The 51001-nt window shown below is 33.1% G+C and carries 43 protein-coding genes (1 of these 43 running past the window's edge); 25 read left to right on the forward strand and 18 right to left on the reverse strand.

Going from position 1 to position 51001, the window contains the following annotated elements; all coding sequences use genetic code 11:
* The 5 genes from AC4FQX_RS08930 to AC4FQX_RS08950 form a co-directional block, all read right to left on the reverse strand.
* Positions 1 to 1735 carry the 5' portion of a putative porin gene (locus AC4FQX_RS08930; protein WP_491167383.1) on the reverse strand. Its footprint begins 206 nt before the window's first position, so only the first 1735 of its 1941 coding nucleotides appear in the window; the start codon lies at positions 1733 to 1735; its stop codon lies beyond the left edge, outside the window.
* Positions 1736 to 1894: 159 nt separating this feature from the next.
* Positions 1895 to 3301 (reverse strand): RagB/SusD family nutrient uptake outer membrane protein, encoded by a 1407-nt coding sequence (locus tag AC4FQX_RS08935; protein WP_491167338.1) that lies wholly within the window; start codon positions 3299 to 3301, stop codon positions 1895 to 1897.
* A gap of 11 nt (positions 3302 to 3312) precedes the next feature.
* Positions 3313 to 6273, reverse strand: coding sequence for a SusC/RagA family TonB-linked outer membrane protein (locus tag AC4FQX_RS08940; RefSeq protein WP_491167339.1), 2961 nt, complete (start codon positions 6271 to 6273; stop codon positions 3313 to 3315).
* A gap of 539 nt (positions 6274 to 6812) precedes the next feature.
* Complete coding sequence (locus tag AC4FQX_RS08945; protein ID WP_491167340.1) at positions 6813 to 8207, reverse strand: RagB/SusD family nutrient uptake outer membrane protein; 1395 nt, start codon at positions 8205 to 8207, stop codon at positions 6813 to 6815.
* Between the two features lie 5 nt (positions 8208 to 8212).
* Positions 8213 to 11275 (reverse strand): SusC/RagA family TonB-linked outer membrane protein, encoded by a 3063-nt coding sequence (locus AC4FQX_RS08950; RefSeq protein ID WP_491167341.1) that lies wholly within the window; start codon positions 11273 to 11275, stop codon positions 8213 to 8215.
* 433 nt (positions 11276 to 11708) lie between these two features.
* On the opposite strand from AC4FQX_RS08950, the gene rnhB reads away from it, so the two are divergent.
* Positions 11709 to 12311: a ribonuclease HII gene (gene rnhB / locus AC4FQX_RS08955; RefSeq protein WP_491167342.1), complete on the forward strand. Its 603-nt coding sequence runs from the start codon at positions 11709 to 11711 to the stop codon at positions 12309 to 12311.
* A gap of 159 nt (positions 12312 to 12470) precedes the next feature.
* Here rnhB and lipB read toward each other — a convergent pair whose 3' ends face one another.
* Together lipB and AC4FQX_RS08965 are read right to left on the reverse strand one after the other, a co-directional pair.
* The gene (gene lipB / locus AC4FQX_RS08960; protein WP_491167343.1) at positions 12471 to 13175 is read right to left on the reverse strand and encodes a lipoyl(octanoyl) transferase LipB; all 705 of its coding nucleotides are present in this window, start codon (positions 13173 to 13175) and stop codon (positions 12471 to 12473) included.
* Positions 13176 to 13300: 125 nt separating this feature from the next.
* On the reverse strand, positions 13301 to 13462 hold the full coding sequence (locus AC4FQX_RS08965) for a YqaE/Pmp3 family membrane protein (RefSeq protein WP_491167344.1): 162 nt from the start codon (positions 13460 to 13462) through the stop codon (positions 13301 to 13303).
* Between the two features lie 171 nt (positions 13463 to 13633).
* Here AC4FQX_RS08965 and lysS point away from each other — a divergent pair, with 171 nt between their 5' ends.
* The 3 genes from lysS to AC4FQX_RS08980 all read left to right on the forward strand — a co-directional run bounded on the left by lysS (position 13634) and on the right by AC4FQX_RS08980 (position 17308).
* On the forward strand, positions 13634 to 15337 hold the full coding sequence (gene lysS / locus AC4FQX_RS08970; RefSeq protein ID WP_491167345.1) for a lysine--tRNA ligase: 1704 nt from the start codon (positions 13634 to 13636) through the stop codon (positions 15335 to 15337).
* A 130-nt stretch (positions 15338 to 15467) separates the two neighbouring features.
* Entirely contained in the window at positions 15468 to 16805 is a 1338-nt protein-coding gene (locus tag AC4FQX_RS08975; RefSeq protein WP_491167346.1) for an AAA family ATPase, read from the forward strand.
* A complete protein-coding gene (locus AC4FQX_RS08980) occupies positions 16802 to 17308 on the forward strand; it encodes a hypothetical protein (RefSeq protein WP_491167347.1) in 507 nt (168 codons plus the stop codon). The genes AC4FQX_RS08975 and AC4FQX_RS08980 overlap by 4 nt, the downstream gene beginning before the upstream one ends.
* Before the next feature lie 71 nt (positions 17309 to 17379).
* Here the strand turns inward: AC4FQX_RS08980 and AC4FQX_RS08985 are convergent, their stop codons facing one another.
* Positions 17380 to 18894: a S8 family peptidase gene (locus AC4FQX_RS08985; protein WP_491167348.1), complete on the reverse strand. Its 1515-nt coding sequence runs from the start codon at positions 18892 to 18894 to the stop codon at positions 17380 to 17382.
* Positions 18895 to 19218: 324 nt separating this feature from the next.
* Here AC4FQX_RS08985 and AC4FQX_RS08990 point away from each other — a divergent pair, with 324 nt between their 5' ends.
* On the forward strand, positions 19219 to 19671 hold the full coding sequence (locus tag AC4FQX_RS08990; RefSeq protein WP_491167349.1) for a DUF4890 domain-containing protein: 453 nt from the start codon (positions 19219 to 19221) through the stop codon (positions 19669 to 19671).
* A gap of 57 nt (positions 19672 to 19728) precedes the next feature.
* On the opposite strand, the gene hemL is transcribed toward AC4FQX_RS08990, so the two are convergent.
* Genes hemL through AC4FQX_RS09010 form a run of 4 tightly spaced genes read right to left on the reverse strand, consistent with a single transcriptional unit; the run spans position 19729 to position 23183 of the window.
* Positions 19729 to 21015: a glutamate-1-semialdehyde 2,1-aminomutase gene (hemL, locus tag AC4FQX_RS08995; RefSeq protein ID WP_491167350.1), complete on the reverse strand. Its 1287-nt coding sequence runs from the start codon at positions 21013 to 21015 to the stop codon at positions 19729 to 19731.
* A gap of 12 nt (positions 21016 to 21027) precedes the next feature.
* Entirely contained in the window at positions 21028 to 21939 is a 912-nt protein-coding gene (locus AC4FQX_RS09000) for a glucosaminidase domain-containing protein (protein ID WP_491167351.1), read from the reverse strand.
* On the reverse strand, positions 21932 to 22840 hold the full coding sequence (locus AC4FQX_RS09005; protein ID WP_491167352.1) for a 1-aminocyclopropane-1-carboxylate deaminase/D-cysteine desulfhydrase: 909 nt from the start codon (positions 22838 to 22840) through the stop codon (positions 21932 to 21934). Before AC4FQX_RS09005 ends, AC4FQX_RS09000 begins: the two co-directional genes overlap by 8 nt.
* 16 nt (positions 22841 to 22856) lie before the next feature.
* Positions 22857 to 23183 carry a hypothetical protein gene (locus AC4FQX_RS09010; protein ID WP_491167353.1) on the reverse strand — a complete coding sequence of 109 codons (327 nt, stop codon included), beginning with the start codon at positions 23181 to 23183 and terminating at the stop codon, positions 22857 to 22859.
* Between the two features lie 20 nt (positions 23184 to 23203).
* Here AC4FQX_RS09010 and AC4FQX_RS09015 point away from each other — a divergent pair, with 20 nt between their 5' ends.
* From AC4FQX_RS09015 to AC4FQX_RS09025, 3 genes are all read left to right on the forward strand, one after another.
* Entirely contained in the window at positions 23204 to 23392 is a 189-nt protein-coding gene (locus AC4FQX_RS09015) for a C1orf53 family protein (protein WP_491167354.1), read from the forward strand.
* 117 nt (positions 23393 to 23509) lie between these two features.
* Positions 23510 to 25528, forward strand: a complete 2019-nt coding sequence (gene hutU, locus AC4FQX_RS09020; RefSeq protein WP_491167355.1) for a urocanate hydratase — start codon at positions 23510 to 23512, stop codon at positions 25526 to 25528.
* A gap of 26 nt (positions 25529 to 25554) precedes the next feature.
* Positions 25555 to 26097, forward strand: coding sequence for a DUF4136 domain-containing protein (locus AC4FQX_RS09025; RefSeq protein WP_491167356.1), 543 nt, complete (start codon positions 25555 to 25557; stop codon positions 26095 to 26097).
* A 220-nt stretch (positions 26098 to 26317) separates the two neighbouring features.
* On the opposite strand, the gene AC4FQX_RS09030 is transcribed toward AC4FQX_RS09025, so the two are convergent.
* The gene (locus AC4FQX_RS09030) at positions 26318 to 26680 is read right to left on the reverse strand and encodes a DUF1801 domain-containing protein (protein WP_491167357.1); all 363 of its coding nucleotides are present in this window, start codon (positions 26678 to 26680) and stop codon (positions 26318 to 26320) included.
* Between the two features lie 300 nt (positions 26681 to 26980).
* Between AC4FQX_RS09030 and AC4FQX_RS09035 the strand changes: the two genes are divergently transcribed.
* The 6 genes from AC4FQX_RS09035 to AC4FQX_RS09060 all read left to right on the forward strand — a co-directional run bounded on the left by AC4FQX_RS09035 (position 26981) and on the right by AC4FQX_RS09060 (position 36099).
* Positions 26981 to 27439, forward strand: coding sequence for an OsmC family protein (locus AC4FQX_RS09035; protein WP_491167358.1), 459 nt, complete (start codon positions 26981 to 26983; stop codon positions 27437 to 27439).
* A 12-nt stretch (positions 27440 to 27451) separates the two neighbouring features.
* Complete coding sequence (locus tag AC4FQX_RS09040) at positions 27452 to 27841, forward strand: ACT domain-containing protein (protein WP_491167359.1); 390 nt, start codon at positions 27452 to 27454, stop codon at positions 27839 to 27841.
* 12 nt (positions 27842 to 27853) lie between these two features.
* Entirely contained in the window at positions 27854 to 28540 is a 687-nt protein-coding gene (locus AC4FQX_RS09045) for an ArsR/SmtB family transcription factor (protein WP_491167360.1), read from the forward strand.
* 423 nt (positions 28541 to 28963) lie between these two features.
* Positions 28964 to 32368 carry a type VI-B CRISPR-associated RNA-guided ribonuclease Cas13b gene (gene cas13b, locus AC4FQX_RS09050; protein ID WP_491167361.1) on the forward strand — a complete coding sequence of 1135 codons (3405 nt, stop codon included), beginning with the start codon at positions 28964 to 28966 and terminating at the stop codon, positions 32366 to 32368.
* A 1083-nt stretch (positions 32369 to 33451) separates the two neighbouring features.
* Complete coding sequence (locus tag AC4FQX_RS09055; RefSeq protein WP_491167362.1) at positions 33452 to 35209, forward strand: aromatic amino acid hydroxylase; 1758 nt, start codon at positions 33452 to 33454, stop codon at positions 35207 to 35209.
* 173 nt (positions 35210 to 35382) lie between these two features.
* Complete coding sequence (locus tag AC4FQX_RS09060) at positions 35383 to 36099, forward strand: suppressor of fused domain protein (protein ID WP_491167363.1); 717 nt, start codon at positions 35383 to 35385, stop codon at positions 36097 to 36099.
* Between the two features lie 171 nt (positions 36100 to 36270).
* Here the strand turns inward: AC4FQX_RS09060 and AC4FQX_RS09065 are convergent, their stop codons facing one another.
* The 3 genes from AC4FQX_RS09065 to alaS all read right to left on the reverse strand — a co-directional run bounded on the left by AC4FQX_RS09065 (position 36271) and on the right by alaS (position 40630).
* Positions 36271 to 36888 (reverse strand): DUF4230 domain-containing protein, encoded by a 618-nt coding sequence (locus AC4FQX_RS09065; protein ID WP_491167364.1) that lies wholly within the window; start codon positions 36886 to 36888, stop codon positions 36271 to 36273.
* Positions 36889 to 36912: 24 nt separating this feature from the next.
* Positions 36913 to 37860, reverse strand: a complete 948-nt coding sequence (locus tag AC4FQX_RS09070; RefSeq protein ID WP_491167365.1) for a GSCFA domain-containing protein — start codon at positions 37858 to 37860, stop codon at positions 36913 to 36915.
* 142 nt (positions 37861 to 38002) lie between these two features.
* Entirely contained in the window at positions 38003 to 40630 is a 2628-nt protein-coding gene (gene alaS, locus AC4FQX_RS09075; RefSeq protein ID WP_491167366.1) for an alanine--tRNA ligase, read from the reverse strand.
* Positions 40631 to 40800: 170 nt separating this feature from the next.
* On the opposite strand from alaS, the gene AC4FQX_RS09080 reads away from it, so the two are divergent.
* The 5 genes from AC4FQX_RS09080 (at position 40801) to AC4FQX_RS09100 (ending at position 44006) form a co-directional block, all read left to right on the forward strand.
* Positions 40801 to 41778 (forward strand): M23 family metallopeptidase, encoded by a 978-nt coding sequence (locus AC4FQX_RS09080; RefSeq protein ID WP_491167367.1) that lies wholly within the window; start codon positions 40801 to 40803, stop codon positions 41776 to 41778.
* A complete protein-coding gene (locus tag AC4FQX_RS09085) occupies positions 41778 to 42107 on the forward strand; it encodes a MerR family transcriptional regulator (protein ID WP_491167368.1) in 330 nt (109 codons plus the stop codon). Before AC4FQX_RS09080 ends, AC4FQX_RS09085 begins: the two co-directional genes overlap by 1 nt.
* A gap of 75 nt (positions 42108 to 42182) precedes the next feature.
* Positions 42183 to 42776 (forward strand): LemA family protein, encoded by a 594-nt coding sequence (locus AC4FQX_RS09090; RefSeq protein WP_491167369.1) that lies wholly within the window; start codon positions 42183 to 42185, stop codon positions 42774 to 42776.
* Between the two features lies 1 nt (position 42777).
* Positions 42778 to 43215: a TPM domain-containing protein gene (locus AC4FQX_RS09095; protein WP_491167370.1), complete on the forward strand. Its 438-nt coding sequence runs from the start codon at positions 42778 to 42780 to the stop codon at positions 43213 to 43215.
* Positions 43215 to 44006 (forward strand): TPM domain-containing protein, encoded by a 792-nt coding sequence (locus AC4FQX_RS09100; RefSeq protein WP_491167371.1) that lies wholly within the window; start codon positions 43215 to 43217, stop codon positions 44004 to 44006. Before AC4FQX_RS09095 ends, AC4FQX_RS09100 begins: the two co-directional genes overlap by 1 nt.
* An 85-nt stretch (positions 44007 to 44091) precedes the next feature.
* Here the strand turns inward: AC4FQX_RS09100 and AC4FQX_RS09105 are convergent, their stop codons facing one another.
* On the reverse strand, positions 44092 to 44319 hold the full coding sequence (locus AC4FQX_RS09105) for a hypothetical protein (protein WP_491167372.1): 228 nt from the start codon (positions 44317 to 44319) through the stop codon (positions 44092 to 44094).
* A 432-nt stretch (positions 44320 to 44751) separates the two neighbouring features.
* Here AC4FQX_RS09105 and AC4FQX_RS09110 point away from each other — a divergent pair, with 432 nt between their 5' ends.
* Positions 44752 to 46077 (forward strand): tyrosine-type recombinase/integrase, encoded by a 1326-nt coding sequence (locus tag AC4FQX_RS09110; RefSeq protein WP_491167373.1) that lies wholly within the window; start codon positions 44752 to 44754, stop codon positions 46075 to 46077.
* Positions 46078 to 46088: 11 nt separating this feature from the next.
* A complete protein-coding gene (locus AC4FQX_RS09115) occupies positions 46089 to 46496 on the forward strand; it encodes a hypothetical protein (protein ID WP_491167374.1) in 408 nt (135 codons plus the stop codon).
* 81 nt (positions 46497 to 46577) lie between these two features.
* Here the strand turns inward: AC4FQX_RS09115 and AC4FQX_RS09120 are convergent, their stop codons facing one another.
* Complete coding sequence (locus tag AC4FQX_RS09120) at positions 46578 to 46844, reverse strand: hypothetical protein (RefSeq protein ID WP_491167375.1); 267 nt, start codon at positions 46842 to 46844, stop codon at positions 46578 to 46580.
* 297 nt (positions 46845 to 47141) lie between these two features.
* On the opposite strand from AC4FQX_RS09120, the gene AC4FQX_RS09125 reads away from it, so the two are divergent.
* The 4 genes from AC4FQX_RS09125 to AC4FQX_RS09140 all read left to right on the forward strand — a co-directional run bounded on the left by AC4FQX_RS09125 (position 47142) and on the right by AC4FQX_RS09140 (position 50533).
* Positions 47142 to 47399: a hypothetical protein gene (locus AC4FQX_RS09125; protein WP_491167376.1), complete on the forward strand. Its 258-nt coding sequence runs from the start codon at positions 47142 to 47144 to the stop codon at positions 47397 to 47399.
* Positions 47400 to 47474: 75 nt separating this feature from the next.
* Complete coding sequence (locus AC4FQX_RS09130; protein WP_491167377.1) at positions 47475 to 47732, forward strand: hypothetical protein; 258 nt, start codon at positions 47475 to 47477, stop codon at positions 47730 to 47732.
* A 102-nt stretch (positions 47733 to 47834) separates the two neighbouring features.
* A complete protein-coding gene (locus AC4FQX_RS09135; RefSeq protein ID WP_491167378.1) occupies positions 47835 to 49865 on the forward strand; it encodes a tetratricopeptide repeat-containing sensor histidine kinase in 2031 nt (676 codons plus the stop codon).
* 14 nt (positions 49866 to 49879) lie between these two features.
* A complete protein-coding gene (locus AC4FQX_RS09140) occupies positions 49880 to 50533 on the forward strand; it encodes a response regulator (protein ID WP_491167379.1) in 654 nt (217 codons plus the stop codon).
* The last annotated feature ends 468 nt before the right edge of the window (positions 50534 to 51001 follow it).

Genomic DNA, 51001 nt, shown 5'->3' on the forward strand with positions numbered 1-51001 from the left:
CTCCTATTAAAGGATTATAATTATTAGCATAATACTTTGTAAAATAATTAAATGTTACTCCTGTCTGAAAGAAAAGAGCTTTCTTAAAAAAATAATCGGTATAATATAATGTATTGCGGGTAACAATTTCCGGCACATTCAGAATTTTATCACTCTGATCCACTTTCTGATATAATACTGTATTATCTAATGCCCATTTTCCAAATTTAAATTCTTTACTTAATTTCAAAGACAAATAATTAATCGTTTTATCATATTGTTTAGGAGTGACTAACAGTACTTTTTCATCTAAACTATTATCACTAAAATACAAATAATCTTTCATAGTCGATGCCTGAAATGAAGCTGAAAACCATTGAGTAGTAGCTACTGCTTCAATATTATTAATTTTTTCATTATTAAAATTATTAGACCAGTTATAATTAATATAACCACTCTGATACAAATTATAATTATGGTTCGGTAGCTTATTAATATTCTCATAGAACACTAATAATTGATTCTTATCATCAAACTTATAATTTAAAGATGCTTTAAAATTAGATAATGACTGATCTGAAAGTGATCTTGAATAAAATATTTTTCCATTCCATTTTTCTTTCAGGTATAAATACTGCCCTCCTACACTATTGATCTTATCGTTCATATTATTAGGAACAACTGCATTTGCCGATTCATCAGAAAAAATCATTCTGTTATAATAATAGTTATATCTGAAATCATCTATAAAAAACTGTATTTCTCCCAAGCTTGTATTATGATAGGTAGCGCCAATTTTATTATACATCTTGTTATACCTCACTTTATCTTTAATATTACCTGTAAAATAGGAATCTCCAAATCTTGTACTTAAAGTAGGCTGATCAAATTCAAATATTTTATTTTCATAATTGAACTGATGGTTTATAATCAGATTATTTTCTCCTTCTGTAGGATTTATTCTAAAAGAATGATCCACAAAATATCTGTTTCCTTTTAATAAAGAGGAAGCATCTCTGAAATAAACATCTAATCTTGCTCTTTCCTTATAAATCCCATCTGCTCCTTCAAAATCTCCGGTATTGGTTATCCCTCCATTCTCATCATTCAGAATATCCTGCGCTGTGAAATGTGCATTTATCCGATATCTGTTATTCTCTGTTCTGTAGCTTGTAATAAACCTGAAATTTCCACTGCTTGAAAGGCTGTTTATATACTTACCTATGGAACGCAGACCTTTATAAGCTATTGATAAATTTAATCTTTTAGAAGTATTTAATGTTATAAAAGCATCTAATGTCTGTCCTTGTTCCATCACAGACTTGTAATATAATTCTGTCATCGGAGTAGCCACAGAATAATATTTAATATCTTTTACTTCCATAAAATTAAAATGTTTGGCTTTAAATCCAAACTCAGGATAAGGAGAAAAATCACTTAAACCAAAGTCTAATGTATTATAGGTCTGCCCTTCATTCGCAAAAGGCAGTAATCCAAAATTATCTTTACGTAGATAATTGAATTTATAATCTTTTTGAATGGTTAGTGAAGTATCAACAAAAGTAGTATCTCTTTCTAATGTTATAATTCTGTATTGATCTATAGGAGCAGTCTCGGCCTTTACTTTTGCCTTCGCTTTATCCGATTGCTCTCGTAAGCTTAATTCTTTGGATGCCTTTCCTTTTTCGGTTGGTTCTTGCTGTGCAAATAAAATGACAGGAAAAAAGAACAAAAAAGTCAATATTAATTTCTTCATCATAAACAGAATACCATTTGGAGCAAAGATAATTTTTTTTAAGTAATAAAAATCATAAAAAGAGCCTGTTCAAATTAATGAACAGGCTCAGTAAACAATCAACCTTATTAATGATGACTACTCAAATAAAAGTTAATCGTACTATTCTACCTATTAGGATTAATACCCATTATTCTGAGTCAAATTTCCTCCTGATAAATCCACCTCACGTGCCGGAATAGGAAAAATCGTTTTATTCTGACCTGGAGCAGACTCTGGAATTTCTGTCATTCCCGGTCTTCTCAGATTCTCTCCATTTCTTAAAAGATCCATTCTTCTATGCCCTTCAAAACATAATTCTTTTCTGCGTTCTTTCAAAATAGCAGCTAAAGAAACAGAAGCAAGAGGTCCCAGATTTGCCCTTTGTCTTAAAGCATTTAAATCATTTAACGGTGTGTCTCCTACTGAAGAACCATTTTTAAAGTTTGCTTCAGCTCTGATTAAATACATTTCTGTAGTTCTGATTACCGGAACATCATCTGTTTTAGTTATACCATCTGGAAATTTAGTTGTAAATAATTTTGAATCTCCATTGAAAGTATTCCCCATTCTTGAAGCAGCAAACCTTAAATCTCCCGGTTCAGAATTAAAATCATCAATAAGGTTTTGCGAAAACGGTGCATCACCACGTCCTCCAAATTCCACTCCGTTTAATAATCCTGAAAAACCTTCATTCCCATTTTGTGGATCAGCTGCTATATTTGCAATGATAAAAATCAATTCCGGTCCTGTTGTATCATAAAAAGAATAATCTGCCGCTAATGCAACACCCGGAGTATTTATTACCTGATTTGCATAATCTGCCGCTTTTGCATTATCTCCTTTATATAAATACAATCTTGCTAACAAAGCCTTAGCGGCTTTAACTGTAGCTCTGTCAGTATCTGTATTCGTAATTGTTGCTATAGCATCTAATAAATCCTGTTCTATAAAATTATAAACTTCTGCTAAAGTAGCTCTGGGATATGATTTCACAGGACCATCAAATGGTTCAGCAACAATAGGAACAGCTAGATTAGCTCCATTTTGTAAATTATAAGGATGAGAAAAAAATGTAGATAAACTAAAGTGCGCTAAAGCTCTCATAAATTTAGCCTGTCCGATAGCATCTGCTCTCTCTTCTGGTGTAAATGGATTATCAGCTGAAGTTTCAGGGACATTTGGCACATATTTAATTACAAAATTTGCTCCTCCAATTAATTTATAATGAAATCTCCATAGGTTTTGTATAGAGGTATTTCCTGCATTCGTCGAATATTGGTAAACATCCTGAAAGGTAGGAAATGAACCACTAAACTCTACGTTATCTGACTGCCATTCTCCCATTAATTGCGGAGATCCTCCAAAGGCATCAATATCTTGTGCTAAACTGTAAACTCCTGTTAATGCGCCTAATGCCTGTCCCTTATTTGAAAATACTACTTCTGATGTAGAAAGATCATCCGGACTTAAATCTAAATCATTCTGACAAGAAAATAAAGCAGAAACAACAAGAAATCCAGTTATTAAAATGTTATATTTTTTCATTTTTTAAAGTATTAAAATGTTAATCTTGCTCCAATCAAGAATGTTTTTGACTGTGGAGCAGAAAAAAATGTTTCTCCCTGACCTAAATTAGTAGATCTGTCACTAACCTCTGGATCAATTCCTTTCAACTCACTTTTTTTCAGAGTATAAAGATTTACAGCTGTAAAATATAACCGAACGGTGTCCACAAAGCCAAATTGGTCTGTCATTTGTTTTGGAAGTGTATATCCTAATGTTATATTTTTTAATCTGGCATAAGAACCATCTTTTAACTGTGCCGTTGAAGCTTGTTGAAATGTATTACGTGTTGTACTTGTCATTGATGGAGCATGAGCGTTATCTCCCGGTTGTTTCCAGTAATCTAACATATCTACTCGTTTATTGAAACCTCCTCCAATTCTGTCTGTAAACTGTAATCCTGTTACATAAATATCATTTCCGTAACTAAAGTTGATTAAGAAATTCAAATCGAAATTCTTCCATCTAATGTTATTTGTAAAACCTCCTGTAAAATCAGGATTGGCATCACCAACGATTACTCTGTCATTAGAAGTAGGTGTAGTAGTTGTATTTCCGTTTTTATCTAACCACTCTGCGTTTCCTGTTTGAGGATTAATTCCTTTGTAACGAATTAAAAAGAATGTATTTACAGAATGTCCTTCAATAGCTCTCTGATAACTACCTCCTGAAACAAATCTTCTTCCATCCGGATCAACAGAAGCTCCCGGTAAGGATAATACTTCATTTTTATTAATTCCAAAATTGATAGATGAAGTCCATTCGAAATTCTCTGTTCTAACGTTTACAGTAGATAAATCAATATCAAAACCTTTATTTACCATTTTACCGGCATTTTTAGTTAATATCGTAAGTCCTCCGTTAACAGATTCTATTGGAACATTTAAAAGTAAATCATCTGTCTTTTTATTATAATAATCGACATTTAATTTTACACGGTCATTAAAAAAGCCAAATTCAACACCTATATCATATGATTTACTTCTTTCCCATTTTAAATCCGGATTAGGAGCTGTTTCCTGAATCAAACCAGAACCTCCGTTATAATTTCCTCCTACTCCTCCGGAAAAACTATCTAAAGCAGCAAAATCTCCTATTCTGTCATTCCCTGAGGTTCCATAATTTCCTTTTAATTTTAAATAAGACAACCAATTATTGTCTGATAAAAAAGATTCTTTAGAAACAACCCACGCACCACCTACAGACCAGAAATTACCAAACTGGTTATTGGCACCAAATCTTGAAGAACCATCTCTTCTAAAAGATCCTTCAATAGAATATTTATTATCATAGGAATAACCTGCTCTACCAAAATAACCTACTAATCTGCTTCCGGAAGTAGTGTTAGATGTTATTGTTTTATTAGAACCAGAAACAACGTTTATCAAATCATCTGAAAGAAATCCTGTTGCTTCTACTGTTATACTTCTGATATCTGTTTGTTCATAAGATATACCTGCAATTGCATTAACATCATGAATATCTTTAAATCTTTTATTATAATTCAATGTATTGGTAAACACATATTTCTTTTGTTGCCCAACATTATTATAACCATATCCTCCCGGTGTATTAATCTCAAACGATCTTTCAAACTGCTCTAAATTAATTCTGTCAATACCAAAATCCGTTTTATAAAACAATCCGTCAAAAAGATCTATTTCAGCAAAAACATTTCCATATACTCTAAAAGTATTTGCATCATTAATATCCAATGCTTCAATAGCAATAACATTTGGTAAACCTAAAGTCGCAAATTTACCATCTGCTAAATAAGGTGAAACTACAGGACTTTGTAAATAAGCAGTCGTCATCGGAGCATTTGTATTATTTTCAGCACCAACTCTGTCAATCTTAGTTTCTGAAACGGCTAAATTCATACCTACTCTTAACCAATCTTTCGCAGCATGTGTTAAGTTTAATCTCGCACCATTTTTTCTTAAACCGTTTCCTCTAATGAATCCTTCCTGATCTTTAAAGTTTGCTCCTAAATAGAATGTCGTTTTTTCTTCTCCTCCGGAAACTGCAAAATCTACATCTTTAGAAATTCCTGTTCTGGTAACTCCTTTAACCCAGTCATATGAATCTGTAGAAGTACTTGGAGCACTACCTCTGTCTATTAAATATTGTCTAAACTGATCTCCAGACATAATATCCATAACATCCGTTTTTTCTGATATTGATGTAGATACATTTACAGATACATTTGTTTTTTGATTTTTTCTACCGGTTTTAGTTGTAATTAAGATTACACCGTTAGAACCTCTTGATCCATAAACTGCTGTTGCAGCTGCATCTTTAAGAATAGAAAAAGACTGAATATCGGCTGGATTAATATCGGCTAAAGGATTTAACCCCATATTTCCCCCCTGATTATTCGTCATATCTCTATCGTTTAAAGGCACTCCATCCACAACAATTAACGGTGATCCTCCTGCACTAATAGAAGCAACTCCTCTAATTTTAATTACGGGAGCAGAGCCTAATACTCCTGAAGATCCCACTACCTGAACTCCGGCTGCCTGACCTTGCAACAACTCTTGTGGTGATACTGCCGGTATATCTTTAATTTGGTCAAGACCTACAGTAGACACACTCTGAACCATTGTACCTTTGTCCTGCTTACCATAAGCAACAACAACAACCTCATTTAATGCCTGAGAATCTGCCTCCATTGCAATATTTACGGTATTAGAAGCACCAACAGTAACCGCTTTGGTTTTCATCCCTAAAAAAGAGAATTCCAATACTTCTCCTTCTTTGGCATTGATAGAGTATTTACCATCAAAATTGGTCTGAACTCCTTTGTTTGTTCCTTTTACAACAATATTAACTCCAGGAAGAGGTAAGCCTCCCTCTGTAATTGTACCGGTAACAGTTTTGTCTTGTGCGAACGAAAACTGCATTGAAAATGCTAACAGTAATGTTAGAATCCATTTAAACTTCGATCTCATATTTAATTCATTTGGGTTAGTTATTCAACAAACTTGCAAAGAATATATTAATTAACAAAACATTATTTATTAACAATAAAAATAAATAATGATTAAAATTAATGTAAATTAAAAAGACTTAATGTAATAAATAGACGACTTAAAGAGGTTAAATATAAACTATTTTTTAATACTTTTATAAACATAAACTTACACACAGAAATACCAATCACACATTGAAATTATGAGATAAAGCCCTATTTTTGAGAGATAGAATGAATATTTTAGGTTTCCATTAACTAGAAAACCATATAAACAAAAGAAGAATAATACAAAATTAAGATTACACTTATTTAAACTTTGTATTTTAAAAAAATACTATTAACTTAATATAAATTATTTTATTTGAAAGTTTTATCTTACTGATAAAAAAGTGAAATCATAAAAGTTTAACATTTAACAGACGTAGATATTTAAATATAAAACAAAAAAAACAGCTCTCAATTAAAAAATTGAGAGCTGTTAGGTATTAATTTTATTTTTTAGAGCTAATGTGCTATCTAAAAATAACCAAAATTCTGAACCAGATTAGAATTTGGAGAAATTTCCTTATAAGGAATAGGGAAAGCAAAATTATAACTACCATATTTAGGGCTTTCATGTTTCTGCTGCTTTGAAACATTAGGAATATCTTTTTTTGTTCTGGCTAAATCATCGAAACGAAACCCTTCAAAAGCTAATTCCTTTTTACGTTCTTCTAAAACATTATCCAATGTCGCTACAGTATACGAAGAAGCATTACGCTTTGCCGGAATCATATTAAGATACGTTAATGCTTCAGTCGGATTTGAATCCAACAATGCTTCCGCATACATTAAAACAACCTCTTCATAACGAATCAAAGGAACATTAGATGCAGTTACAGGATACTTACCTGTATTACGAAGAGCTGTAACTTCTCCTGTTTTTTTATCAACTATCTTAGTCATTATTTTAAGCCTTACATCTGCAGGCTCATAACCATTATAAAAGAAATCATCAATCACCTCAATATCACCATAACTACCTCTATATATATTAGCCAAACTATTACTGCTATTATTATCTGCCGCATTAAAAGCTAACTCAAATATTGAGTTTTTATTTGTTATTGAAGCAAAATTTGAAACAAAAACATCTGGCTCTGCTATACTAAATTTACCAGAATCTATTATAATTTTTGTTTCTGCTGCTGCTTTATCTTTATCACCAAAATACAAACACACTCTTGCTTTTATAGCATGTGCTGCATATAGAGATATCTTTTGCTTCTTGGCATCATCGTACTTTGCATTCATTAAAGTAATAGCTTTATCTAAATCAGCTAATACTTTTTCTTTTACCTCAGCCACTGTATTTCTAGCAGGATAAAGATTATTCAGATCTCTAAAAGTTGTAACATAAGGAATCCCCAATGCATTATCTCCTCCCATACCTGTTATGTTTTGTTGACCGTATAATTTTAACAAATCAAAATGTGCCAAGGCTCTTAAAGTATAAGCCTGACCTATAACATGATTAATCTTTTCTACATCACCGCTTATTTTTGCTAAATCAACATTAATAATCAAATTCGTTGATGCTATCACCTGATATATTCTTTCCCAAGTATCAGCCGCATAAGCATCTGTAGTAATCATTTTCATATTACCAACAGAAAAAAAGCGATTACTTCTTGCTGTTGAATATGCAATATCACTACGCACCTCATTATAGATAATATAATCTCTGCCATAATACTGCGGTTTAGATAGTTTATCATGAGCTCCAATCAAAAGACCAGACAAATCTCCTAAATTCTCAATCTTATCTGTTTCTTTACCTTGATTTAAAGAAGGCTCTAAATCATCTTTAGAACAAGATGACCATAAACTAACAAAAACTATGGTTAAAACTGTATATATTACTTTTTTCATACTTTTTAAAATTTAATATTTACTCCAAATGTAAATGACTTAACCGGAGGGGTTGACAAACCTGTAAATCCATCTGCACGAACTTCAGGGTCTAATTTTAAACCACCGTCTTTTACCCAAGTATAAAGATTAGTCCCTTTTACTGTAAAAGTCACTCCATCTAAACCAACTAACTCAACAACATCAGAAGGTAAGTTATATCCAAAAGTTAAATCTTTTAAACGAATATAATCTCCATCATATAAATGTCTGGAAGAAGTTGAATGGAAATTATCATTTTTATCAAAACTTAATTTAGGAACATCAGTCACATCCCCCGGTTGTTGCCATCTATCCATTAAAGTTTCAACTCCTGTATTAGTTCCTAAAGAATAATTATACGTTCTTGAATAAAATTGAGCGTATCTATCATAAATTTTATGTCCTCCTGCAAAATAAAAACTAGCATCCATAAAAAAACCTTTATATTCTACATGGGTAGAAAATCCTCCTGAATATTTTGGCAGAGGACTACTTCCCTGATCTACACGTTTTGCCTTATTATAATCTGATGTTCTTTCTCCATCTTCTCCATTTACATACCACTCAGGAGCCCCTGTTTCTATATTTACCCCCGCCCAAGTAGGCATATACCAACTTGCTATAGGTCTTCCTACTTTTCCTGTTCTATAAGATGAACCACCATAAGGATCTATTTCATTACCATTAGCATCTAACGCTAATTTTGTAACCTTATTTTTAACCGTTGCAAAATTACCTGAAACAGACCATACAAAATCATTCGTTCTAATAACTTCATAACTCAACTCTAACTCAAGCCCATTATTTTTCATTTCACCTGCATTCTGCATTTGTGAAGCAAGTCCTGTAGTAAGTGATAAAGGAACATCTAATAATAAATCATATGTTCTTCTGTTAAAATATGAAAACGAACCTGATAACCTTCTGTCAAACATAGAAAAACTCAATCCGACATCAAAAGTTTCTCCTTTTTCCCATGTTAATTTATCATTACCAAATTGACTTGGATAAATCGCTCCCTCTTCTCCATAAGCCTGATCATAAGATAAAAGTGACTGATATTTATTAGGATCAATCGCCGAGTTACCGGTAACACCGTAAGATCCTCTCAAACGTAACTCATTAAATGGCGTATCTAACATAAATTCTTCATGATGAATATTCCACGCTAAACCTACTGAACCAAAATTTCCAAACCTTTTATTTTTTACAAATTTAGAAGACCCTTCACGTCTGAAAGTCGCATCAACAACATATTTATTATCAAAATTATAAGACAGTAAACCCAAGTAAGATACATTATACCAATCCACCAAAGTAGAATTTGCATTCCATGCTGCTCCCGCAGAATTAACATTCGTTAATCCATCTGTTGCAAAATTCTCTCCATATCCATATAAATAATTCTGCTGATTATTTTGATATTCAAACAAAGCAGTTGCATCAAAATTATGTTTTTCATCTAATGTAAATTTATAACTTAATGAATTTTGAGAAACCCAATTATAATTTCTTCTAATTGAATTTTCTGCATAACCATTATAAGCTCTACCATCTCCATGATAACGATTTCTATATGCCTTATAAGTATTCATTAAAAAATCCAAACTTATACGAGAAGAAAAAGTTAAATTCTCCATCAATTCCCAATCTACTTTTGTATTAGAAATTGCTCGGGTCATTTCATTTCTGGTAATATCATGATTCAATGTATATAATGTATTATGCAAAGAACCTACATTTGTTATATTATACGAACCATCAGCATTATAAGGCTGATAAAACGGACTCATCATATAACGTGTTAAATAAGGATTTCCAAAATACGACCCTCCTTCTAACAAAGGATTCTGATTCGTATTAGACACATTCATAGAAGTTGTAAAACCAACTTTATCTGACAATTTTCTGGTAAAATTAAACGCTCCACTAATACGCTCAAAATCAGCACCTATAACAGTTGCTTCTGTTTTATTATATCCTAAAGACGCATAAAAAGTAGATTTTTCATCTCCACCAGCAGCTGATATAGAATAATCTTTCATCACAGCATCTTTATTTCTTAATAATTTATCCCAATTTCCTTCTTTCCCATTCCAGGTAGAATACCCACCAGTATATTTTAATAAATCATTTGCGGGATTTAGAAGAAATTCCTTTGCTCCATCTCTTTCAAAACCATTAGTCGAACCAAATTGATTATAAACTGCCTCTAAAAGCAATTCTTCTTTATGTTTTGCACTTAGTGGTTTATTCTTATTATAAGCATCATTCTGAATACCTACAGTAGAAGAAAAATTAAATGAAGTCTTTCCTTGCTTCCCTTTTTTAGTAGTAATAACAATAACTCCATTTGTCCCTCTTGCCCCATAAGCTGCTGTAGCAGATGCATCTTTAAGCACTGTAATAGTTGCAATATCCTTACTATTAATAGAAGCTAACGGACTTAATGAGGTAGCAGCATTTTTATTACCCCCCATATCATCATTCATAACCGGCACACCGTCAATAACATATAATGGTTGATTACCTGCAGTTATAGAACTTACTCCACGAATTCTAATATCTTGTTCAGCTCCTGGTGTTCCGGATGAAGAAGACACCTGTAAACCTGCTACCTTACCCTGCATAGCCTGATCTACACTAACAACAGGTACATTTTCAAATTGTTTTGCATTTAACTGCACAGAAGAACCTGTAACCTGATCTACTGCTTTAGTAGTATAACCAATATTAACAACCGCTAATTCCTCTGCATCTTCTTTCATCACAACATTTACAGAAGCAGAAGCTCCAACAGTAACAGTTGATGTTTTCATACCTAAAAAGGTAAACTCTAATATATCTCCTGTTTTTGCTTTAATAGCATACTTACCATCAAAATCGGTCTGTACGCCATTACTGGTACCTTTTACTAAAACGTTAACTCCCGGCAGAGGAAATCCACCTTCGGTAACCACACCTGAAACAGTTTTCTCTTGTGCGAACGAAAACTGCATTGAAAACGCTAATAAAAGCGCGAAAATCCATTTAAACTTCGATCTCATTATTTATTTTATTTGAGTTAGTCATCACAAACATCTTAATAAAATCTTAAACAAACAAACCGAAAAAAATTAAGTTTTTTATAAAAACAACACCAAATAAGGATAAAAAAATATTTATTTTAAACAAAAGTCTAAAAACACATTACATATATATAAACTTTATAACTAGGAATAGGAATTAAATAAAAATACAAATCGTTAATTTTTTTTATCTTATATTAACATTTACAACATAAATACCCTTAATTAAAAGATGGTTATTTTTGAAATAAAAGACTCATAGCCTTTTATCATTAGCAAATATTCATATTTCACAACTACAAATACATAATTAAACACAAGAAAAGGGCTTACAAAAACAATTTCGCAAAAAGAGTTAAATATCTTATAGTATTTTTATCTTTACATTATTTCTTCATAAAAAAATAAACTAATGCTTCTAAATAAACACTCTGAATTCTCTATTGAAACCGGAACAGACGAAGCGGGAAGAGGATGTCTTGCCGGACCTGTTACCGCAGCTGCGGTCATATTACCTGAAAGTTATGTTAATGAGTTACTAAATGATTCTAAACAAATTAGTGAAAAGAAAAGAGATCTCTTACGACCTATAATTGAAGAGAACGCTATTTCATTTGCTGTAACGCATATCGAACCTATAATCATTGATGATATCAATATCTTAAATGCTTCTATATTCGCCATGCAGGAAAGTATAAAAAAACTTTCTCCTTTACCGAATTATATCATTGTAGACGGAAACCGATTTAAACCGGTTCTTGATATTCCATATAGTTGTATCATAAAAGGTGACGGTAAATATTTAAGTATTGCTGCCGCCTCTATTCTGGCAAAAACGTATCGGGATGAATACATGAACAGAATCCATGAAGAATTTCCAATGTACAACTGGAAAAAAAACAAAGGCTACCCTACAATGGAACATAGGGAAGCCATTAGAAAATATGGTATTACTAAATACCATAGGAAATCTTTTAAACTATTACCGGAACAACTGAAATTGGAGTTGTTATAAGGTAATTTGAAGATGAGATAATTTGAAGATTTGGAAATTTTCTTAGAAGAAAGAAACAAGAAGAAAGAGAGTTACAATCTTTCTGTATATTGATTTGAAACCCAAGCCTGAAAGAGCGAACAGATGAAGTAATGAGGTAATTTGAAGATGATTTTGGAATTACTCCAAAATCATCTCAGACTCAAATAAAGCGGTAAAATGTTTTAATATTTTCTGTTTCACTTCTTCTACATCTACTGAAGAAACACCTAATTCAACATTTAATGAGGTAACTGCTTTTCCTCTGATACCGCAAGGAATAATATTATCAAAATAACCTAAATCGGAATTTACATTTAATGCAAATCCATGCATGGTTACCCAACGGGAGGCACGTACACCTAAAGCGCATATTTTTCTGGCAAATGGCGTTCCTACTCCCAACCAGACTCCTGTTTCTCCTTCACTTCTTGTAGATTCCAGTCCATATTCTGCTAAAGTAAGAATCATCACTTCTTCTAAAAAACGAAGATATTTATGAATGTCGGTAAAAAAATTATCTAAATCTAAAATAGGATATCCAACAATCTGCCCGGGACCATGATAAGTGATATCCCCTCCTCTGTTGATCTTATAAAAAACAGCTCCTTTGGACACCAATTGTTGTTCGTTCAACAGTAAATTACTTATATCTCCACTTTTACCTAAGGTATAAACATGAGGGTGTTCAACATAAAGAAAATAATTAGGCGTTGGTAACTCCAGTTCTTCTCTTCTGTTTTTTATTTTTAAATCTAAAATTTCTTTAAATAACTGTTCTTGATAATCCCAGGTATCTTTATAATCTTTTAAACCTAAATCCTGTACTATTATTTTTTTATTCATCTAAATATACGTCTATCATTTCTAGTCTAACAAAGATACAAACTAAAAAACCTTTCTGCTTCATAATTAAAAATCAAAAAAACAATTTAAAAAGTCTTTTCTGATTTCCCAAAAACAATATTAAACTAATTGTATTTTGGATTATTTAAAATAATCAGAGCTGCTATAACACCCGGTATCCAGCCACAGGCAGTTAAAATCGTTACAATAATAATAGATCCGCATCCTTTATCCAGAACTGCTAAAGGAGGGAATATAATAGACAAAAGTACACGCCAGAAACCCATTTTATATTTGATTTAGCCATTTAAACATTAGACTACAAACTAAAGCATTTGTTACAGAATAAGAAACAAATTTTTCAAACCGACTTCGCTAAATAACAAAACGGATAAACGATTCCTTCAATAAACACTTTTTCACTATCTTTGCTCCCTTTAAAAATAAACTTCAATTACATGCAACTTTCAGAACAAGAGATTATCCGTAGAGAGAAATTGAGCAAGTTGAGAGAACTTGGCATCAATCCGTATCCAGCAAATTTATTTCCTGTAACGCACACTTCGAAACAGGTTAAAGATAATTTTGAGGAAGGTAAGAAGGTTGTTATTGCAGGTCGTTTAATGTCTACTCGTATTCAAGGAAAAGCTTCTTTTGCAGAATTACAGGACAGTGAAGGTCGTATCCAGATCTACTTGAACCGTGATGAAATCTGCACAGGTGAAGATAAAACGAAATACAATGAAGTTTTTAAAAAACTGATCGATCTGGGTGATTTTATCGGAATTGACGGGGAATTATTCACTACGCAGGTAGGTGAAAGATCTGTTCGTGTTAATGATTTTACACTATTAAGTAAAACATTACGCCCTCTTCCTTTACCTAAAACCGATACAGACGGAAATGTACATGACGGATTCACAGATCCTGAATTAAGATATCGTCAACGTTATGTTGACTTAGTAGTTAACCCACAGGTAAAAGATGTTTTTATAAAACGTACAAAGCTTTTTAATGCAATGCGTAATTTTTTCAATGACAGCGGTTACTTTGAAGTTGAAACACCTGTATTACAACCTATCCCGGGTGGTGCCGCAGCACGTCCGTTTATTACGCATCATAATTCTCTGGATATTCCTTTATATATGAGAATTGCGAATGAACTGTATCTGAAAAGATTAATCGTTGGTGGTTTTGATGGTGTTTATGAGTTTTCTAAAAACTTCCGTAATGAGGGAATGGACAGGACGCATAATCCTGAATTTACAGCAATGGAAATCTATGTGGCTTATAAAGACTACAACTGGATGATGGAGTTTGCAGAAAACTTACTGGAACATTGCGCTATTGCAGTAAACGGAACGAGTGAAGTTGTATTTGGAGAGCACAAAGTGAGTTTTAAAGCTCCTTATGCCCGTGTTACTATGACAGATGCGATTATTCAGTTTACTGGTTTTGATATTTCGGGAAAATCAGAAAAAGAATTATTTGATGCTGCCCGCTCTATGGGAATTTCAGTAGATGAAACGATGGGTAAAGGAAAACTTATTGATGAAATCTTTGGAGAGAAATGTGAAGGAAACTTCATTCAGCCAACATTTATAACGGATTATCCGAAAGAAATGAGCCCTTTATGTAAAGAGCACAGAGATAATCCGGATCTAACGGAACGTTTTGAATTAATGGTTTGCGGTAAGGAAATAGCAAATGCTTATTCTGAACTAAATGATCCAATTGATCAAAAAGAACGTTTTGAAGCGCAATTACAACTTGCAGAACGAGGTGATGATGAAGCAACTGAATTTATTGATTATGATTTCCTTCGTGCTTTAGAATATGGTATGCCTCCTACATCGGGAATGGGTATCGGAATGGATCGTCTGATTATGTTCTTAACGAATAATCAGTCTATTCAGGAAGTTTTATTCTTCCCGCAAATGCGTCCTGAAAAAAAACAGATACAGATCGAACTGGAAGCTGAAGAAAAAGCGATTATTGAGCTTTTACAGAAAAATGATAACGCTATGGAACTGAACCTTCTGAAAATAAAATCAGAATTAAGCGGTAAAAAATGGGATAAAGCAATGAAAGCTCTTGCGCAACACGGACTTACAAAGGTTGCTGTAAACGGCGAAAGCAAAATTGTAGAATTACAAGAGTAATAATTCTATTATTCTAAAAGAACAGACATCAATACAGCCTCGAAAGAAAACTTTCGAGGTTTTTTATTGAATTTAGTTTTGTATAATTAATATGACTTGTAAGAAAAAATAATTTGCCTAACTTTGGAAAATGGAAAGACCAACCCTTATAGTTAAAAATTTTGGACCTCTAAAGGATATAAATATCGAAATTAGAGAAATGGTTGTATTTATTGGCGCACAAGCAACCGGTAAAAGTACTTTAACTAAATTACTAGCTATTTTAGAGGATGAGGAGTTTAGAAGAAATGACAAAATTAGTTTCGAAGATGAATTGAAAAAATATAATATTTTTTCATATCTAAATAATGATTCAATCATTAGTTACAAAAACATTAGTCTTGAGAAAAGTCCTTTTGGTTTTGAATATTCAAAAAACAAATATATTAAAAACAATATTGAAAATGTTCTTTCTCACATTAAAGAATTAGATGATCTAAAAGATTTCAATAAAGAAGAAATAAAATATATAGAGTCCAAAACTAAAAACTTAATAACATCATTTTTACATATTCATTCTCTTATCTATAAAAAAGAAATAGCGTATCTTTTCAAAACTCCTGAACAACAAGTAAAATTTAAGAATTTCATAAAGAAAAGAAAAGATTTTCAAGATCTTTCAATAGAGAATGTTAATGAAATACTTAGTATATTAGAAAAGGCAAACTCTGTTTATGACTATATTGAATTATTTGAAAATATTATTAAGTTTTTCCCTGGTTTATATTTGTTTGACTCTATATATATCCCTTCTGAAAGAAACTTTTTACATATTATAGTAGAAAACACTTTAGGGTTAATCAATAATAATGTTCAGATTCCAAAACATATATTAAGTATTGGTCAGGAATATGAGAAAGCAATTCACACTATTAAAGAACTGCCTTTAAATATTATTGACAAAAAAATAAAATACAAAAGGGAAGGTCAAAAATCATATATCTATCATGACGAAACAAATAAAATTGATTTATTAGAATCTGCTTCAGGATTACAAACTATTATCCCTATTCTTCTTTTAGTAGAATACTCCAAATCATTAAAAGAAAAATACAATTTTAATTTCATCATTGAAGAACCAGAACTAAACTTATATCCTAAAGCTCAACATGAGCTTATAAAATATTTAATCAAAAACTGTTTATTTTATAGAAAAAACCTAATTCTAACTACCCACAGCCCTTATATATTAGCCTCCATAAATAATTTACTATTAGCTTACAAAAAAGGGCAGGAAAACCAAAAAGAGGTTATAAAGATTATCCCAAAATCATCATGGCTAAATCCTAAAAGTTTTATTGCTTATGAGCTCAAAAACGGAAAAGCAAAAAAAATAATGGATGATAAACTCGGATTAATTAAAGAAAACATGATCGACACTGTTTCTGATAATTTTTCTGATGAATTTGATAAACTTTTAGATTTATGAATATTGAAACATTAATAGATTTTTTTTCTCATATAGAAAGTCCGGATTATTATACAATTTTAAAAGATTCTACGCATTATCTTGAAGACATAAGAGATGATGTAACCCAATTCAAAACTGAAACGGAATATTGGAATCTTTATATCGAAAATAATACCCTGAAAGAAATTCTACTTTTAGAAAACGAACTTCATATAATGAGAAATGAAACTACAAAAAAATGTGATTGGGTTTTATTTGAAAATAATACTTTTTATTTTGTTGAATCAAAAGATGTTAAACAAAAAAATAGAAGTAAGGAGAGAAAAGATGCTATTAAACAACTAATAGCAACAATAGAATTCTATCAATCAAAAATGAATTTAACTTCAAGTAATTTATCGGTATTTATTTGTTTCAAATCTAATTCAAAAATCATTAAATCCGGAGATCAAGCTAGAAAAGCAGAATTCAAGCAAAAATTTAATGCTGATCTTTATGAAGGAAATACAATCACTGTTTAAATCGGACAGTATCTAAAAAACAAACAACCTCAGGTAAAAAATCTAAGGTTGTTTAACTGTCCGATACTATTTTACTGGACTGCTTTTAAAACATCTACTTTTCCATATCCAAATTCAGGATCCTTAGCAGGGTAAAAGGAAGAAGATCGTTTTAGTTTATCTAAAACCTGTTCTCTTGTCCATGTTGGATTCTTAGCCCAGACTAAAGCGGCAACTCCTGCCATTGTAGCGGTTGCAACGGATGATCCGCCTACATATTCTTCTTGTTTCATTCCTAAAACCGGAACATTAATTTCGGCGTTTTCTCTTTCCATTACGACTGTAAAATCTATTTTACTTCCGCTATGGCATATATCGTATTTCTTTATTTTTTTACTGTCTTTTATTCCTGTAACAGCTACTACTTCATCCATAGAAGCAGGGAAAATAACTCCAACAAAACTAGTAACTCCTGTAGAAGTTCCTCCTGCACAAAAAATAAGCTTTCCTTTTTTATATGCATATCGAATACCATCTTCGATTCTGCCGATTGAGATTATATGCCCCATTGACATAGAAATAATCTTAACATTAGCATTATCTCCTAACTCTGTAAACGCTTGTTGAACACCTTTTTGGGAATGATAACCTGATAACAACACATTAGAGGCTGCTCTATAAGTAACTAAACTGGAATTATAGGCAACTCCAACGGGCATATTTTTGTTATTCCTTGGTGCTGTTGCTATGGAAGCCATTTTTGTTCCGTGTCCGCATTGATCATCGGGACCATCGACTGTTGTTGACCAAGGGAAATAGGAATCTACATAAACACCATGTTTTTGAAGTTTTCTTCCTGAAGAATGCCCATTATTAAATTCACTTCCCATTAAGGATTGACTGGAAGAAAGCCCTGTATCAATAATTCCTATTGTTACTCCTGAACCGGTACTATACTTCCATGCTTCCGGTATACTATGTTTATAAAAGTTCCACGGCACTCTGGCATTTGGTGTTACTATAGTATAATCTTCTTTGGATATTGCTTTACTATCGACGCCACATCCGGAACCGGAGCCGGAAAAAAGAGTATATTCTGATTGTACATAATTATAATTTGCCGGTTCGATATAACGGATTTTCTTATCTTGTAAAAGCTTTACAAATGTTTCTCTTTTACTGACCACAACATCTATAAGATTTATTTTTTCGTCATCATATAAGAACATTTCTTTTGATGTTCTCTTATTTTTTCCTCCTTCAGAATTTTGAATCATTTCTTTTAAACGTTCTTTTGTCCGTTTTTCTTTCAGGGTTCTCCTGTTCTCAAAATTATCTGAATCTTCGCCATAGCCGATTGTAACTACATTACCGCTATTAACAATTGCACTCCACAACATCTGATAGGTTCCGTCTTTCCAATTAAAATCTCCTTTCGTTTTTTGAACAGCATCTATTCGGGAATTAATTTCGGCAATAGATAAGGTGTCTTTTTCAAACGTTGCTAAAACATTAGATAATCCTGTTCCTACTGTAGTCTGATCTTCCTGCGTACAGGATAGAAACATAAAAACAATAGCTAATACTGATAAGTATTTTTTATTCATTATATAAAATTTAATGTTAATTTAACAAAAATATGAAATTAAATTAACATTAAATTGATAAAATATTAAACAACATAATTGATAAGAATAAACAAATGAAAAATCACATAAACTAAAGTAATCAGATAATCTAACAATTCTGTTTTAGCCCTGATTGCAACGGCATCCTTTAAAATAAGAGCTTTGTTTCTTCACAAAGCTCTTATTTTAAAGATATAGTGAAAAGCAGGAAACGGCTCCTAATAAAAATAAATTTACAAATTCAATTAAACCTTTTCAGATCGCAATGGTCTTATATGTATAAAACATAAATTGATATAAACTATGAAAAAATTATTTGTAATTGCATTATTGATTGTTGGAACAGCAACTTTTGCACAGGAAAAAAAAGGAGATCGCTCAAAAAAAGATATGCAGGAAACAGAAAGAATGACTCCTGAACAAAGAACTCAACTACAGCTTAAAAAAATGACTCTGGATTTGAGCTTATCGGCTTCTCAACAAAAAGACGTTGAAAAGATACTGACGGAACAAAGTAAAAAAAGAGAAGCGAAATGGGCTGAAATAAAAGACATCAAAAAGGAGGATCGAAAAAAACCTACTGCGGATGAACGTTACAATATGGCGAACCAGATGCTTGATGAACAAATTGCTATTAAGGAGAGAATGAAAAAAATCCTTAATGAAAAACAATTTGAAAAATGGGAAAAAATGCATAGTGACAAAATGAGTCACAGAATGCATTCTAAAAGAGCGGAAAGAAAAAGCAAAAAATAATTCGGTAAGTTTGTTATAAAAAAGAGGGATATATAAACTATATTCCTCTTTTTTATTTTATAATGATTTTGCTACCTTATCTACAGCGTGAATTGTAAAATCCAGATCTTCATAAGATAAAGCATCCGTGATAAACCAGGTTTCATATGCTGATGGAGCAATATATATTCCTTCTTTCAGTAAACCGTGGAAAAACTTTTTAAATGTTTCATTATCTCCTTTTGACGCTGTCTGAAAATCTGTAACAGGTACTTTATCAAAATGCACAGAGATCATCGAACCTACTCTGTTTATTGTAAAATCAACAGAATGTACTTCTAATTTTTCACGAATTCCCTTTTCTAAATAAGCGGTTTTAGCGGCTATACTTTCAAAAACAGAATTATCTTTATTTAATGCTTTTAGCATGGCTAATCCTGCTGCCATGGCTAACGGATTACCGGATAATGTTCCTGCCTGATATACCGGACCAAGCGGTGCTAGCTGATTCATAATTTCGGTTCTGGCAGCAAAGGCCCCTACCGGAAGTCCTCCTCCAATCACTTTTCCAAAAGTCACAATATCTGCTATAACTCCAAAGAGTTCCTGCGCTCCACCTTTAGCTAAACGGAATCCGGTCATTACCTCATCAAAGATCAATAAAATCCCATTCTCATCGCATAACTGTCTTAATCCTGCAAGGAAACCTTCCTTGGGAGGAATACAGCCCATATTACCTGCAACAGGCTCTACGATAATAGCTGCAATCTCATTTTCATTAGCTTTAATGATTTCTGAAACATTCCTCAGATTATTATATTGTGCTAATAAAGTATCTTTTGCTGTCCCTTGTGTTACTCCGGGACTGTTTGGCGCACCAAAAGTAACGGCTCCGCTTCCTGCCTGAATCAGAAAAGAATCGGAATGCCCGTGATAACAACCTGCAAATTTTATAATTTTATCTTTTCCTGTATATCCTCTGGCTAATCTTACAGCACTCATGCAGGCTTCTGTACCTGAGTTTACGAAACGTATTTTATCTATTCCGGGAACCATACTTACTGCTAGTGCGGCAATTTCTGTTTCCAGTACTGTCGGCATTCCAAAAGAGGTTCCTAATTTTGCTTTACTGATTACAGCTTCTACAACCGGCTCATAAGCATGCCCCAGAATCATAGGTCCCCAGGAGTTAATATAATCAATCAGACGATTACCATCCTCGTCATAAAGATAAGCTCCCTTGGCTTCTTTTACAAAAACAGGCGTTCCTCCAACTGATTTAAAGGCGCGTACAGGAGAATTCACTCCTCCGGGAATTACTTTTTCTGCTTCAGCAAAAAGCTGACTGCTTCTTTGATATAACATTGTATAACTAATTTATAGTTTTAATAGTTGTCCTATTGAAATAGTATTATCTGAAAGACCATTCTTTATCTTGATTTCTTCTACTGTAGTATTAAAGCTTTTAGAGATTGAATAAAGTGTATCTCCTTTTTCTACTTTATATGTACCTTTGCTATCATTTACAGTGATTGTGGTATCTATATCTGTATTTGTAATCGGTGTTTCAGCCACAACAACAGAAGGTTTATTCTCCGGAATTACTTTAGAAGGCGCTCCTGTTTCTAAAGGTTCTGAATCATATTTATATAATTGGTGTTTTTCTATCAGACCAATTAATTTATCCGGATATTTAGGATCTGTAGCATATCCCGCTGCTTTCAACCCTTTTGCCCAAGATTTATAATCATCTTTTTTAAGATTAAACAAACCTGCATATCTTTTTCTTGTAGTTAAAAACAAAGAGTGATCTCTATAAGATTCTGCAGGATCATTATATTTTCTGAAACATTCTTGTAGAGAATCATCATCATGCTTCACGCTTTCTCCTGTCCATTCATTATGACATTTAATCCCAAAATGATTATTTGCTCTTTTGCTTAAAGTCCCTGCTCCTGCTCCTGATTCCAGAATTCCCTGTGCTAATGTGATACTTGCCGGAATACCGTATTTCTGCATATTGTATTTAGCTGTTTCTTTATAAGCGTCAATATAATCTGCCACTACTCCACTGGTAACTATTGTTTTTGAAGTGGACTCCAATGTTTCTGTTGTATTGTTATAATTTGGTTTTTTTGAAACGGTGGTCTTATGGCTTGTCGTTGGTTTCTTTTTATTTTTAGAGATCTCAACTTTTAATTTTGATCGGTTACTCTTCACTTTTGACTTTGAACCTCCGCAACCAGCAAGAAGTACAACAACTAATAAAAGCATAATTTTTTTAAACATTGAACTTAATTTTTAATAGTTTTTTCTTTTCTAATTTCTTATTCATTCCTTCTATTCCCTGAAGACCGCCTGTATGAAGCATTAAAATCCTCGCATCTTCCTTAAAATAACCTTTTTGCATTAAATCTATAACGCCAAAAACCATTTTTCCGGTATAAACAGGATCTAACGGAATTTTATTTTGTTCATAAAAATGGTTTATAAACTGAATCAAATCTTCTGAAACCTTTCCATATCCTCCAAAATGGTAGTCTTTAATAAGTTCCCAGCGATTATTTTGTGCAAATTTACGAATATCATCTTGTAAAAAGCTACCTTTTAACGCCGGAAATCCTAAAATCTTTTGATGTGGCAACGAACTGTTAATTAATCCTGCAATAGTCCCTCCGGTTCCTACCGCACAACATATATAGTCAAACACGGCATCTTTATCTGTCAAAATCTCCTCGCAACCCTTTACTGCTAAGGCATTTGTCCCTCCTTCCGGAACAAGATAAAAGTCCCCAAACTTTGATTTCAGCTCTTCTGTAAAGGTATCTTCTGTTTTGTGTCTGTAAGTTTCTCTGGAAACAAACTCAAACTGCATTCCGCAACGTTGAGCAAAAGACAGTGTTGGATTCTCATTTATCTTACTTCTCAATTCCTCTCCTCTTATAACTCCGATCGTTTTGAGTCCTGCTATTTCACCTGCTGCTGCTGTTGCTGCAATATGATTGGAAAAAGCACCACCAAAGGTCAGTAAAGTATCTGCTCCTTTTTTTGTAGCTTCGATCAGATTATATTTCAGTTTTCTATATTTATTTCCTGAAACAAAAGGATGAATCTTATCTTCTCGTTTCACAGAAAGTCTTTCATTTGTTATTAACTGTACATTTTCTGGCTCTTTATATTCTATAAACATAATAATATATTCTCTGTTATAAATATTTCAAAAAAGACCATAACGCCCTATTTTTCAAGTATTCCGGATCTTTTTCATAAAAATAAGCTTCTTTTTCAAAGCTAATATTTTTATATGCTGTTTTTTTATTCTTATATTGCATCAGTCTAATCAGAAATTCAAGACCGTACCAAATAAAAAATGGTAAAATCAGTGTTTCTAATTGTTGTCGGATATGTATCTTTTCATGATTAACCAGTACAGCATTCTGCTTGTCTTTCATAGTATGTAATACAATAAAAGGAAACAGTGTTATACCGGTATACCCTTTAGGTACTAGATATTTTGATACAATTAGAAACATTGTTTTGTAATTTATAAACTATGGATAGCCAAAATACTAAAAATAAATTAACTGAAGGAGAAGATTTTTATTTAACTCCTGAAGGATATAAAGTTTTTACAGAAGCTTTTCATTTAAAACGTGGTTACTGTTGTAAAAACGGATGCCGACATTGTCCATATGGTTACGATAAAAATACAGGTACTAATAAAATTAATCCAAAGATATAAAAATGATCTGATTTGAAAATAAGAGCGCACAGAATGTCTCCTTTACCACTATGAAAGCGCGAAATGGGCTTTTTTTAATTTTAAATCAATTTACTATTATTATAAAACAAGAGAATTATGACTTTTCAAGAACAAATTTTAGAAGGTATTCCAAATCAGCTTCCAAAGCAAAGACCTTATGACCCTACAATAAACCATGCGCCTAAACGCAAAGAGATCTTAACAGACGAAGAGAAGAAATTAGCTCTTAAAAATGCACTGCGCTATTTTGAACCTAAACATCATGCGGAATTAGCGAAAGAGTTTCTGGAAGAATTAAATACATATGGAAGAATCTATATGTATCGTTTTCATCCGGATTATAAAATCTATGCCAGACCTATTTCAGAATATCCAGGAAAATGCGAACAGGCAAAAGCGATTATGCTGATGATTCAGAACAACCTGGATCACGCTGTAGCACAACATCCACATGAACTGATTACTTATGGAGGAAATGGTGCTGTATTTCAGAACTGGGCACAATATCGTCTGGTAATGAAATATCTGGCTGAAATGACAGAAGAACAAACCTTAGTAATGTACTCCGGGCACCCACTGGGTCTGTTCCCTTCCCATAAAGAAGCTCCAAGAGTAGTCGTTACTAATGGTATGGTAATCCCTAACTATTCGAAACCGGATGATTGGGAAAAATTCAACGCATTAGGAGTTTCTCAATACGGACAGATGACCGCGGGAAGTTATATGTATATAGGACCTCAGGGTATTGTACACGGAACAACCATCACGGTTTTAAATGCAGGAAGAAAAATTGCTAAAAACGGTGAAGGTCTGGCAGGAAAACTATTTGTTACCTCCGGTCTTGGAGGAATGAGTGGTGCTCAGCCTAAAGCAGGGAACATTGCAGGATGTATTACGGTATGTGCGGAAGTAAATCCTAAAATAACACAGATTCGTCATGATCAGGGATGGGTTAACGAAATTATTAAAGATCTTGACGAATTAGTAAAACGTGTGCGCAAAGCACAGGAAAATAAAGAGGTAGTATCTATTGCATACCTTGGGAATATTGTTGATGTATGGGAGAAATTCGACACAGAAAACTTATATATTGATCTTGGAAGCGACCAAACCTCCCTGCACAACCCTTGGGCAGGAGGATATTATCCGGTAGGTCTTTCGTTTGAAGAAGCGAACGATCAGATGGCAAATAACCCGGAGCTATTTAAAGAAAATGTACAAGAAACACTGAGAAAACATGCTGCGGCTGTTAATAGACATACTGCAAAAGGAACTTATTTCTTCGATTACGGAAATGCTTTCTTATTAGAATGTTCTCGTGCAGGTGCTGATGTTATGGCTCCAAACGGTATTGACTTCAGATATCCGAGTTATGTACAGGATATTATGGGGCCTATGTGTTTTGATTACGGATTTGGACCATTCCGTTGGGTATGTGCAAGTGGTGATCCGAAAGATCTGGCTAAAACAGATGCTATTGCTTGTTCTGTTCTTGAAGAAATGGCAAAAACTGCCCCTGCCGAAATCCAACAGCAAATGCAGGATAATATTAAATGGATAAAAGGCGCTCAGGAAAACAAACTGGTAGTAGGTTCTCAGGCTCGTATCTTATATGCTGATGCAGAAGGACGTATTAAGATTGCGGAAGCTTTTAATCAGGCAATTGCCAAAGGCGAAATCGGAACGGTGGTATTGGGAAGAGATCATCATGATGTTTCAGGAACCGATTCTCCTTACAGAGAGACTTCTAATATTTATGATGGCTCCAGATTCACTGCAGATATGGCGATTCATAACGTAATAGGTGACAGTTTCAGAGGTGCTACCTGGGTTAGTATCCACAATGGCGGTGGCGTTGGTTGGGGAGAAGTAATAAACGGTGGTTTTGGTATGGTTCTTGATGGCAGTAAAGATGCGTCAAGACGCTTAGAATCAATGCTTTTCTGGGATGTAAACAATGGAATTGCAAGAAGAAACTGGGCAAGAAATGACGAAGCAATCTTTGCTATAAAACGTGCCATGGCAACGCAACCATTATTAAAAGTGACCATCCCTAATTTAGTCGAAGAAAGTATTTTATTAAATGTTGAGAATACGATAAACGTATTAGGCTAAGAAAATAATAACAAACAACAATAAAGATGAAAGCAATCCGATTTATTCCCGTTCTTCTTCTCTTTATACTGGGGTCTTGTGCTTCAGTAAGGGTGGATACAGATTATGACAAAAATGCAGATTTCTCTCAGTTCAAAACCTATGCTTTTTATAAAGACGGTATTGATAAAGTGGAAATATCTGATCTGGACAAGAAAAGAATCCTTCGTGCAATTGATCTGCAGTTAACTGCTAAAGGAATGACCAAAAGTGAAAATCCTGATCTTCTAATCAACATATTTACCAAATCTAGAGAACAAGTTAACGTGAACCAGTTCAGTGCCGGATGGGGTTATGGTTGGGGATACGGGTGGAGTCCGTGGATAGGTGGAAATTATTCTACTTCCATAAGCTCTACTACGGAAGGAACACTTTATATTGATCTTATCGACGGTAGAAAAAAAGAACTGGTTTGGCAAGGTGTCGGAACCGGTGCTCTTAGTCAAAGTATGAACAGGAAAGAAGAAAAGATCAATGAATTCGTTGCCAGAATCCTGTCACAATATCCTCCGGGAGCAAACAAAAAATAAGTCGAATTAAAAATCATTTTTATTGTAACCATAAAGCCCTTGCCGGATATTCCGGCAGGGGTTTCTTATTTCCGTTGAAGAGGCTTATTTGTTTAAAGATCTACGTAAGGTTCGCAAAGGTTTTTTAATGCTAGTTATTGGTCTTTGGTTATTAGTTCATAGCAGTCTTTCTTCTTGGCTCTTGTTTCTTTCCTCTAAATCAAATATCGCAAATCATATATCAAAATCCTTTATCCTTAACAAATAAATCAATATATTCTTTCAATAACAATCGGATCTTTTCTATAGGCAGATCTTGTTCCGGACCAAGTAACAGTATTTTCATTCTGGCTCTTTTTTCAGTAATCAGGTCAGGATGATTAATCAGTTTTCCCTCTACAAATCCAATGTAGGGTTTCAGATGTTTTTTATGTACCCATAAATAACAACACATCTTCCCTCTGTAGCAATAAACAGGCATACCATATTTCCACTCTTCTGTTAAGTTTTTATCAGACTGAAGAATATAAGTTCTCAGAAACTGCAAACATCCTTTTATAGGTTCTTCCTTATTTAAAAAATAGTTATCTATGGATCGTAACATACTAAATTGATTACTGAACTGCATTCATATATTATCCGAATGGCTCTCTTGTGAAACAAATATAATTAAATCCAGGAAAATAATTATTTGTTATTCACTACAGATTTAAAGCTTCCCAACATACCTGGGTTATTTTAGTTGATAATTGATAGTTTTGTAATACTGAAAACTGAGACTGAAAACTATTTTAAATATTTTGAACCTCTGTCTGTCTTAAAAAACTCCCATACTTCATTTATAAATGAAATATCATTTAAAAGAGAGGTCTACTTTTACACTCTAATCAATATATTTAAAACTATGGAATACAATGTAAGAGTACTTTGGGAAAGAAAACCAGACGAACTTTTTACGGATAATCAATATGACCGAACTCATAAATGGATCTTTGATGGTGGTACAGAACTAATTGCCTCTTCTTCTCCTCAGGTTGTTCCACTTCCTTTATCCAACGAAACTGCTGTTGATCCGGAAGAATCGTTTGTAGTAACATTATCCAGCTGTCATATGCTGTTCTTTTTATCTCTGGCAGCAAAACACAACTACACTATTGATTCTTATGAGGATCATGCAGAGGGAATTATGAGCAAAAACACAGATGGAAAGATGGCAATGACTGTTATTACACTGAAACCAAAAACAACTTTCTCCGGCTCTGTTATTCCTACACAGAAACAAATAAAAGCTTTACACGCCACAGCTCATGAAAGATGTTATATCGCTAATTCAATTAAATCAGAAGTTATTATTTCAATATAAAATTTTACATTTATGAAAGATTTAGAAATTCGTTTAAAAAATCAGCCGGGAACACTGGCACAAATGGGAGAAGTATTGGCGGAAGCCGGAATAAGCGTCGAAGGTGGCGGTGTCTGGACAATCGGAAATCAGGGAACTGCTCATTTTTTGTTTGAAGATGGTACTGCTGCCCGAACAGTACTGGAAAAAAACGGAATTGAGGTAATCAGAGAAAATGAAATCCTTATTCAACGATTAAAACAGGATCTTCCGGGTCAGTTAGGTAAAATTACCCGACTAATGCAACAGGCAGACGTTAATATCGAAGTACAATATAGTGATCATAACAATCAGCTGATATTAGTAGTTGATGATATTGAAAAAGGTCGTATTGTTTCGGAAAACTGGATGAAAACAATATAATACAAAATATAGATGGAGTTTGAAAAACAGTTTGGTGAAATTGCTTCACTTATAGGGGATAAATCACGAGCTATTATGCTGTGGCATTTACTGGATGGCAGAGCATATACTGCAACTGAACTGTCTTTGTGTGCCAATATTTCTCCTCAATCTGCAAGTAATCATTTGCTCAAACTGGTTTCAGCTTCCCTGCTCACTGTGGAAAAACAGGGAAGACATCGTTATTACAGATACAGTCATCCGGATGTAGCCAGAGCAATTGAATCTATGGCAGTTCTGCTACCCTTACATTCTGAACAGAAAAGAAAAGAACGAACTGATCCCTCAGGAGTAACATATATCAGAACCTGTTATGATCATATCGCAGGAAAAATAGGTGTAGAAATTACTACAAGTCTTATTCAGAATAAAATAATCGAAGAGACTAATCAATATTATAAAGTTACATCTTATGGAAAAGAATGGTTTGCTTCTATTGGAATTACAATTGACCAGTTAAAATTACAAAAACGCTCCTTTGCTTATCCGTGTCTGGACTGGAGCGAAAGAAAACATCATCTGGCAGGTGCTCTCGGAGCTGCTTTACTCGAAACTCTATTGCAAAATGACTGGGTCAGAAGGATAAAAAACTCAAGAGAACTGATCGTTACAGCAAAAGGAAAAATAGAACTGAAGGATCGATTGAATCTGATTTATTAGTTTAAAGTTACTCTACATCTCAGGATTTAACCACAAAACCTTTTTAATTGATCATTTTTGGAAACTAGAATTAATAACTTTAAATAATAAGTAAAAAGCAAGGAATAATCTAAATCAATTTTTATCTGATTTCTATTCTGTCTTTTGACTCCTTTTACTTTCAAAACGGATACACTACTCAAAGCCTCATACGACATATTGTTTTGTATGGGGCTTTTCTTTTTAGAACAGAAACAAGGGTACTATAGTTCTAATAGAGCAGATTCTATAAAAAAATCATAACAAAAAAACATTTAATTCTATTTTTACATAAATATTATTTTTTTATTTTTTATTTTTGTAAAAAACAACATATATTCATATTATTTAAAGCTATATTTTTATTATTTTATCAATTTTAACATTTTTATAAAAATAAGACTTATGAAAGAAACTATACCTACTAAAAATAAAAGAACCTTAAAGAATGATCCGCAATACTTTGGAGCATTTCTTAATATGGCAAGATCAAATATCTACACCATCAACAATCATTTGGCAGAAAAATTTGGTATAAAACCATTATCCGATGAAGAAAAAATAAAAGATAGCTTTTTAGGCAAAAAGAATCAAACTAATTACAAAAGACAACAAAGTGCAATTTATGCCCAGTTAAAACGATTTCTTCCTATTGTTACAATTTTTGATGATGAAATGCTACCAAAAACAGAACAGATAAAAAAGAAAACCATAATCGGAAAACGTTTTGATGAACTGTCAGATACTTTATCAAAAGTTTTTAATGAACTCAATGACTTTCGAAACGATTATACTCATTATTATTCTACAGAAACAGGCAATAATAGAAAAGAAAAAGTATCGAATGAATTAAAAAACGTTTTAGAGCAGAGTTTTCAACTAGCCATTCTCTATACTCAGGAACGATTTAAAGACGTGTTTACAAAAGAGGATTTTGGACTTGCTCACTCTACAGAAATTGTAAAGGAGGATAACACCATAACACAGGAAGGGCTTGTGTTTCTGATCACGCTGTTCCTGGACAGAGAAAATGCCTTTCAGTTTATTAATAAAATAGTGGGATTAAAAGAAACACAACTCAAAAGCTTTCTGGCAAAAAGAGAAGTGCTGTCTGCCTATTGTATAAAACTACCTCATGAAAAATTCATAAGCGAAAACCCCATACAGGCATTCTCTCTTGAACTAATCAACGAACTGAACAAATGCCCTAAAGAACTGTATTATGTAATTACTGATGCCGAAAAGAAAAAATTCCAACCTCAGCTCAAAGAAGAAAAATTCAACAACATCATAGACAACAGTCTTCCAAATACCATCGATGATTATGAAACCTATATTGAGAGTATAACAAAAAGGATTCGTCACGAAAACCGATTCACTTACTTTGCATTAAAATTTCTGGACAAAAAAAATATCTTTTCTAAACTTCGATTCCAAATCGATCTGGGCAAAGTGATTCTGGATGAATACACTAAGCCTCTTAATGGAATAGAAGAACCCAGAAAGGTGGTCAAACACGCAAAAGCATTTGGACGTTTGCATGAAATCCGAAATCAGGAAGAAGATATATTAAAAAAGATTAACCATGGAAACGGTACAACCGTTTTTGAACAGTTTGCCCCACATTATAATTTTAACAATAATAAAATCGGGATTAGTTTTTCGGGAGAAAAAACCGCTATAGTATTAAATCAAAAAGATACTAATAAAAAAGTAAGAAACCATTTAAAACAACCGGAAGTAGATGCCTTTTTAAGTACTAATGAATTGCAGAAGATACTATTATTAGAATATCTGGAACAAGGCAAAACAGAGACCATTATTCAGGACTTTATTAAAAGAAGTGATACCACACTTTTTAACCTGAAGTTTATTGAAGATATAAAAGCACAACTTTCAGATTTAAGTGAATTCAAAAAAAGAAGTCAGGGGCGAAAAGCAAAATGGGCTTATATACCCGGCTCTCTAAAAGAACTACATAATAGAAAACAAGAACTCAACAAAATTCTGGAAAGCTACACTTTAAACGATAAACAAATCCCTTCCAGAATACTGGAATATTGGCTTAACATCACTGATGTGGAAGAAAAAACAGTCGTTTCTGATGCCATCAAAGGATTAAAAAGAGACTGCATCGACCGATTAAAGGATATTGAAAAAGGAAGGACTCCAAAAATAGGCGAAATGGCTACTTTTCTGGCTAGAGATATTGTAAAAATGATTGTTGATGAAAACAAAAAGAAAAAGATTACTTCTTTCTATTATGACAAAATGCAGGAATGCCTCGCCTTATTTGCGGATACTGATAAAAAAAATATTTTTATACAGATGTGCCATAAAGAACTGGGCTTAAATGACAAAGACGGACATCCATTCCTGCATAAAATCAATCTTTCACAATTCAGATACACCTCTGAACTTTACAAAGCTTATCTAGAAGAAAAAGGAAGAAAGATGGTACAACAATATAATTCCAGAACCAATAAATATACTGAAAGAGATCAGTCATGGCTTGAAATCAATTTCTATAAAAAAGAATGGAATGAGATACAAAAGAAAAACATGACTGTTGTAAAACTACCTCATAATCTATTAGGATTACCCTTTTCATTAAGACAACTGGCAAAAGAAAAGAACACTCTTGAGGATTGGTTCCATAATATTACAAAAGGGAGAAAGGGTGCGAAAAACACGGAAGACTGCAAAAAACCGATTGATTTGCCCACAAATCTATTTGACACCCCGTTAAAAGAAGCCTTACAAAAAGAACTAAAACAGAAAAACATTCCGTTTAATGCCGATCACAATTACAGCAAACTATTCCAAGTATGGTGGAGCCAATGCAGGGAGGATAAAACACAGGAATTTTATACCGCCGAAAGAGAATATATCTTTCAGAAAGAAAAACTTCGTTTCCACATCAACTCAAAGGATCGGTTCTCCGATTATTATAAACCTCAGTTTCTAAACAAAATAATTAATCTTAAAAGGAAAGAAAGAACGGAAGAACAAAAAAAGAACAGAAGACTGCCAAACATAGACCCGGAACAGGTAGAAAAAGCAATACGAAACAGAATAGCTGAGACTGAGAAACAAATAAGAATTCTACAGGAGGAAGACCGACTGTTACTGTTACTGTTTGAACAATTAACAGACCATACTCTAAATCTAAAATTAGAAAATATCAGTGAGATGCTCAATGAGACGATCTCTGTAAAAGAAACCATAATCGGTGCTCTGTCCTTTAACGCTATGGGAGAAACTATTAATAAAAACACTGAAAAAGAAACAATTACCAGAAGTATAACAGAGAATAGAAAACGAAAAGAATACTCTGTTTTAAAGAAATATATTTTTGACCGCAGACTACCGGAACTCTTCGAATATTTTGAACAAGAGACCATTCCGATGGAAATCTTAAAAAAAGAGCTCGATGCTTATAACAAAGCAAAAAACAGAATATTTGATGCCATATTTAAAATAGAACAGGAAATCATAAATACAGACAAAGAAACAATCAGGAAACTGAATGTTAATTCCAAAGGGGAAATGCAAACCGGCAACATTCCTCATAAACCTTATTTGCACTGGCTGTTACAAAAAGAAATGATCACAGAACAGGAGTTTACGTTTATGAATATGGTGCGCAACACATTTTCTCATAATCAGTTCCCACAACAAATAACGATGGGACAGGATATAACAATTAAAAATAAAAAGGAGATCGCTACACAAATAGCCGAAAAATATATTGCTAAAACAGAAATCCTACTGGAGGAGTTTGTTTATACTAACAACACAAATCCTTAATAAAATGGAAAAGCTTTCACTATACGAGTTTATGAAGAAAAACACTTTCGCTTTTTCTTCTGATTATTACATTAGTATTACAGCCCTTCCTAAAAAACGCTGCTGATTTCTATAGAATGAAAATGGCGGAACGAATATTTAATACTTTTTATATTACTATAGTAACCAAAAAAGAATAATAACACGATCTTTGAAGTACTGAAAACAATAAAACAGGCTGTTTTTTGTTCTAAAAAACAATCTTAAACCATTTATAATAAAGCAACTAAATTAATAAGTTGTAGTTATCCTTAATTGGAAGGGTATAAACAACAGAAATCTATTTATCCAAAAATAAAAAAAAGTTGTAGTTGTCCTTAATTGGAAGGGTATAAACAACAGTTCATATAAATCACGTACAAATGTAATGTTGTAGTTATCCTTAATTGGAAGGTATAAACAACTGAGTAACACAGTCTATTATGTCTACTTCTGTTGTAGTTGTCCTTAATTGGAAGGGTAAAAACAACCTTGATAGGTAATGGTAGTTTATTGAACAGTTGTAATTATCCTTAATTGGAAGGGTAAAAACAACACTGTTTTATGCGATAAACCATTTTGTATTATTGTTATAGTTGTCCTTAATTGGAAGGGTAAAAACAACAAAAAATCTTGTTCAATCTGAAAAAATTTTGTTTTAGTTGTCCTTAATTGGAAGGATACAAATAATTACTTTTTCATGATTCATGTTTTTCGTTATGTTGTAGTTATCCTTAATTTGTAGAGTAGAAACAACAAATGAATTCAAGTAAAGTTCTACATTATGCTATAGTTGCCCTTAGTTGGAAGGGTAAAAACAACAGCTAAAAAAGACATTTATTTTGTTTTTAATTACTGTAGGTGCTCTTAGTTTGTAGAGTAGAAACAGCAAAACCGTAATGTTGTTTAAAAATATAATGGTTGTAGTTGCCCTTAATTAGAAGAGTAAAAACAACATAAAATACTACCTCGTTCTACGGAAACCCCTCCCGCTGTAGAGAAATAAAAAAGAGAAGTAATTTCAAAAAATTCCTAACTTTACATCAAATCCCAATATGACATTCTATGGAAACTCGTTTTGAAAGTAATCCCATGATCGACAAACTGCCCCTGCATTTAAAACAGTTTATTAAACCGCAAAATTATGAGGACTACACACCGATCAATCAAGCGGTATGGCGATATGTAATGCGTAAGAATGTAGATTATTTAAGCAAAGTAGCGCATCATTCCTATCTGGAAGGACTTTATAAAACCGGGATCGGAGTAGAATCCATTCCCAGTATGTACGGAATGAACCGCATACTAAAAGAAATAGGCTGGGCGGCAGTAGCAGTAGACGGATTTATTCCCCCTAATGCTTTTATGGAGTTTCAGGCATATAATGTATTGGTCATTGCCTCAGACATCCGACAACTGGAACATATCGAATATACCCCTGCTCCGGATATTATTCATGAAGGTGCAGGACATGCCCCTATTATTGCTAATCCGGAATATGCAGAATATCTGAGACGTTTTGGCGAGATTGGATCCAAAGCAATCTCCTCTTCAAAAGATTATGAAATGTATGAAGCCATTCGTTTACTTTCCATTCTGAAAGAAGCAGAAGACACTCCAAAAGAACAAATCGAAAAAGCAGAAAAACAAGTAGAAACACTGCAAAATAATATGGGTGAATTATCAGAAATGGCACAAATCCGAAACCTGCACTGGTGGACCGTTGAGTATGGATTGATCGGAACTCCGGAAAACCCAAAAATCTATGGAGCAGGATTACTATCTTCCATTGGAGAAAGCGCCTGGTGCATGACCGATCAGGTCAAAAAGATTCCGTATAACATTTCAGCCGCCTATCAGAGTTTTGATATTACGAAACCACAACCTCAGCTTTATGTTACTCCCGATTTTGCTTATCTGAATCTGGTACTGGAAGAATTTGCAAATAAAATGGCTTTACGTACCGGCGGATTATCAGCAGTTCAAAAGCTGATTCGGTCTAAAGCAATCGGAACAGTTGAATTAAGTACCGGAATCCAAATCTCAGGAATATTTACCAATGTAATAGAACACGAAGGGAAACCGGTCTATCTACAGACTACCGGGAAAACCGCTTTATCCTATCGCGGTAAGGAACTGGTGGGACACGGAACAGAATATCACTCAGAAGGCTTTGGAAGTCCCACCGGAAAACTAAAAGGAATTAATATCGCCATTGAAGATATGAGCCCGAGAGATCTAAAAGCATACAGTATTTATGAAGGCGAAACCACTACACTGGAATTTGAAGGAGACATTATCGTTTCAGGAGAAATCATTACAGGTTCCCGCAATCTTCAGGGGAAAATAATTCTGGTGCAATTCAAAAACTGTACAGTTACACATCATGATACGGTATTATTTATGCCGGAATGGGGTGTTTATGATATGGCAATTGGAAAAGATATTATTTCCGGTTTTTCCGGTCCTGCAGATATAAACAGCTTTAATCTTATTACACATATCCCTTCGAGCCACACTATAAAAGCAAAAGCTTCTGCCGAAAAAACCAAACTAGAATCACTATATCGAAAAATAAGAACAATCCGTGAAGAAAATCTTTCCGAAGATTTAGAGCCAATATTCGACACCCTCTGTTCCGAATATCCAAAGGACTGGTTACTCCCTCTTGAAATTGTGGAACTGGCACATAAAAACGGCAATCCCGATCTGGAAACAAAAGCAATTACTCATCTGGAACAACTAAAAACAAAACGTCCGGAAACCATTCGCTTAATAACTGACGGACTGGATCTTATTTTTCAGAAAGCTAGCTATAAATAATTGAAGAACTATTCAGTCACAGTATTCAGTATACAGTTTCCAGTGTTCAAAAACTATCAATTATCAATTACGAACTATCAACTAAAACCCATTACTTCTTACTTTTCACATTTTACATCTTACAAATAATATAAATTTTCGTATTTTGTTCCGCAATTTAAAAATCTATTTTTATGGAAGAGCAACAATACGATGCGTTGGGTAATCCGATATACAGACATACAGAAGAAAGTAATGATGCCGTTGTAAAGAACAGCTGTAAATATCTAGAAGAAATCGAAAAACATGTAGAAAAACATATCGGAGAGGTACACATGGTCTTTCATGAGATTGTATCGGAATTTACACATATCGATGTACTTTGGGTACAACCTACAGAAAAATATCCTTATAATGTTCTGATAACTTCAGGAATGAGCGATAAGCCAATGAACTTACCGGATGGCATTGAGGATAAAGAAAACTGGGAACTGGCAGAAATGATGGTGCTACTACCCGCCGACTGGAAAATAAGCCAAAAAGACTTTGAGGATAATGCCAATTACTGGCCTGTCTATTTCCTGAAAATGATTGCCCGATTACCGCATCAGTATAACACCTGGCTGGGCTACGGACATACCATCCCAAATGGTGAGGAAGCAACTCCGTTTGCAGATAATACAGATTTGGGCTGTATGCTGGTTCTCCCTCCTATGCTTAGTTTTGATATAGATGTTTTACAATTACCTGTTAAAGAGGGTAACCGAATCAATTTCTATGCTCTAGTACCTCTTTATCGTGAAGAAATGGACTTTAAAATGGAACAGGGAGTGGATGCTCTTCTTGATCTGTTTGACAAACATAAAATTGACGATACAGTTATTATTAACAGACCAAATGTTTGTTTATAGATTTTTTAGAATCAAGAGCCAATAGAAAAGAGAAATATAACACTGCTAAAAACTGGTCGGGAGACCATAATCACGCTTAAGAAGCAGAAAACTTTGCAAAGCAAAACTGTATTACATACCGTAAACCTCTTTCTTCTTGGCTCTTGATTCTTTCTTCTTACCTCTCACCCTTTACAACAAAACCTTATCTATTGTTTCAGGTTCTATTACCTGATTTTTATACTCTAGCTTCCACCCCATTGAATTAGTTAATATCAGTAGTTTTTGCAATTCACTTATCAATCGGTTCTGAGCATTCGTTTTAAGAGTAGACGCCTCTACTTTCTTTGCTAAATCTGCTTTTACCTGTCGGTTTATTTTGTTATAATCATCTCCCGTAAAAGGATTTAGTCTGCTCTGATTTACATCATAGAACTGAATATCAGGATTAATCTTTATTTCCGGTTCGGGAATATTCTTAATCGTTACAATCTTATTCTTTTCGTCAATATCATACTGAATCTCTCTCAGATTATAAGCAACGGTTACATCTGCATTGATCACAATTAAAGCTTTCTTCTGAAAAGACAGAAAATCCAGAAAATATTTCTTGTTATCTTTATAGGTAACCACTTCAGAGAAATGCCCTTCTGTAACAACGAGCTTCCCTACATTTTTGATCTGCTCCTGAATCAGGTTACTGTTATGGAATAATGTTGCTTCTTCCTGATTTCTCGCATCAATGAACTTAAAGATCACAAAAACGATAAGAATGATCACTATTCCTCCTATTACCAGTTTCTTTTTCATAGATGTTATTATTCAGATATTATATTAAAATTCCATAAATGGAAATCGATTACTAAGATGGTTTATTTTCTCGGATAATCCGATAGAAAATTTCTTATATTCTTCGGATGCTACATTGAACGGTTTATGAGCTTTCCCTTTTTGAACCACTGCTACTTCTTTCATAACCGAATAAACAACAGGATCAATATGGCTTTCTTTGAAACGTTCCCAAATATAATCTATTGCAACGGTAGCAGGATGTAACATATCTTCTGCATAAAAACGATAGTCGCGCAACTCATCCATCATAATCTCATAACTCGGAAAATATTCGGCAAAAGGAGTCTCTGCTACCGTCTGGTAAAGAGCACTTACTAAATGTGCTTTGCTTACCTGATTTTGTACAAATCCGTCTTTGCTGTGTCGGACCGGAGAAACGGTAAATAGTATTTGTACTGAGGGATTCAGCTGATGAATCGCCTGATTGATGTTTTTTAAACTTTCTGCTATTACAGTTATACTTAATAATTCTTTAGTAAACTGTTGTTGTGGCACTTTATGGCAATTCGCTACATACTGCCCCGTTGCTACCTGTTTGTAAACCCAAGCCGTTCCCAGTGTAATAATAACATGGGTTGCTTCACTTATCTTTTGGCGTAACTCCTGAACTTTTGAATTCAAAACGGTTAATAAACGATCAGCATCGGCTGTGCTCAGATCCGAATGGGCATCGAAAGAATGCCAACGCTCATTATGAAAAAAAATATCCTGCTCTGTAAACTGCTTTTCTGCTACTGCAAAACGAATCAGTTTTTCTATCGCCAACGGATGAAACAATATTCCAAACGGATTTACAGTATTCTGAAATTTATAATAGTCCAGTTTTTCACTGATATTAATGGCAAAACAAGAACCCAAAGACACCACTCTTGAATGGTAATCAATGAGATGATCACTTTTCGAAATGGGTATTTGGGTTCTGAATTCCATTTTTTATTGATTATTTGATTGTCCGATCTTTCGATTATTCGAGAGCTCAATAGTTTTGTATCAATCCAACTGCTTCTTTTCTCTACGGCTAGATTATTCTAAAAATCCAACAATCCAACAATCAAGCAATCGAACTATCGTTTTATTTTATAAAATCAACTGCCTTAGACAATGCTTCTTGTATCCCGTCAACATTTTTACCTCCTGCAGTAGCAAAGAAAGCTTGTCCTCCACCACCTCCCTGTATATATTTTCCTAATTCACGAACGACCTGCCCTGCATTTAGATTTTTTTCTGTTGCCAACTCTTTTGAAATATAACAGGTTAACATTGGTTTTCCTTCATCAGCTGTTGCCAAAACAAGGAATAGATTATTTCCTAAACCACCCAGTTCATATACCAGATCTTTAGCTCCGTTTGCATCCAAATCAATCTGTTTTGCCAGAAACTGAATTCCGTTTATTTCTTCCAACTCCGTTGTCAGTTCTCCTTTCAGGTTCTTTGCTTTCTCTTTTAATAAGGCTTCAATCTGTTTTTTCAATTTAACATTATCTTCCTGTAAAGCTATAACCGCTTTTACAGGATACTGTGCGTTTTTTAAAGCAGTATTAATCTCTTTTAAAGTATTTGCCTGTGAACTGTAGAATGCTTTTACACCTTCGTCTGTAATTGCTTCTATACGACGGATTCCAGCTGCAACTGCACTTTCTGACGTAATTTTAAAATACCAAATATCAGCAGTATTCTTTACGTGGATTCCCCCACATAATTCCATACTCTGACCAAACTTAATGGCTCTTACATTATCTCCGTATTTTTCTCCAAATAAAGCCATTGCACCTTCATCAAGCGCTTGCTGAAACGGAATACTTCTTCTTTCTACTAATGGCAACTGCTCCTGAATTCTGGCATTTACAAAATCTTCTGTCTGCTGAATTTCTTCTTCCGTCATTTTAGCAAAATGAGAGAAGTCAAAACGCAAATAATTTGGACTTACCAAAGACCCTTTTTGTTCTACATGTGTACCTAAAACACTTCTCAACGCTTGGTGCAATAAGTGTGTAGCAGAGTGATTACTTGCTGAATCTGATCTTAATTTACCATCCACTTTAGCGACAAAACTTCCGGACACATTTGCCGGTAAGCTTTTAGTAAAGTGTAGAATAAGATTATTTTCTTTTTTAGTATCCAGGATTTCGATCGTTTCATTAGCAGCAGTTAAAATACCTTTATCACCTACCTGCCCTCCACCTTCCGGATAAAAAGGAGTATGATCTAAAACGATCTGATATAATTTACCATCTTTTTTAGAATCTACTTTTCGGTATCGGGTAATTTTCACTTCATTTTCCAACTGATCGTAGCCTACGAATGTCTCTGTATTTCCTTCTGTCAGAATCGTCCAGTCATCCGTAGCAACTTCGGAAGCAGCACGTGAACGCGCTTTTTGTTTTTGCATTTCTTCTTCAAAACCAGCTTCATCAAGAGACAAACCTCTTTCTCTCAGAATCAAAGCGGTCAAATCAAACGGAAATCCGAAAGTATCATATAATTCGAATGCTTTTTGACCGGAAACGGTTTTCTCTTTTGTAGAATCAATTACTGCTTCCAGTAAATGTAACCCCTGTTCCAGTGTTCTCAGGAAAGAATTCTCTTCTTCTCTGATCACATTTTCCACCAATTGTTTTTGTGATCTAATCTCAGGAAATGATTCTCCCATCTGATCACTCAACGTATCAACTAACTTGTATATAAAAGGTCCTCTTTCTCCCAGAAATGTAAACCCGTAACGGATCGCTCTTCTCAGAATTCTTCGAATCACATAACCCGCCCCTGTATTAGAAGGTAGTTGTCCGTCAGCAATAGCAAAAGCAACTGCACGAACGTGATCTCCAATAACACGAATTGCAATATTTACTTTTTCTTCCTCTTCGTTAGAAGCCTTACTATGATATTTAGCCCCTGTTATTTTTTCAATCTTCTGAATCAGAGGAGTAAATACATCCGTATCATAATTTGACGTTACACCTTGTAATACCATACATAAACGTTCAAATCCCATTCCGGTATCCACATGCTGTGCCGGTAATTTTTCTAAAGAACGGTCTGCTTTACGGTTAAATTCCATAAATACATTATTCCATATCTCTACTACCTGAGGATGATCCTCATTTACTAATTCTCTTCCGGGTTTCTTTGCTTTCTCTTCTGCAGAACGAATATCAACATGGATTTCAGTACATGGTCCGCAAGGTCCCTGATCTCCCATTTCCCAGAAATTATCTTTTTTACTTCCTAAAAGGATTCTTTCTTCCGGAACAATTGTTCTCCATATATCATAAGCCTCCTGATCTATAGGTAGTCCGTCTTCTTCATTTCCTTCAAATACAGTTACATATAAAATGTCTTTATCAATCTTATATACTTCTGTCAGTAATTCCCAAGCCCAGTGAATCGCTTCTTTTTTGAAATAGTCGCCAAAACTCCAGTTTCCTAACATTTCAAACATGGTATGATGATAGGTATCAATACCTACTTCTTCCAAATCATTGTGTTTTCCGGAAACACGCAGACACTTCTGAGTATCTGTAATACGATTACTCTTTGGAGTACCGTTCCCTAAAAAATATTCTTTGAACTGTGCCATACCGGAATTGGTAAACATCAGTGTTGGATCATCTTTGATGACAATAGGTGCAGAAGGAACGATTAAATGTCCTTTACTCTGAAAAAAACTAAGAAACTGTTCTCTGATATCTTGCGATTTCATATATTTCGGAATTGAAAAAAATTATATTTAATTTTAATTAGGCTATAAAAAGTTAATGAATTAAAAAATACCCTAAACAAACAAAACATTTTATTAAATTTGTTGAGTCTGTCAAATACTTAAACAAGAGTACCTTTTAACCAGGGTACAAAAATAGCATATTTTAAAACATGTCGAAGGTAAAATATTATTACGATCCGGAAAACTTAGCATACAAAAGAATAAAACCACAAAAAGCAAAAAAAATCAGCTATGCTGCTCTATTTATAATAGCATCCGCACTATTTGGTTTTCTGTGTTTTGTTGTTCTTATCAACTTTTCTTATTTTGAAACACCAAAGGATCGATTACAAGCAAGGGAAATCGACAATTTAAAACTCCGTTACTCTATTCTGAACCGAAAAATGGATCAGATCGACAAAGTAATTGAAAATATAGAGTACAGAGATAACAATTTATATCGCGTCTATTTTAACTCTGCTCCTATTCCTGAAGAACAACGAAAAGCAGGTTTTGGAGGAGTTAACCGATACCAAGATTTAGAAGGTTATAACAATTCTGATCTAGTCGTCAATACTACCAAAAGAATTGATATACTTTCAAAACGACTGGTCATACAATCTAAATCACTAGATGAAATACTTAAATTAGCCGCTACAAAAGAAAAATTATTAGCTGCTATTCCAGCTATTCAGCCTGTAAAAAATGAAGATCTGAAAAGAATGGCGTCCGGTTATGGTTACAGATCAGATCCTTTTACAAAAATTAAAAAATTCCATGCTGGGATGGACTTTTCTTCAAAAATAGGAACTCCGGTCTATGCAACAGGAGATGGAGTTATATACAGAGCAGATGATACGGCTACCGGATACGGAAACCATATTGTCCTTAATCATGGCTTTGGTTATCAAACCACCTATGCTCACCTTAGCGCTTATAAGGTAAAAGTAGGACAGCATGTAAAACGAGGTGATGTCATCGGACTTGTGGGAAATACCGGTCGTTCTCAGGGACCTCACTTACATTATGAAGTGCGTAAAGACGGAGAAGTCATTAACCCTATTAACTTTTATTACGGTAATATTTCTGCGGCTGAATATCTTATTATTTCAAAACTGGCAAGCCAGGAAAACCAATCTCTTGACTAATGCATTTAGAACTACCTGAAAAAAGATACTACAGTATTGGAGAAATTGCAAAAGCATTTAATGTAAATGCTTCTCTTATCCGTTTTTGGGATAAAGAATTTGATATTTTAAAGCCAAAGAAAAATGCCAAAGGTAACCGAATGTTCACACCTGAGGATGTAAAGAACCTCCAGTTGATCTTTCATCTGGTTAAAGAAAGAGGTTTTACGCTGGAAGGAGCAAAAACACACCTGAAAGAAGGGCAGAAAAAAACACTGGATAAATTTGAAATCATCCATAAACTAAAAGGGATCAGGGCAGAGTTATCAAATATCAAGGATAAACTTTAATATATCAAAGTAAAATATCTAACTTTATAATCAGCAATCATTTAACAAAAAAACAAACTCTAAAAATTACAAACTATGAAAAAATGGTTATTACCCCTTGGAATCGTTGTCGCTGTAGTGGCAGCTGCTATATTCTGGTCATTTGGCATAAAAAACAATGCGTTACGTCTTAATCAGGCTGTTGGAAAAGAATGGGGAAATGTTCAGACTTCTTACCAGAGAAGAAATGACCTTATCGGAAATTTAGTAAACACGGTAAAAGGAGCAGCTGATTTTGAAAAAGGAACTTTAACAGCTGTTATTGATGCACGTGCTAAAGCAACTGCAACAACAATCGATCCTTCTAATATTACACCTGAACAGTTAAAACAATTTAATGATGCTCAAGGTGGTGTAAGCAGCGCTTTATCCAGATTATTGGTTTCTGTGGAACGTTATCCTGAACTGAAAGCGAATCAGAACTTCCTTAAATTACAGGATGAACTGGCAAGTACAGAAAATACAATCCAGACTGCAAGAGTACGATTCAATGAGAAAGTACAGGAATACAACGGATATGTTCTGGCTATACCTTACAAATGGTTCTTAAGTGACTATAAAGAAAAACCTTTCTTCGAAGCTGTTACCGGTGCTGATAAAGCCCCTGAAGTAAACTTTGATTTTAAATAAAATGTCAAAAACAGAAGACTTTTTAAATCCGGAAGAAGAACAAGAAATCATTGAAGCTATTCGTATAGCTGAAAGAAATACTTCCGGTGAAATACGTGTCCATCTGGAAAAATCTACTTCCATAGACCCTTTTGACAGGGCTATGGAAGTTTTTCATCATTTAAAGATGGATAATACTAAATTAAGTAATGGTGTTCTCTTTTACTTCGCAGTAGAAGACAAAACATTTGTTATCTATGGTGACAAAGGAATCAATGATCACGTAGAAAGTAACTTTTGGGACAGCACCCGGGATGTTATGGTCACTCATTTTAAAAACAAAAACTTCAAACAGGGACTTGTTGATGGTATCCTAAAAGCGGGCGAACAGCTCAAAAAACATTTTCCTTCGCTTTCTGATAATACCAATGAACTGTCTGATGAAATATCCAGAGGCTAATGACAGCTATATATTCAAAAACATATCGTCTTCTTTTTCTTTTTCTCTATTTTACGCTGACACAGATCGGATACAGTCAATTCACTATTCCTGAAAAACCGAGTTTTCAGACCAGTGTTTATGATTACGCCAATATACTGAGCAGTCAGGAGAAATCAGATTTGGAACAAAAACTAATCCAGTATTCCGATACGACCAGTACTCAGATCGTTATTGTTACTGTTGAAACTATAAAAGGAGAAAACATAGGTCTTTTATCTGCTCAGTGGGCTCAAAAATGGGGTGTTGGTCAGAAAAATGAGGATAACGGTGTTTTTATATTACTGGCAGAAAAAGAAAGAAATATATGGATATCACCCGGATATGGCGTTGAGGATAAATTAACTGCCGGCGTTGTGGGTGAGCTTACCAGAAATATTATTATTCCGGAGTTTAAAGCCGGAAGTTACTATAATGGTCTGGACAAAGGAACAAAAGCTATTTTTGAGATTCTAAAAGGAACCTATAAAGGTTCCCGTCAGCAAAGCGACTCCTCCCTTTCCGGAGGAATATTATTTTTTATCATTATTATTATTGTCATATTCTTTATTTTATCCAAAAACAATAAAGGTGGCGGTAATTCCGGTAACAGAGGTGGTGGTTTTGATCTTGGTGATTTCATCATTCTGAGCAGTCTGGGTCGCGGTGGCTTTGGAGGAGGAGGCTCTTCCGGAGGTTTCGGTGGCGGAGGCTTTGGTGGTGGCTTCGGCGGTGGCGGATTTAGTGGCGGTGGAGCCGGAGGAAGTTGGTAACTTTTAGAACAAAGAAGAAAGAGTCAAGAGCAAAGAAAAATAGAATAAAAAAAGAGACTGTCAGTTTTTGACAGTCTCTTAAAAATTACCCCTCTACTATAAAAGGATCTAAAATTTCAGCCAACTCATTAAGCCATAAAATACTAGTCTCTGTATGTTCTAAATAATTACTTAGCTCATTATCCCGAATAATTGCTAATGCTAAGAGATGGTTTACTAATCGAATAAATTTTGCCATAGTAACCTTATCTATTTTTTCTACAAAAAATAAATTTAATTTATCACTTTGGGCATTTTCTTTTGTTTCATGCATAAAAAAGTCGTAGTTTAAGAATATAAACCCTTATGCTTTAGCAGTTCTAACGCCTACGACAGCGTTTGTGGTCGTTTCCAATACCACCCACATAACATAAGGGAGTCTTTTTATAAGTTCTTAAGGTCGTAGTTTAAGAAGAACAAACATAATCTAAAAAAAATTGATGTTTCGCTACAATAATTCTTTATAATATCTAACAGATTAAAAAAACCTGTTAGGATACATTTCATTTCAACACAATATATTGTATATCCTATATCTAATATAACTACTTATCATAGCATTATTTTAAACTAAAAACACCTTAAAAACAACACTTTATAAAATTTCATTAGCATTTTTGCTAAAGAAATAAGCGTATTTAATTCTTTTACTTGTACCTTTGTCGGGAAATAGTCGGGAAGTTTTTAATCTATTAAATTAAATTCTATGGCAAATGTACAATACCTCGTTAAAGGAAAAAAACCAATATCAACTATTTATGTTCGATTTTATCATACTAAGGCTATTGACATAACGACTTCAGCAACATTATTTATCAATCCTAAATACTGGGATCATGAAAAAGAAAAAATTAAAAATGTTATTCTGGTTCCTAACAGAGATCAAATAAATGATAAACTAACAGACTTAAAAAGGGCTATTACGGACAACTTTAATACAGATTTCTCTTCTGGTGAAATTATAGATAAATCTTGGCTTGACAAACTAATTCACAATAATTTTAATAGACCTAAGCAAGAGGTAAATTTAAAAATACCGAATCACTTTGTTTATTTTTCAGATTATGCTCAGTATTGGCTGGATAACAAAGCATCTACACATTATGTAAAAAAAGATAAGTATATGGGTAAATCTACAAAATCTGTATATGAATCTGCATTGAAATTATTTATTCCATTTGAAGAAAAGAAAAAATACAAGATAAAAGAAATAAATCTTGAATCTCTTCGGACATTTTTGTTTTATCTTGTTAAAGAAGAGGAGTACGCTCCTGTTTCGTCTGACAACACTGTTTCCAGAATAAAGTTTTTCTGTAATCAGGCAGAAAAAGATAATTTAGAAATAGATAAAAGTTTCAAGGAGAAAATTTTCCTTCCAATTAATGAAAATCTTCCTGATGATGATGAAGAATCAGAAGATTATATTGATCCTTATTTTTCAGAATATGAAATTGACTTAATCTATAATTATAATTTTAGTTTTAATGATGATTTGGATCATGTTAGGGATAACCTGATAATTGGTTTATGGACAGGATTAAGAATTTCGGATTTCTTAATTCGTTTAAAATTATCTAATTTCAATAAAGAAAAAACAAGGATATTTATTGATGCACAAAAAACTGGAAATCCAACGGTTATTCCGGTGCATCCAATGGTTAAAGCGATATTAGATAAGAGAAACGGAGAACTGCCTAATAAGATTAATGATATTGATTTTAATAAAAAAATTAAAATACTATGTCAAACCATAGGTTTTGACGAACAGATGTTAGGTGGTGTAACAAAGAGAAATGAAAAAACGGGGAAAACAAGAAAAGCAATTGCCATATATCAAAAATGGGAATTGATAACCTCTCATATTTGTAGACGATCCTTTGCAACTAATTTATATGGAAAAATACCTAATTCTGCTATAATGGCACTGGGTGGATGGAAAACTGAAGAAATGATGTTGAAGTACATCAAAAAGGTTTTACATGAATACGCAGATGCACTGGATGAAAAATGGAAAAATGATTATGCTAAATAAAAAATAAAGATATGAAAAAAACCAATGAAGTATTAAGGAATTCTGAAGGAGACACTTACAGTCAAAGGCTAAATAACATAATTAAAGCTTTGGGATATACCGTACCATTACATTTTGCAAACGATATTGGAATAACCACCAGTAATATATACAGGATAATTAATCATAACTCAGCTATTTCTAAAAATTTGATTCAAAAAATAATAGGTAAATTTCCTCAAATCAGCTATGAATATTTAAAAACAGGTACTGGAAATGTTCTAAAAACAACATACCTACCCAATACTTCTGAAGAAGATGAATCTTTAGATTCGGAAGTTTTATTGAGGTTAGAAAACCTGATAACAAAACAACTAGAAGCTTCATTGAGAACAGAAGAACTCATGAAACAAATTTTAGAAAAAATGAATAAATCATAATTGTAATTTTTAATTCAAACTAAAAAATCCTATCAAATCATCGATAGGATTTTTTTACGCTTGTCACGCCTGAGAAAAGAACTACAATCCTTTATCCCAACATTCAGACTTGCCTTCTTTTACGATCTGAGTATAATAGTCATGTCTGGTTTTAGAGATAGGATAAGATGAAATCTGTCCGTCTTTATTTGTTTTAACAAAATAGGTATATTCAGTAGTATTAATATCATACGTTCTATGTGTATCAATAACCAGATAACACTCCTCTTTATTATCGTCACTTTTAGAACAATTGTTAAAAATGACAATTGTTAATATTAAAACTAAAATTGAAGTGTATTTTCTCATAATTATATCCTTTAGGGGTTTTCCAAATGTAACGTAAATTCTTTTGATATTTATTACGGGTTTCCGTAAATGAAACAATTATTTATATTTAGTAACTTTAGCATGAGTATATTAGACACTTTACCTTTAAAACAAGGGCTTTCCTTGTACTATATTCTAATAAAATGTATTTTTATAGAATACAGTCTATAAATTTTCTTAATTTTATTAGTTTATTCAATTTATATTCGTTAATATTATCTTAATTATTTTAATCCTTTTAGATCAAAAAAACATAATCCAAACCGATACAATCTAATGAAAAAATCAATTTTAATTCTAGTAGTATCTTTATTTATACTCTCGATTTACTCTTGCAGTGTAGATGAGATTGATACACCACAAACACAAAGTGTAACGATTCCAGTAGGATCGGAATCAATTGCACCAATAACAAAAGAAAATGCAGGAGTTTTCACAAAGGCAATTGCAGATACCTTGTCACAGAAGAAAGAAAATAAAGCGCTTATGATGGAAGAAGGAGACAAGCATTTTCCTACTGACCCTAAAAGATAAAATATAAGTATACATTAATTTTTCTCATTGTTTCAAACACCAAAATATTTTTTATCCCCTAAAAACTATAATTCAATGAAAAAATCAATTTTAATTCTAGTAGTGTCTTTATTTATACTCTCGATTTATTCCTGTAGTGTAGATGAGATTGATACACCACAAACACGAAGTGTAACGATTCCAGTAGGATCGGAATCAATTGCACCGATAACAAAAGTAGACGCAAGCGTTTTCACAAAGACAATTGCAGATACCCTGTCACAGAAGAAAGCTCTTATGATGGAAATGGAAGAAGGAGATAAAGGGTCTGGTGATATTCCTATTCAAAAATAAGAAAGGTTATTATTGTTTTATTTGTTTTCTAATTATCTCAAATACCAAAACCGTTTTTTATTAAATAAAACCTTTTTAGGTTTTAAACTTAAAAAAGAGATTTTGAAAAAAACAATATACACTATTTTCCTTTTTATCCTTATAATAGGTTGTAAGGATCAAAAGAATACCAGCTATCAGACAAATCAATTGTCTGATAGCTTATCCTTGTATTTAACAAAAGTAAAGGATACAACCTTGTTACACTCAGAGTGTATAAGTTTTATTCAAAAAGCTTCAGGGGTTGTGCTTAAGCAGGAACAGGATTCTTTATTTTTTGATAATCTGTTTAAAATTGCCAATCAATACTATAATATTGGCGAAATGGAAGCCTATAAAATAATTTCTAAACTTATAGCAGAAAAAGCATATCAGAGGAAAGATAATCCTAATATAGCAAAAGCAGAGGAATATTTAGGAGATTATTTTTTTAAAAATAAATCTAATAGTGATAGTGCTTATTTGTGTTATTCTAAAGCTGAAAAAATTTATACAGAGCTAAATAACAAGGAAAGTATTGGGAGAATGTATTTGAACAAGGCTTTTCTTTATTATGATGAAGGCGATTTTTTGCATTCCCAAATTTCAGCTTTTAAAGCTTTAGTATATTGTAAAGATGAAAATAGTCAAGAGCAATATAGGATATATAATCATTTAGGTATTTTGTTTGATGAATTAAAGCAATATGATAATGCCATAAAGTTTTATAATAAAGCTTTAGATGTAATTCAGGACACTACTACATATAACGGGAGATTATTTAAGATAAATACTTTAAATAATCTAGGAGTAGCTTATAGGAATTCGGGTAAAAACAAAGAAGCAATCACTTATTATAAGGAAGGTTTACAATATACAAACTTTAATAAAAAAACGCCTTATATCCACGCTATGTTATTGGATAATTTAGCTTATTCTCAATTAAAGTTAAAAGAGTACTCTCAATTGCCGGATTTGTTTTATAAAGCTTTACATATTAGAGATAGTTTGCAAAATATTTCAGGCATTAATGTAAATAGAAGACATTTATCAGAATATTATCAGGACCAGAAAGATAGCGTAAAAGCGATTCAGTATGCACAGGAAGCTTATACTATTGCTAAAGAAAAAGGAACCGACCCTAGAGATATACTACTTTCATTAACACAATTAAGAAAAGTAGATTTATCAAAAGAGGTTGCTTATCTCTCTGAATATGTAAAAATTTCAGATAGCCTTAAAACAATAGAACCTTTATTACCTAATAAAATGGTTCAGGCTCAATATGAAGCCGAAGAATTGGTTATTGAAAAAACACAATTAGAAAAGGACAAAAAAAATTTAATAATCGGGTTTATTAGTTTAGTTTCATTATTGGTTATTCTTCTTTTAATTAGAGATTCTTTAGCTAAAAAGAAAGAATCTAAACTAAAATTGGAGGCAACACAACAAAAAGCAAATAACGAAATCTATGAATTGTTATCTGAGCAACAAACTAAGATAGAATCTAGTAGAGAGATTGAGAAAAAAAGAATAGCGAAAGAGTTACATGATGGGATTATTAACAGGCTGGTATGTATTCGTTATAATCTTCATCCCTTAAAGGATAACCCGGATACAGAAACGATACAGAATTGCATACCTCACATTAACGATATTCGCAATGTAGAGAAAGAAATTATTGATATTGCTTATGATCTGAACAGTTTTAATTTCTCCGAAAAAAACGACTTTATAGCTCTGTTGCAAGATCTCCTTGAGAAACAAAAGATACTATCAAAAACAGAGTTCATTTTAATTATGGATACTTATATAGAATGGGATACTGTAAATAACAATATTAAGGCGAACCTTTATAGAATAGTACAGGAATCCCTTCAAAACATCTATAAATATGCTCAGGCTAAAAAAGGTACTTTTAGTATTTCAAAAACAGATAATAACCTTAGACTTAGAATTATAGATGATGGTGTAGGTTTTAATACTGATAAAAAAAGAAAAGGAATAGGTTTAAAGAATATAAATATAAGAGTAGAAAATTTAAAAGGAACCTTCAATATCGTTTCTGAAACTAAAAAAGGAACTTCTTTATACATTATGATTCCTTTAGACTAAAAAATAATTAAGCCATGAAGCCAAATATATTAAATGCTTTAATTGTAGATGACCATCCTGCAATGGTTGATATTTATAAAGGAATTTTGAAGAAATTTAACATCAATATAATAAAGGCTCATAATTGCGAAACAGCTTATAAAATCATTACAGACACACTACATTACAAGACGCTCGATTTAATACTTCTGGATCGGAGTATGCCTTCTTTTAAAGCAAAAAACATCAACTCGGGAGAGGATTTAGCTTTATTGGTAAGAAAACACCACCCAAAAAGCAAAATAATAATATTAACCTCACATGCAGAATCATTTACAGTATACAATATTTTTGATAAAATAACTCCGGAAGGATTAATAATAAAAAGTGATTTTGATACAGAAGAATTACTTCCTATTTTTAATATAATTTTAAAAGGTGACATCTATCACAGTATATCTGTAAAGAAGAGCATTAAAAAAGTTATTGAAAGTGACGTTTTTTTAGATGCTGATAATCGTGATATAATTTCTTTTATAGCAGATGGCATCAAAATTCAAAATTTATCAAATCATATACCTCTTTCCCCTTCCTCTATAGATAGGCGAATAGCCCTTATAAAAGATGAATTAGATGTTACAAACGACCAGAGTATAATTACTATGGCTAAAAAACATAAATTGATTTAATTAATAAACTTCTGTTTTGTTTTTTCAAACAAAATAAATTTTCTTTCTCTTCATCCTGTTTTTACACTATATGAAATTTATCGTAGTCCATCTGGGGTAAAATTCGTCATAATTGAATTAAAATCAAATTATGTTTGTTGTATAAATGTTAAATACCTGCTAGCATTGATTGTCAAAAAAGATTATGGAAGAGTAATTTTAAATGAATTACTCGAGAAATCAGGTCTTACAAAAGATCAGTTTTCAGAATATCTTTATCAGACTTCTAATTTTTGCAGATCAACAAGATAAAAAACAACAAAAACCCAGTGATATGATTAAAAAATTATTTAAACAAATTCTTTTGAATTTATGTTTGATTTTTATTGCACAACAAACATATGCTCAGGAAATAAGAATTACAGGAAAAGTAATTTCGGAAGCAGATGGATTTCCGCTTCCCGGAGCAACTGTAGTAGTTAAAGAAAC

It is taken from the genome of Flavobacterium sp. AK-301 (assembly GCF_058310215.1).

Bases quoted from the DNA above. Each gene is read 5' to 3' on its own strand.
- AC4FQX_RS09025 (WP_491167356.1), top strand. From the start codon at position 25,555: ATGAAAGCAATCCGATTTATTCCCGTTCTTCTTCTCTTTATACTGGGG.
- hutU (WP_491167355.1), top strand. From the start codon at position 23,510: ATGACTTTTCAAGAACAAATTTTAGAAGGTATTCCAAATCAGCTTCCA.
- AC4FQX_RS09035 (WP_491167358.1), top strand. From the start codon at position 26,981: ATGGAATACAATGTAAGAGTACTTTGGGAAAGAAAACCAGACGAACTT.
- AC4FQX_RS09070 (WP_491167365.1), bottom strand. From the start codon at position 37,860: ATGGAATTCAGAACCCAAATACCCATTTCGAAAAGTGATCATCTCATT.
- AC4FQX_RS09015 (WP_491167354.1), top strand. From the start codon at position 23,204: ATGGATAGCCAAAATACTAAAAATAAATTAACTGAAGGAGAAGATTTT.
- AC4FQX_RS09095 (WP_491167370.1), top strand. From the start codon at position 42,778: ATGTCAAAAACAGAAGACTTTTTAAATCCGGAAGAAGAACAAGAAATC.
- AC4FQX_RS09055 (WP_491167362.1), top strand. From the start codon at position 33,452: ATGGAAACTCGTTTTGAAAGTAATCCCATGATCGACAAACTGCCCCTG.
- AC4FQX_RS08965 (WP_491167344.1), bottom strand. From the start codon at position 13,462: ATGGGTTTCTGGCGTGTACTTTTGTCTATTATATTCCCTCCTTTAGCA.
- AC4FQX_RS09080 (WP_491167367.1), top strand. From the start codon at position 40,801: ATGTCGAAGGTAAAATATTATTACGATCCGGAAAACTTAGCATACAAA.
- AC4FQX_RS09130 (WP_491167377.1), top strand. From the start codon at position 47,475: ATGAAAAAATCAATTTTAATTCTAGTAGTGTCTTTATTTATACTCTCG.
- AC4FQX_RS08945 (WP_491167340.1), bottom strand. From the start codon at position 8,207: ATGAAAAAAGTAATATATACAGTTTTAACCATAGTTTTTGTTAGTTTA.
- AC4FQX_RS09085 (WP_491167368.1), top strand. From the start codon at position 41,778: ATGCATTTAGAACTACCTGAAAAAAGATACTACAGTATTGGAGAAATT.
- AC4FQX_RS09010 (WP_491167353.1), bottom strand. From the start codon at position 23,183: ATGTTTCTAATTGTATCAAAATATCTAGTACCTAAAGGGTATACCGGT.
- AC4FQX_RS08950 (WP_491167341.1), bottom strand. From the start codon at position 11,275: ATGAGATCGAAGTTTAAATGGATTTTCGCGCTTTTATTAGCGTTTTCA.
- cas13b (WP_491167361.1), top strand. From the start codon at position 28,964: ATGAAAGAAACTATACCTACTAAAAATAAAAGAACCTTAAAGAATGAT.
- AC4FQX_RS09115 (WP_491167374.1), top strand. From the start codon at position 46,089: ATGAAAAAAACCAATGAAGTATTAAGGAATTCTGAAGGAGACACTTAC.
- AC4FQX_RS09045 (WP_491167360.1), top strand. From the start codon at position 27,854: ATGGAGTTTGAAAAACAGTTTGGTGAAATTGCTTCACTTATAGGGGAT.
- AC4FQX_RS09060 (WP_491167363.1), top strand. From the start codon at position 35,383: ATGGAAGAGCAACAATACGATGCGTTGGGTAATCCGATATACAGACAT.
- AC4FQX_RS09140 (WP_491167379.1), top strand. From the start codon at position 49,880: ATGAAGCCAAATATATTAAATGCTTTAATTGTAGATGACCATCCTGCA.
- AC4FQX_RS08935 (WP_491167338.1), bottom strand. From the start codon at position 3,301: ATGAAAAAATATAACATTTTAATAACTGGATTTCTTGTTGTTTCTGCT.
- AC4FQX_RS08975 (WP_491167346.1), top strand. From the start codon at position 15,468: ATGGAAAGACCAACCCTTATAGTTAAAAATTTTGGACCTCTAAAGGAT.
- AC4FQX_RS09120 (WP_491167375.1), bottom strand. From the start codon at position 46,844: ATGAGAAAATACACTTCAATTTTAGTTTTAATATTAACAATTGTCATT.
- AC4FQX_RS09105 (WP_491167372.1), bottom strand. From the start codon at position 44,319: ATGCATGAAACAAAAGAAAATGCCCAAAGTGATAAATTAAATTTATTT.
- AC4FQX_RS09005 (WP_491167352.1), bottom strand. From the start codon at position 22,840: ATGTTTATAGAATATAAAGAGCCAGAAAATGTACAGTTAATAACAAAT.
- AC4FQX_RS09030 (WP_491167357.1), bottom strand. From the start codon at position 26,680: ATGTTACGATCCATAGATAACTATTTTTTAAATAAGGAAGAACCTATA.
- rnhB (WP_491167342.1), top strand. From the start codon at position 11,709: ATGCTTCTAAATAAACACTCTGAATTCTCTATTGAAACCGGAACAGAC.
- lysS (WP_491167345.1), top strand. From the start codon at position 13,634: ATGCAACTTTCAGAACAAGAGATTATCCGTAGAGAGAAATTGAGCAAG.
- AC4FQX_RS09100 (WP_491167371.1), top strand. From the start codon at position 43,215: ATGACAGCTATATATTCAAAAACATATCGTCTTCTTTTTCTTTTTCTC.
- AC4FQX_RS09000 (WP_491167351.1), bottom strand. From the start codon at position 21,939: ATGTTTAAAAAAATTATGCTTTTATTAGTTGTTGTACTTCTTGCTGGT.
- AC4FQX_RS08980 (WP_491167347.1), top strand. From the start codon at position 16,802: ATGAATATTGAAACATTAATAGATTTTTTTTCTCATATAGAAAGTCCG.
- AC4FQX_RS08990 (WP_491167349.1), top strand. From the start codon at position 19,219: ATGAAAAAATTATTTGTAATTGCATTATTGATTGTTGGAACAGCAACT.
- hemL (WP_491167350.1), bottom strand. From the start codon at position 21,015: ATGTTATATCAAAGAAGCAGTCAGCTTTTTGCTGAAGCAGAAAAAGTA.
- AC4FQX_RS09040 (WP_491167359.1), top strand. From the start codon at position 27,452: ATGAAAGATTTAGAAATTCGTTTAAAAAATCAGCCGGGAACACTGGCA.
- AC4FQX_RS09090 (WP_491167369.1), top strand. From the start codon at position 42,183: ATGAAAAAATGGTTATTACCCCTTGGAATCGTTGTCGCTGTAGTGGCA.
- AC4FQX_RS08985 (WP_491167348.1), bottom strand. From the start codon at position 18,894: ATGAATAAAAAATACTTATCAGTATTAGCTATTGTTTTTATGTTTCTA.
- alaS (WP_491167366.1), bottom strand. From the start codon at position 40,630: ATGAAATCGCAAGATATCAGAGAACAGTTTCTTAGTTTTTTTCAGAGT.
- AC4FQX_RS08940 (WP_491167339.1), bottom strand. From the start codon at position 6,273: ATGAGATCGAAGTTTAAATGGATTCTAACATTACTGTTAGCATTTTCA.
- lipB (WP_491167343.1), bottom strand. From the start codon at position 13,175: ATGAATAAAAAAATAATAGTACAGGATTTAGGTTTAAAAGATTATAAA.
- AC4FQX_RS09065 (WP_491167364.1), bottom strand. From the start codon at position 36,888: ATGAAAAAGAAACTGGTAATAGGAGGAATAGTGATCATTCTTATCGTT.
- AC4FQX_RS09110 (WP_491167373.1), top strand. From the start codon at position 44,752: ATGGCAAATGTACAATACCTCGTTAAAGGAAAAAAACCAATATCAACT.
- AC4FQX_RS09125 (WP_491167376.1), top strand. From the start codon at position 47,142: ATGAAAAAATCAATTTTAATTCTAGTAGTATCTTTATTTATACTCTCG.